The sequence below is a fragment of the Fibrobacter sp. UWEL genome (assembly GCF_900142535.1).
Lineage (GTDB): Bacteria > Fibrobacterota > Fibrobacteria > Fibrobacterales > Fibrobacteraceae > Fibrobacter.
Window position 1 is genome coordinate 172196 of record NZ_FRBE01000002.1, and the last position, 57671, is coordinate 229866.

The 57671-nt window shown below is 49.4% G+C and carries 42 protein-coding genes and 2 tRNA genes (2 of these 44 running past the window's edge); 24 read left to right on the forward strand and 20 right to left on the reverse strand.

The window, feature by feature from the left end; all coding sequences use genetic code 11:
• Window positions 1–513: the start of a hypothetical protein gene (locus BUB59_RS02190; RefSeq protein ID WP_143160186.1), read on the reverse strand. Its footprint begins 2310 nt before the window's first position; the window shows 513 of its 2823 coding nt (coding positions 1–513); it begins with the start codon at window positions 511–513; the stop codon falls past the left edge of the window.
• Between the two features lie 244 nt (window positions 514–757).
• On the reverse strand, window positions 758–8071 hold the full coding sequence (locus BUB59_RS02195) for a tandem-95 repeat protein (protein ID WP_073225205.1): 7314 nt from the start codon (window positions 8069–8071) through the stop codon (window positions 758–760).
• Window positions 8072–8479: 408 nt separating this feature from the next.
• Between BUB59_RS02195 and BUB59_RS02205 the strand changes: the two genes are divergently transcribed.
• The 3 genes from BUB59_RS02205 to BUB59_RS02215 all read left to right on the forward strand — a co-directional run bounded on the left by BUB59_RS02205 (window position 8480) and on the right by BUB59_RS02215 (window position 11068).
• The gene (locus BUB59_RS02205) at window positions 8480–8890 is read left to right on the forward strand and encodes a hypothetical protein (RefSeq protein WP_073225211.1); all 411 of its coding nucleotides are present in this window, start codon (window positions 8480–8482) and stop codon (window positions 8888–8890) included.
• Window positions 8891–8899: 9 nt separating this feature from the next.
• Window positions 8900–10423: a M23 family metallopeptidase gene (locus BUB59_RS02210; RefSeq protein WP_073225212.1), complete on the forward strand. Its 1524-nt coding sequence runs from the start codon at window positions 8900–8902 to the stop codon at window positions 10421–10423.
• A 207-nt stretch (window positions 10424–10630) separates the two neighbouring features.
• Window positions 10631–11068, forward strand: coding sequence for a hypothetical protein (locus BUB59_RS02215; protein ID WP_073225214.1), 438 nt, complete (start codon window positions 10631–10633; stop codon window positions 11066–11068).
• A gap of 269 nt (window positions 11069–11337) precedes the next feature.
• On the opposite strand, the gene BUB59_RS02220 is transcribed toward BUB59_RS02215, so the two are convergent.
• On the reverse strand, window positions 11338–13674 hold the full coding sequence (locus BUB59_RS02220) for a glycoside hydrolase family 5 protein (RefSeq protein ID WP_083540128.1): 2337 nt from the start codon (window positions 13672–13674) through the stop codon (window positions 11338–11340).
• A gap of 250 nt (window positions 13675–13924) precedes the next feature.
• On the opposite strand from BUB59_RS02220, the gene leuC reads away from it, so the two are divergent.
• Together leuC and BUB59_RS02230 are read left to right on the forward strand one after the other, a co-directional pair.
• Window positions 13925–15334: a 3-isopropylmalate dehydratase large subunit gene (leuC, locus tag BUB59_RS02225; RefSeq protein ID WP_073225217.1), complete on the forward strand. Its 1410-nt coding sequence runs from the start codon at window positions 13925–13927 to the stop codon at window positions 15332–15334.
• 21 nt (window positions 15335–15355) lie between these two features.
• A complete protein-coding gene (locus BUB59_RS02230; RefSeq protein WP_073225219.1) occupies window positions 15356–15958 on the forward strand; it encodes a 3-isopropylmalate dehydratase small subunit in 603 nt (200 codons plus the stop codon).
• 106 nt (window positions 15959–16064) lie between these two features.
• On the opposite strand, the gene BUB59_RS02235 is transcribed toward BUB59_RS02230, so the two are convergent.
• The gene (locus BUB59_RS02235; protein ID WP_159433311.1) at window positions 16065–17147 is read right to left on the reverse strand and encodes a GGDEF domain-containing protein; all 1083 of its coding nucleotides are present in this window, start codon (window positions 17145–17147) and stop codon (window positions 16065–16067) included.
• Window positions 17148–17391: 244 nt separating this feature from the next.
• Between BUB59_RS02235 and BUB59_RS02240 the strand changes: the two genes are divergently transcribed.
• The gene (locus tag BUB59_RS02240) at window positions 17392–19023 is read left to right on the forward strand and encodes a pectate lyase family protein (RefSeq protein WP_083540130.1); all 1632 of its coding nucleotides are present in this window, start codon (window positions 17392–17394) and stop codon (window positions 19021–19023) included.
• A gap of 75 nt (window positions 19024–19098) precedes the next feature.
• On the opposite strand, the gene BUB59_RS02245 is transcribed toward BUB59_RS02240, so the two are convergent.
• Window positions 19099–20196, reverse strand: a complete 1098-nt coding sequence (locus tag BUB59_RS02245; RefSeq protein WP_073225224.1) for an exo-beta-N-acetylmuramidase NamZ family protein — start codon at window positions 20194–20196, stop codon at window positions 19099–19101.
• Between the two features lie 285 nt (window positions 20197–20481).
• Here BUB59_RS02245 and BUB59_RS02250 point away from each other — a divergent pair, with 285 nt between their 5' ends.
• From BUB59_RS02250 to BUB59_RS02260, 3 genes are read left to right on the forward strand one after another with little or no spacing between them, the layout of a single operon-like run.
• On the forward strand, window positions 20482–20952 hold the full coding sequence (locus tag BUB59_RS02250; RefSeq protein ID WP_073225226.1) for a single-stranded DNA-binding protein: 471 nt from the start codon (window positions 20482–20484) through the stop codon (window positions 20950–20952).
• A 60-nt stretch (window positions 20953–21012) separates the two neighbouring features.
• Window positions 21013–21981: a hypothetical protein gene (locus BUB59_RS02255; protein WP_073225227.1), complete on the forward strand. Its 969-nt coding sequence runs from the start codon at window positions 21013–21015 to the stop codon at window positions 21979–21981.
• A gap of 14 nt (window positions 21982–21995) precedes the next feature.
• Window positions 21996–23006 carry an aspartate-semialdehyde dehydrogenase gene (locus BUB59_RS02260; RefSeq protein WP_073225229.1) on the forward strand — a complete coding sequence of 337 codons (1011 nt, stop codon included), beginning with the start codon at window positions 21996–21998 and terminating at the stop codon, window positions 23004–23006.
• A 98-nt stretch (window positions 23007–23104) separates the two neighbouring features.
• On the opposite strand, the gene BUB59_RS02265 is transcribed toward BUB59_RS02260, so the two are convergent.
• The 3 genes from BUB59_RS02265 to rplU all read right to left on the reverse strand — a co-directional run bounded on the left by BUB59_RS02265 (window position 23105) and on the right by rplU (window position 26471).
• Window positions 23105–25411 carry a DUF4859 domain-containing protein gene (locus BUB59_RS02265; protein ID WP_083540131.1) on the reverse strand — a complete coding sequence of 769 codons (2307 nt, stop codon included), beginning with the start codon at window positions 25409–25411 and terminating at the stop codon, window positions 23105–23107.
• Window positions 25412–25721: 310 nt separating this feature from the next.
• Entirely contained in the window at window positions 25722–25982 is a 261-nt protein-coding gene (gene rpmA / locus BUB59_RS02270) for a 50S ribosomal protein L27 (protein WP_073225232.1), read from the reverse strand.
• Between the two features lie 3 nt (window positions 25983–25985).
• The gene (gene rplU / locus BUB59_RS02275) at window positions 25986–26471 is read right to left on the reverse strand and encodes a 50S ribosomal protein L21 (RefSeq protein WP_073225234.1); all 486 of its coding nucleotides are present in this window, start codon (window positions 26469–26471) and stop codon (window positions 25986–25988) included.
• 257 nt (window positions 26472–26728) lie between these two features.
• Between rplU and BUB59_RS02280 the strand changes: the two genes are divergently transcribed.
• The 3 genes from BUB59_RS02280 (at window position 26729) to hisI (ending at window position 31512) form a co-directional block, all read left to right on the forward strand.
• Window positions 26729–29578: a glycoside hydrolase family 2 protein gene (locus tag BUB59_RS02280; protein ID WP_073225236.1), complete on the forward strand. Its 2850-nt coding sequence runs from the start codon at window positions 26729–26731 to the stop codon at window positions 29576–29578.
• A gap of 306 nt (window positions 29579–29884) precedes the next feature.
• Window positions 29885–31159 (forward strand): glutamate-5-semialdehyde dehydrogenase, encoded by a 1275-nt coding sequence (locus BUB59_RS02285; RefSeq protein WP_073225238.1) that lies wholly within the window; start codon window positions 29885–29887, stop codon window positions 31157–31159.
• Window positions 31160–31161: 2 nt separating this feature from the next.
• Window positions 31162–31512 carry a phosphoribosyl-AMP cyclohydrolase gene (hisI, locus tag BUB59_RS02290; RefSeq protein ID WP_073225240.1) on the forward strand — a complete coding sequence of 117 codons (351 nt, stop codon included), beginning with the start codon at window positions 31162–31164 and terminating at the stop codon, window positions 31510–31512.
• Window positions 31513–31521: 9 nt separating this feature from the next.
• Here the strand turns inward: hisI and BUB59_RS02295 are convergent, their stop codons facing one another.
• Window positions 31522–32655, reverse strand: a complete 1134-nt coding sequence (locus BUB59_RS02295; RefSeq protein ID WP_073225242.1) for a poly(ethylene terephthalate) hydrolase family protein — start codon at window positions 32653–32655, stop codon at window positions 31522–31524.
• Between the two features lie 412 nt (window positions 32656–33067).
• On the opposite strand from BUB59_RS02295, the gene tilS reads away from it, so the two are divergent.
• Genes tilS through BUB59_RS02320 form a run of 5 tightly spaced genes read left to right on the forward strand, consistent with a single transcriptional unit; the run spans window position 33068 to window position 39566 of the window.
• Complete coding sequence (tilS, locus tag BUB59_RS02300; protein WP_159433312.1) at window positions 33068–34408, forward strand: tRNA lysidine(34) synthetase TilS; 1341 nt, start codon at window positions 33068–33070, stop codon at window positions 34406–34408.
• 26 nt (window positions 34409–34434) lie between these two features.
• Complete coding sequence (gene ftsH, locus BUB59_RS02305) at window positions 34435–36594, forward strand: ATP-dependent zinc metalloprotease FtsH (protein WP_083540132.1); 2160 nt, start codon at window positions 34435–34437, stop codon at window positions 36592–36594.
• A gap of 13 nt (window positions 36595–36607) precedes the next feature.
• Window positions 36608–37492, forward strand: coding sequence for a dihydropteroate synthase (folP, locus tag BUB59_RS02310; RefSeq protein ID WP_073225246.1), 885 nt, complete (start codon window positions 36608–36610; stop codon window positions 37490–37492).
• On the forward strand, window positions 37479–38315 hold the full coding sequence (gene cdaA / locus BUB59_RS02315) for a diadenylate cyclase CdaA (protein WP_073225248.1): 837 nt from the start codon (window positions 37479–37481) through the stop codon (window positions 38313–38315). Before folP ends, cdaA begins: the two co-directional genes overlap by 14 nt.
• A gap of 30 nt (window positions 38316–38345) precedes the next feature.
• Window positions 38346–39566: a formylglycine-generating enzyme family protein gene (locus BUB59_RS02320; protein WP_073225250.1), complete on the forward strand. Its 1221-nt coding sequence runs from the start codon at window positions 38346–38348 to the stop codon at window positions 39564–39566.
• Between the two features lie 3 nt (window positions 39567–39569).
• On the opposite strand, the gene BUB59_RS02325 is transcribed toward BUB59_RS02320, so the two are convergent.
• Window positions 39570–40121 (reverse strand): hypothetical protein, encoded by a 552-nt coding sequence (locus BUB59_RS02325; protein ID WP_073225252.1) that lies wholly within the window; start codon window positions 40119–40121, stop codon window positions 39570–39572.
• A gap of 50 nt (window positions 40122–40171) precedes the next feature.
• Here BUB59_RS02325 and BUB59_RS02330 point away from each other — a divergent pair, with 50 nt between their 5' ends.
• Window positions 40172–40573: a hypothetical protein gene (locus BUB59_RS02330; RefSeq protein WP_073225253.1), complete on the forward strand. Its 402-nt coding sequence runs from the start codon at window positions 40172–40174 to the stop codon at window positions 40571–40573.
• Here BUB59_RS02330 and BUB59_RS02335 read toward each other — a convergent pair.
• Window positions 40570–41583 (reverse strand): DHH family phosphoesterase, encoded by a 1014-nt coding sequence (locus BUB59_RS02335; RefSeq protein ID WP_073225255.1) that lies wholly within the window; start codon window positions 41581–41583, stop codon window positions 40570–40572. The genes BUB59_RS02330 and BUB59_RS02335 overlap by 4 nt on opposite strands.
• Window positions 41584–41715: 132 nt before the next feature.
• Between BUB59_RS02335 and BUB59_RS02340 the strand changes: the two genes are divergently transcribed.
• Both BUB59_RS02340 and BUB59_RS15460 read left to right on the forward strand, forming a co-directional pair.
• The gene (locus tag BUB59_RS02340) at window positions 41716–43203 is read left to right on the forward strand and encodes a histidine phosphatase family protein (RefSeq protein ID WP_143160187.1); all 1488 of its coding nucleotides are present in this window, start codon (window positions 41716–41718) and stop codon (window positions 43201–43203) included.
• Between the two features lie 153 nt (window positions 43204–43356).
• Window positions 43357–44532, forward strand: coding sequence for a hypothetical protein (locus tag BUB59_RS15460; protein ID WP_234979900.1), 1176 nt, complete (start codon window positions 43357–43359; stop codon window positions 44530–44532).
• 80 nt (window positions 44533–44612) lie between these two features.
• Here BUB59_RS15460 and BUB59_RS02355 read toward each other — a convergent pair whose 3' ends face one another.
• The 5 genes from BUB59_RS02355 to BUB59_RS02375 form a co-directional block, all read right to left on the reverse strand.
• Complete coding sequence (locus BUB59_RS02355) at window positions 44613–45596, reverse strand: diaminopimelate dehydrogenase (protein ID WP_073160427.1); 984 nt, start codon at window positions 45594–45596, stop codon at window positions 44613–44615.
• 205 nt (window positions 45597–45801) lie between these two features.
• Window positions 45802–46785 (reverse strand): fibrobacter succinogenes major paralogous domain-containing protein, encoded by a 984-nt coding sequence (locus BUB59_RS02360; RefSeq protein WP_073225263.1) that lies wholly within the window; start codon window positions 46783–46785, stop codon window positions 45802–45804.
• 31 nt (window positions 46786–46816) lie between these two features.
• A complete protein-coding gene (locus BUB59_RS02365) occupies window positions 46817–47245 on the reverse strand; it encodes a dUTP diphosphatase (protein ID WP_073225265.1) in 429 nt (142 codons plus the stop codon).
• A 92-nt stretch (window positions 47246–47337) separates the two neighbouring features.
• On the reverse strand, window positions 47338–48132 hold the full coding sequence (locus BUB59_RS02370; protein ID WP_073225412.1) for an RNA methyltransferase: 795 nt from the start codon (window positions 48130–48132) through the stop codon (window positions 47338–47340).
• Window positions 48133–48233: 101 nt separating this feature from the next.
• A complete protein-coding gene (locus BUB59_RS02375; RefSeq protein ID WP_073225267.1) occupies window positions 48234–49103 on the reverse strand; it encodes a sugar phosphate nucleotidyltransferase in 870 nt (289 codons plus the stop codon).
• Between the two features lie 51 nt (window positions 49104–49154).
• Between BUB59_RS02375 and BUB59_RS02380 the strand changes: the two genes are divergently transcribed.
• Window positions 49155–50042, forward strand: coding sequence for a hypothetical protein (locus tag BUB59_RS02380; protein ID WP_073225269.1), 888 nt, complete (start codon window positions 49155–49157; stop codon window positions 50040–50042).
• Window positions 50043–50125: 83 nt separating this feature from the next.
• On the opposite strand, the gene BUB59_RS02385 is transcribed toward BUB59_RS02380, so the two are convergent.
• Window positions 50126–50671: a hypothetical protein gene (locus tag BUB59_RS02385; protein WP_073225271.1), complete on the reverse strand. Its 546-nt coding sequence runs from the start codon at window positions 50669–50671 to the stop codon at window positions 50126–50128.
• A 240-nt stretch (window positions 50672–50911) separates the two neighbouring features.
• Between BUB59_RS02385 and recQ the strand changes: the two genes are divergently transcribed.
• Window positions 50912–52774, forward strand: coding sequence for a DNA helicase RecQ (gene recQ, locus BUB59_RS02390; RefSeq protein ID WP_073225273.1), 1863 nt, complete (start codon window positions 50912–50914; stop codon window positions 52772–52774).
• A gap of 21 nt (window positions 52775–52795) precedes the next feature.
• The gene (locus BUB59_RS02395; protein WP_073225275.1) at window positions 52796–55201 is read left to right on the forward strand and encodes a DUF748 domain-containing protein; all 2406 of its coding nucleotides are present in this window, start codon (window positions 52796–52798) and stop codon (window positions 55199–55201) included.
• A 129-nt stretch (window positions 55202–55330) separates the two neighbouring features.
• On the opposite strand, the gene BUB59_RS02400 is transcribed toward BUB59_RS02395, so the two are convergent.
• The 3 genes from BUB59_RS02400 to BUB59_RS02410 form a co-directional block, all read right to left on the reverse strand.
• Window positions 55331–56254, reverse strand: coding sequence for a sugar nucleotidyltransferase (locus BUB59_RS02400; RefSeq protein WP_073225277.1), 924 nt, complete (start codon window positions 56252–56254; stop codon window positions 55331–55333).
• Between the two features lie 230 nt (window positions 56255–56484).
• Window positions 56485–56557, reverse strand: a tRNA-Lys gene (locus tag BUB59_RS02405).
• Window positions 56558–56663: 106 nt separating this feature from the next.
• Window positions 56664–56736, reverse strand: a tRNA-Lys gene (locus tag BUB59_RS02410).
• A gap of 256 nt (window positions 56737–56992) precedes the next feature.
• Here BUB59_RS02410 and BUB59_RS02415 point away from each other — a divergent pair.
• Window positions 56993–57671: the 5' portion of a tyrosine recombinase gene (locus BUB59_RS02415; protein WP_073225278.1), read on the forward strand. 263 nt of this gene lie beyond the right edge of the window; 679 of the gene's 942 nt are visible here — the first part of the coding sequence; the start codon lies at window positions 56993–56995; its stop codon lies beyond the right edge, outside the window.

The following is a 57671-nucleotide window of genomic DNA, read 5'->3' on the forward strand; positions in this document are numbered from 1 at the left end:
GGGATCGATTGCAAGAGCTTCGCCGTTACCGCGGCCCATGCCATTACCATGGGCTCCGAAACGTTCCACCTTGGCACCCTTGGTACCGTCAGTGTCCAAAGTGTAAAGCACTTCCCAGGAATTACCATGGTCCTTACTGCGGAGGAACGCGCTTCGGCCGCTATTCCAGTAGGAGGTACCCGTCATCATGTACACCACGCCTTCTTCCTGAGGGTCAACCGCAATAGCTTCCACGCCAAGGAGACCTCGTTCCGTAATGTCCACCCAGTCCATGAGGGAGACCCAGCGGGAAGTAGATTCATCCCAGCGATAGGCGCCACCCACATCCGTACGGGCATAAAAAAGTCCCTTTTCCAGAGGAGAGGCAATGACAGCACTTACAAAGCCGCCACCGCCCATACTGACTGCACTCCAGCTATATCCAGTAGAGGCAGATTCAGCAGCGCAAGCTAAACCAGCAAAAGCAGAAAGGCCAAAGGCCAATCCAGAAACCAAAAACATCCCTTTAATCATAATTATCCTCGGGTTTTACCCATGGGTCGAAAATCCAATACACCATTTTTCGACAAATCCAGAATAAAACTATACAACAATCACAAAAAACGAACCGTGTTCCCAAATCCGATTCCATTAACCCTTGAGAACTTTACAACAAAAGTTTCCATTTTGAAACAAAAAGTTCCCAAATACAAGAAGACCCCGCGACTAATCGCAGGGTCTTCTTGAAATTCAGGGCTAAGCCCTAGGCAATCAAAGATTACTTACGCTTCTTCTTGCCCTTGGGAGCCTTTTCTTCAGCCTTAGGTTCTTCCTTCTTGGCATCGGCCTTCTTATCAGCCTTCTTGCCACCGCGGAGGTCATTCATCTTGAAGCTGACGTTGACTTCTGCAGTTGCAATGTTGGAGAATGCGCCGTTAGGATCCTTAGCCTTGTAAGTGAATTCATCCAGACCGGAGAAGCCCTTATTCGGCATATAGGTGAAGGAACCATCCTTTTCGTTCAGGGTAATCTTACCGTTGCGCGGCTTCTGGACAACTTGAACAGATACGGGCTTTTCGCCATCGGCGTCGGTCACAGCAGACATGAGACCTTCGGAAGCAGGAACCTTCAGTTCGTCGCCTTCCTGAGTCATGTAAGTCATGTTGCTTGCAACCGGCAGGTCATTCACCGGCATAACGGTGAAGATTGCGCTCTGGCTAGCCTTAGCACCTTCCGGGTCGGTTACCGTAAAGGTAATCTTTTCCGGCTTGCCGTTCCAGTTTTCATGAGGCTGTTCCACAGAGACCGTCTTCTTGAACTTGTCGTACTTCACAACCAGGAACTTATTGCCAGTGAAGCTCCACTTCAGGTCTTCAAAGCGATGGTCCTTATCACGAGCAATCTGCTGCAGGTTGAAGGTTGCAATAACGCCACCCTTATCGTCTTCCTTAATGGTGTAGCCATCTTCACGGAAGGGCTTCATGATCGGAGCTGCATTCACATGCTTGACGACAAACTTGGCAACAGTCTTATCCATGCCACCAGCAGGATCCTGAGCGGTGAACACCAGGGTTTCTTCGCCAAACCAGTCACCCTTCTTCGGGCGGATATTGGCTTCGCGGTTACCGTTGATTTCCACAGCGAGGTTCTTAGCACCGGAGACCTTCCACTTGATTTCAGAAACCTTATGGTCGGGGTCAGATACGTACTGGTCCAGCTTGATGGTCTTGAAGGGCTTGCCTTCGAAGGTTTCCTGGCCCGGGATTTCCTTAACAACAGGAGGATCGTTCACCGGCTTAACGGTGTACTTCACCTGGATGGAAGCCTTTTCGCCAGCCGGGTCAAAGACGTTCACAGTCACAACTTCAGAACCGTTCCACAGCTTGTTGGGGATGTCGCAGGTAAGGACGCCCTTATCGCTAATTTCGAAGTGCAGTTCATGCTTAACGGCAGGTTCACCACCCTTAGCAGCCTTACCCTTCTTACCACCAGCCTTAGCATTCTTGGAAGCCGGAGTTTCGTTGTCCAGAGTCCAGATCAATTCTTCCAGCTTGTTATCAGGATCGCTGACAACCTTGCTGAAGTCGAAGGGTGCGAAAGTCTTCTTTTCGTCAATAGTGAAGGGCTGAACCGGCTTCAGAACAGGAGGATCGTTCACCGGAGTCACTTCGAAGGTAGCGGTTGCAGAAGCAGAAGCACCTGCAATGTCCTTAACGGTAAAGGTCAGGGTTTCCTTGCCGAACCAGTTGGGGTTCGGAGTAAGGATCTGGGCACGATTACCCTTGATGTCAACCTTCAGGGCCTTGTTGCCAGTAACAGTCCAGTGGAGTTCATTGGGCTTGTTATCCGGGTCTTCAGCAGCCTTGGACAGGTCTACAACCTGGAACTTTTCCTTTTCCTTGATCTTCTGGCCAGCAATATGCTTGATGACAGGAGGATCGTTCACCGGAGTCACTTCGAAGACGATCTGGACAGATGCCTTAGCTTCTTCCGGGTCAAATACATCCAGCTTGATCTTTTCGGTACCGTTCCAGTACTTGTCCGGAGTGGTCACCACCAGCTGCTTCTTAGCATTGATGGAAGCCTTCAGTGCACGAGGTTCAGAGAGCTGGAACTTCAGCTGTTCGAACTTGTGGTCAGGATCGGATACATACTGAGTAAGGTCGATGGGTTCGAACTGCTTCTTTTCTTCGATGGACTGGACTGCGATAGGCTTGATCACCGGAGCATCGTTCACAGATTCCACGAGGAAGTTAACAGTGCGAGAATCCTTAGCACCTTCCGGGTCGGTAACAGTGAAGGTCACGTTACGTTCGCCATTCCAGTACTTGTTCGGCAGCTTGACGCGAGCAATGTTCTTGCTGTCAATTTCAACCTGGAATTCATCAACAGGTTCTGCAGCAGGTTCAGCTTCCTTGGCACCCTTCTTAGCAGCCTTCTTGGCAGGCTTCTTGGCAGGAGCGGCGGCAGCGGAAACCTTGGCAACCTTAACGGTCCAGGTCAGTTCATTATTAGCATGGTCCGGATCCTTCACGAACTTGTTCAAGTCGATTTCCTTGAAGGTACCCTTTTCCTTGATCTTCTGGGGAGGAATATCCTTCATCACAGGAGCGTCATTCACAGAAGTGATTTCGAAGTTCACGATCTGAGAGGTTGCGAGACCTTCCGGGTCCTTCACCATGATGACAATTGCTTCCGGAGCGCACCAGAAGTACGGATCAGGAGCGCTAACAGTCAGCACGCGGCTCGGAGAAATTTCAGCCTTCAGCTTCTTGTTGCCAGAGACAGACCAGATGAGTTCATTGGGCTTGTTATCCGGGTCCTTGACGTATTCGTCAAGCTTAATCTGCTTGAAGGTTTCCTTTTCCTTAATCTTCTGGTCAGGAATCTTCTTTACAAGCACCGGAGCGTCGTTCACGCGGGTCACTTCGAAGAGCATCTTCACGTTAGCAGAAGCACCTTCCGGGTCAGTAACGGTGAAGGTGATCATTTCCTTGCCATTCCACTGGTCGTGAGGCACGGAGACGATTGCAGTGTTATCCTTACGGAGATCAACCTTCAGCTGCTTGTTGCCAGAAACACTCCACTTCAGCTGAGTAGTCTTGTGATCCGGGTCAGTAGCGAGAGTGGACAGGTCGATGGTCTTGAAGCGGCCACCTTCAGTAATGGTCTCACCCTTCGGAGCCTTATCGGAAATCTTCGGAGCATCGTTAATGGAACGAACTTCAAAGTGTGCAGTCTTGGAAGCCTTAGCGCCTTCCGGGTCGGTTACGTTAAAGGTAATGTCTGCAGCGCCATTCCAGTACTTGTTGGGAATAGCGATTACAGCAACACGCTGACCGTTAACAGTTTCAACCTTGACCTTGAGAGTTTCAGTTGCAGGTGCGGCAGTTTCGGCTTCAGCCTTCTTTGCAGGCTTCTTGCCCTTAGCAGCAGGTTCTGCAGCGCCAACCTTAGCAGGCTTCACATCGAAGCTCCACTTCAGTTCACCCTTCTGGTGATCCGGGTCATTGACCAGGTCATCCAGCTTGATCTTTGCGAATTCCTTCTTTTCGTCAATGGACTGATCCTTCAGTTCACGAACAAAGGCAGGAGCATCGTTCACAGATTCAACGGTGAAGGTAACGGTACGGCTGTCAGTAGCACCTTCCGGGTCAACAACAGAGAACTTAATCTTTTCGGAACCATGCCAGTACTGGTTGGGCTGAGCAATAGAAACATTGTGGCTTGCATCCATGGCAACCTTAAGTTCCTTGGCGCCTTCAATCTTCCACTTCAGCTTGGCCTTCGGATGGTCGAGGTCAGTAACATAGTCATCCAGGTTGAAGGACTTGAAGGAGCCCTTTTCCTTGATCTTCTGGTCAGCAATATCCTTCATGACAGGAGGATCGTTGATGGACTTCACGGTAAAGGCGGCGGTGGTCTTTGCAGAAGCACCTTCCGGGTCAGTAACAGTGAAGGTCAGCTTTTCAGAACCATTCCACAGATTGCTCGGGGTCTTCACGGAAACCTTACCGTCCTTGCCCACATTCACCTTCAGGTCCTTAGCACCAGAAACTTCAATCTTCAACTTATCAAATGCATGGTCCGGATCCTTAACGATGGCAGCCAGGTCAAAGTCTGCAAACTGCTGCTTTTCTTCGATGGTCTGATCGTTGATCTTACCAATAACAGGAGCGTCGTTCACAGAAGTTACAGTGAACAGAGCGGTGCAAGAAGCCTTGCCACCTTCCGGGTCTTCCACCTTGAAGGTGATTTCTTCAGCGCCATTCCAGTACTTGGACGGGATCACAACCTTAGCCATACGCTGGTCGTCCACAGAGACGGTCAGCTTGGGAGTATAACCCTTAGGAGCACCCTTAGCACCCTTCACATCGAAGGACCAGGTAAGCTGTTCAGACTTGTGGTCCGGATCGTTGACAATATCATTCAGGTTGATAATAGCGAATTCACGCTTTTCCTGGATGGTCTGATCCTTGATGGGCTTGGTGAATACCGGCAGGTCGTTCACAGATTCAACAGTGAAGGTAACGGTACGCTTGTCCATTGCACCTTCCGGGTCAGTAACAGTGAAGGTAACCTTTTCGGAACCGTTCCAGTACTTGTTCGGAGTGTTGATGGTAGCAATCTTGTTAGCGTCAATAACGATCTTCAGATCCTTGTTGCCAGAAACAGTCCACTTCAGGTTCTTCTTGTCGTGGTCCAGATCGGAAACGTATTCGTTCAGGTCGATAGACTTGAATTCACCCTTTTCCTTGATAGTCTGGCTAGCAATATCCTTCATGACGGGAGGATCGTTGATGGACTTCACAGTGAACACAGCATCGCTCTTTGCAGAAGCGCCTTCCGGGTCAGTAACAGTGAAGGTAACCTTTTCAGAACCGTTCCACATCTTGGACGGAGTCTTGATAGTAGCAACACCATCCTTGGAGATTTCAATCTTCAAGTCCTTGTTGCCGGAAACAGTCCACTTCAGCTGCTTGAAGTCGTGGTCATCATCATGAGCAAGTTCAGCAAGATTGATAGAAGCAAATTCCTGCTTTTCTTCAATCATCTGGTCAGGAACCTTCTTGAGGGTCGGAACATCGTTCACGGACTGAACGGTGAAGAGAGCCTTAGAAGAAGCACTTGCACCTTCCGGATCGGTAACAGTAAAGGTGATTTCATCAGCACCGTTCCAGAACTTGTTGGGAATATTGATCTTTGCAACCTGCTGAGCATCAATTTCAACAGTAAGACCAGCGTCCTTACCCTTAACAGTAGACTTCACGTCGACAGAGAAGGTCAGGTCGCTAAGCTTGTTATCCAGGTCGCGAACCATTTCGCCCAGCTTGATAGCGGTGAACTGGCCCTTTTCCTTGATGGTCTGAGGAGCAATCTGCTTTACGAATTCCGGAACATCGTTCACGGATTCAACAGTGTAAGCGATAGTACGTTCGTCGGTTGCGCCTTCCGGGTCGGTCACCTTGATGGTGAGAGTTTCGGAGCCGTTCCACTGCGGGCTCGGCGGAGTTACCTTCAGGACACGGTTACCGTCAATAGAAACCTTCAGTTCACGCTGACCAGTAACGGACCACTTCAGCTTGTCCTTGGAATGGTCGAGATCTTCGACATACTTGTCCAGTTCCACAGTCTTGAACTGCTGCTTTTCCTTGATGGTCTGTTCCGGAATATCCTTCATGACAGGAGGATCGTTGATGGACTTCACGGTGAGCTTCATCTGAGTCTTAGCAACGCCGCCTTCCGGGTCAGTTGCAGTGAAGGTCAGAGTTTCAGAACCGTTCCAGAGTTCGTTCGGAGTCTTGAAGGAAACGTCGCGAGTCTTCTGGTTGTAGTCAACCTTGATATCCTTGTTACCGGTAATTTCAACCTTCAGCTTGGAGATATCATGGTCAGCATCGGAGAGGAATTCTTCCAGATTGATGGAATTGAATTCGTTCTTTTCTTCGATGGTCTGGTCAGGAATCTTCTTGAACACAGGAAGATCGTTGATAGATCTTACAGCCAAAGTAACATTCTGCTTGACTGCAGCACCTTCCGGGTCAGTACAGGTGAAGGTAACGATTGCGGTACCGTTCCAGTAGACATCCGGAATTTCGATGGAAGCCACATGGTTTTCATCGATGTTCACATTCAAGGTACCGGATTCAGGTTCCTTGCCCTGGTGCTTCACTTCAGCTTCCCAAGAGAGTTCGCTCTTCTTGTGGTCAGCGTCATCGATGTAATCGTCAAGCTTGATCTTTGCGAAAGTCTTCTTTTCGTCGATAGACTGGCTGGGGATGGTCTTCACGAATACCGGAACGTCATTCACAGAGTTAACGGTGAAGGAGTTTTCAGATTCTGCGCAAGCACCTTCCGGGTCGCAAACCTTGAACTTGAGGGATTCGCTACCGTTCCACAGCTTGTTCGGAGTCTTGATGGTAGCAGTCTTGCCAGCGATATTGACCTTCAGGTCCTTATTGCCGGAGACGGTCCACTTAAGTTGTTCGTAAGGATGATCCGGATCCTTAACCAACTGAGACAGGTCGATGGGCTTGAATTCCTGCTTTTCTTCGATGGTCTGTTCAGGAACTTCCTGGACAAATTCAGGAGGATCGTTGATGGACTTCACGGTAAGAGTGAGCTTGGAGCTTGCAGAAGCACCAGCAGCGTCAGTGCAGGTAACGGTGAATGTTTCGGAACCGTTCCAATATTCGTTAGGAATCTTGATGTTTGCGGTACCGTACTTATCCACATCGATCTTCAGGTCCTTACCGCCAGTGATGGTCCACTTCAGCTTGGAGACATCGTCATCCACGTCAGTCACGAAATCAGTGAGGCTGATGGATTCGAATTCGTTCTTTTCTTCGATGGTCTGGTCCGGAAGCTTCTGCATGACAGGAGCGTCATTGATGGGCTTCACAGTAAAGATTGCAGTCTTGGAATCGCTAGCATATTCACCATCAGTTGCGGTGAACTTAATCTTAGCAGAGCCATACCAGTTGGGGTCAGGAATGACAACGGTTGCAACGCGGTTCTGGTCGATTTCCACGTTCAGGTCGCCTTCAGCCTGGTCCTTGCCATTGGGAGTAATATCAAATTCCCAAAGCATCTGGTTCTTGGGATGGTCGGGGTCAGTGACGAAGTCATCCAGACGGATCTTGTTGAACTTCTGACCTTCATCGATGGTCTGGTCAGGAATCTGAGCCACCACCGGAGGATTGTTCACGGATTCAACATTGAAGTTTGCTGTTTCGGAACCGACAGCACCCTTGGTATCGGTGGCAGCGAAGGTGATGTCTTCGTTACCATTCCAGTACTGATCTGGGGTTTCGATGGTCGCAATGCGATCCTTGGAAATAGTGACCTTCAACTTCTTGTTGCCACTAACGGACCACTTCAGCTGTTCCGGCTTATCCATATCGTCGGACACATACTGGTCCAACTTGATGGGGGCAAACTTGCCACCTTCGTCAATAGATTCACCAGGAATTCCACTTACAGACGGGGCTTCATTTGCAGCTGCCTCGCCAGCTTCCTGTGCCACACCTAGTGAAGCAAGGAGTCCAGCAGAAGCTAGGAGCGCCGCCACAGACCAATTCTTTCGTCTCATTTTTGATCTCCCATAATTTCCATCCACTATACCATTCTCTTCTTTTTGTTCCACACAAAAACTCAAAAAACACGCAAGTGGGGTTGCGCAGTTAATCGGCTCAAATATAAGATTTATTGTGTTTTTTTTCATATTTTGGGCAAAAAATCTTGATTTTTTTTAACAAACTCGTTTGACATTTTTTGTAATTTTTCGTAACTCATTGAGTATCAACAAGTTACGAATTCGTTCCAAATGTTCTCAAAAAAACTTTTTCCAACGACTTTTGTAAACTTTTTGTAAAATTCATGATTTTTTCGCCCGCGGGCTCGTTTGAGCACTGTAAAATCCAAGACAATTTTCACAAAGAAAGCTATTTTGTGGATGAACGGAAATGAATCCGTGTTTAAAAAACACATAGGTACAACAATGAAATTCGTATTCCTCTGCGACGCCAACTACCTCAAGGGCGACATGGTCAACTTCGTGAACAACTTCCCCACCAATCACGAACTGGTCACCATGACTTCCGATGAACTGCTCCAGTCCAAGTCTATTTTCGACGGCACCTTCGCAATTCTCGCTGAACGCGCTACCTGGCAGAAGAATTTCAGCCTGTTCCGTTACTTCGGTCTGCTTCCCCTGCTGGAAGTGCTCCCCCTGGGCGTCGTAAGCCGTTCCCGTCGTAGCGAACCCCTCAAGGGCCGCACCCAGAACCGCAACCAGGAAATCTATTTCAACCCCTCCGCATCCGCTGAAGAACTCTACCTCCAGGTGGACAAGTTCGTTGCAGCTCCTCCTGCAGGCTTCACCTACCCTCGCGGCACTGCTAAGGCATAATCTTTCTGAATGCGCTATAAGGTTCTAGACTACTTGTATAAGCAGGGTGGTCTAACCCTTTTTGCCTTTACCGGCAAATTGGATTTACCCCTAGAAGCCTTGCAAAACACAGCGCTGGCATTAAACGCCGGCGCTCGTTTTGTTGTCATTGACTTTACTGGAAAAACAGAATCCTCCGGCGGAATCTACATCCATGATTTGCTGGAAAGACTCATTACAAAGCAGGAGCTGGATAGCCTCGGCGATCAGTCCTGCATTATTTCAGGAACAAGGCTTTTTCCTTCCAACGACGAGCAGTTTAGAAACCTCTATCACAATCTCCATCTAATTCAGGAACGAGTCCCGCAAATTGTTGGAATCGTCTCCATGGAGATGTCCCGAGAGGAAGCCGCTTACATCCCCTTGATTACAAGACTTCTTGTGATTGCAGGAGAAGATCAGCAATTCGCATGTGAACAGATTGAAGACTTGAAGGGTTTACAACAAACTAACATTCTCTGGCTGTTCGACCAGAAGCCCCACAAGAAACGCTTTCCTAAGGCAACTGCGACAATCAACGCAAGTCAATCTTTCACGAAGGAATGCAGAGCATTATGCGAAAAGATGAATTGGGCCAAAGACGCCAATACTTTCGCAAAGACCATTGAAAGCCTTCACAAGGTTCAGATTCTCTCAAGGAACCCTCTAGACGGCATTCCAAAATTGTTCCGGAAGTTCTTCCCCATCTTCCTGGCAATCGCGGTCCTGGTTCCGTTCTTTTTCGTTTCCAAATTGGAACCCAATGTTTCCAATACCCGCAATAGAATTCACGAACGCGACGTAATCACCACAGCGCCTTTCTTCGAATACACCTTCGACGGAAAGGACAACCTGAATCGAATTGCACGCTATGGAATTGGACGCTTCAACGCTATTGTCGCCGACGAAAAGATGGTGAAGAAATATGCGGATATCACTCTGGACGAAAACGGATATTCCGCAAACAATTGGACCAAGGAAAACAACCACATCATTCCCCCAGCAGGAACGGTCATCAAGTTCTCCCGTCCGGAAATATTTGAACAAACTTCCACAGACTCCACCGGATCTGCATGGAAATACTGGACTTCCATTTTCTCGGATAGCATCGCCTACCTTACGGAATTCTATCACGAGAATCAGACCCAGACCGATCGAAAGCATCAAGCGATTGACGTGGCAGGCAGGCAGGGCGCAAGAATCCTAGCCCCCTTCTCCGCAAAGGCATGGACCAGCAAGGATGAACGAGGCGGCATCATTATCGGACTTGTTCATGAAAAACAAGTAATCGTCTTTATGCATTGCGACAAGCTGCTTTATTTGGACGGCCAGGAAGTCATGGCAGGAGACCCCATTGCCACCGTAGGAACTTCCGGACACACCACCGGTCCTCACGCCCATATCGTTACAGGCGTCGTTGACAAAAACGGGACAAAACGCCTCGGAAATATTAAGTACAAGGTAATTGACCCCATCACTTGGTATTACCGATTCAAGCCCAAATCATTGAAGTAAGTTTGTTCAAAAACTGGTTCAAAGCCACACTTTCCCTGTTGACAAAATTACAACACGTTCCAGACGTGACATTCGTCACAAAAGGGCTTCGACTTGCACAAAATATAAGCGAATTGTTACATTTTTACTCTCGCCAAGTTATCCGTAATTAAGTAACTTTGTTCACGGAATTAGGGATTTGGGTAACTTCGAAAAAAAGGAAAAAGAATGAAGTTCAGTGTTTTGGTGATCTCTGCAGTTGCCGCTACCCTCCTCGCCGGTTGCTCCGGTATCAAGACTCCTAAAGCCCAGTTGGCATCTCACGACATGGATCACAATATTCCTGCAATCGACGACCTGATTGTCACCATGAAGCAGGACTACATCAACAAGTGCTATATGCCTGTTGCCAAGCGCCGTCCTCCCGAAAACCAGTGCCAGTCCGAACTGTTCCAGATGTTGGAACGCAACTATCGTCTGGAATACCAGCAGGTTCATGTGGACCGCGCAGCCAACGAACTGTTCTTCAAGGACGTAGCTCGCGAAATTACCATCCTTTCCAAGAAGGATCCGGACGTTCGTAACGCCATCCGTAACGGAGGCTTCCGCAGTAACGACGAAATGCTCGCTTACTATAAGGACGCCTATAAATTCGAGACTAAATAAAAGCAGCGCAAATCGTTCGTTAGAACATAAAACCTCCGATCATTTGCGCTGCACGCTGGAACACAGTGCGTACTTGATAGAGGTTGCTACTAGCAGGATAAGACCTTCGTGTTAACGAGGGTCTTTCCTGTTTCTTGCAGGATTTTTTTGCTCACGGTACGGTGTTGATTGTTCGTCTGGAGGATAAAGCGAGTACTTGATAGAGGTTGCATAGAAAAAGGGACCTAGGCGTTGGCCTGGGTCCCTAAATCTTTTTTACAGAAGGGCGATTACTTCATGTACTTCTTGAAGACGTTCAGCATATTGCCATACCAGGAACCGCCATTAGAAGCTTCGAAGCCACCGCAGTTCTTGAAGCACCAGTATTGCCAGCTCATCTCATACTTTTCAGCCTGGGCAATCACAGCATCCACCCAAGCTTCGCGCTTGGTATCGGAAACGCTACTGCACTGTCCCTTGTTGGCAACACCGAATTCACCCATATTCAGGGGAACAGAGCCACCATTCACATCCGGATAGAAACGTGCCGCAGAGTCTGCATAGCTCTTGAAATGACCAGCCATATTGGAAATACCATCCTTTGCATTGCCATTGCAATCATAGCCATGTCCCTGGTGAGTGAATGAATACGGATCATAATAGTGACCAGTAAAGATGATGTTTCCATCAGCAGGAAGATCAAGGTTCTGAATCTGAGCAAACTTTGCGTAACCATTGCCTTCAAACATAATGGTCTTACCCTTAGACACGGAGCGGATAGCATTATAACCAGCAGTCATCAGCTTGTTCACCTGAGCGTTAGTCATGGGTTCTTTGGGTTCATTAAAGATTTCAAAGACCACCGCATCATCCGAGAAGGAGTCAAAGGCCTGTGCAATCTTTTTCCACTCGGAGGCAAAGGTATTCACCGCATTATCAAAGTTTCCATTACCGGCAGCATCGTAAACATTCTGATGGTGATGGCTATTAATGATTACGGTAAGGCCAGCCTTGATGGCCAACTGAACATCTTCCTTAACACCGCTAATTTGAGCATCAACGCCAGGATACCAACGAACCGGGAGACGAACAGAATTGAAACCTGCATTCTTTACAGTACTGAAATCACCATCACTAATGGGATTACTCCAACCACCATCGCCAACACCCGGAGCATCCCAGGAGTTGCCGAAATTAATACCGCGACCAAGTTTCTTGTTCATGGCACGACCCTTGGAGTAGTCAACGGCATCATGAGCAGCCTTGGTCCAAACGCCACCTAAGCAAACGAAGGAAACACCACCAGCAACAGCCACAGCCCTGTCGTTAGCAGAAGAACATGCTGTAGGAATCTGAGCAGCGGCAATATCATCAGCGGTTGCTACAGACCAGAGATTCTTCTTACAGAAATACTGTTTGCCATCGGTATGTGTAACAAGCTTACCTGCGGTAGTCTCATCGCAAGCACCTGCAGTCTTTGCCACTTCAGCACTTAACATGAACGATGCAGGAGCTTCTGCCCAGGCACCATCAGACTTACAGGCAAAATACTTGTCCTGGATGGTACTGTTGGGGTTCTGATTAGCCTTCACTTCATTCAGGTTAGCTTCGTTACAGCTACCCAAATTGAACATGGCACCCCAAAGGTATCTCTTATGGGTGGTGTAAGTCATCACATCAGCATCGTTATTGACTGCAGAGAGGTTGGAAGAGTTCACATTCACGTCAATATTGAATGCGGCGTCACCAATGAGAGCCTTCACAGCATTTTCACCCAGTTTACCATCTGCGGCAATGTCATCTGCAGTAAGCTTCAGCAAATCATCCAGCAAAGAGGGATTTGTTTCCATTGCATCCGTAAGTGTAACGAGATTTGCTGCAGCCTCCGTCATGTGGTAGACGGAAATATCTTCAAACATTGTGGAATCAGCCTGGAAGCCAAAGGCAGCGAGAATTTCCTTCTCAGCACGTTCCTTAGCGGCAGTGAAGCTCAATCCCTGCTTAGACACCAACTCCTGTACACGACCATATTCCAGATGAGTCAAGATGTTAATGTTAACGGTCTTGCGAGTTCTCAGGTCGGAAATAGCCTTCAGAGACTTCACTTCAGAAATATCCGGAAGAGAGAAGTTGAAGAACTTACCAGAGGCTTCAAAACTACCGATTGCGGAAGTCAAGGAACCAGAAGCGCTATAACCGCCCAAATCGTTGATTGTCTTAGTCTTAACAGCGGCGGTGCCAACGGTCATAGTTTTCGCATCAACACTAGACACGGTAACAGAGCCGCCCAAGCTCAGAGGGCCCACTTCCGCAACACCGGTAACACCAATGGTCAAAGAGCCAACAGAAGAAGTTCCATCATCCTTCTTTTCGTCCGCAGAAATCGGCTGATCAGCAGGATTTTCTTCTGGTTCGGGAGTTACAGTCTGCCCAGCAACAGAACTGGAAGATACCACTACAGGTATCGTCCCAGTAGTAGTCGAACTGCCAGGAACAAATGTGCTACCAGAGCTAAGACCAGGAACAACCGGATCCTGAGCAGCCGGAGTAGAAGAGCCATCGTCGGAACATGCGGCGAGCATCATGACCGGGACAATGGAAGCTATGCCTAACAATGATTTTTTCATTTTATTAGCCCTTTTTTCACAAAATTACACATAACCCCAAACCATATATAGTTAAATATTCATTTTTTTGTATACAACCGTTACACCGTGGTTGATAGACGTCACATACAAAGTGCCTTCTATTCCTCACATTTTTCTTACATTCGTCATGAATAGAACAAAACTTCCCGTTTTTATCTCATAGCATGCTTGCCACTTTTACTATCTTTGAGCACGAATTTTTGTTAAAACAAAACAAACGAGACACATTATGGGAAAATCATTATACCAGAAAATCTTCGAAAGCCACACTGTTGCTAAGCTTCCCAGCGGCCAGTGCCAGCTTTTCATCGGTCTCCACCTCTGCCACGAAGTGACCAGCCCCCAGGCTTTCGCATCTCTCCGTGAAGATGGCACCAAGGTTCTGTTCCCCGAACGCACCTTCGCTACCGTTGACCACATTATTCCCACCACTTTCCCGGAACGTAACCGCCCCCTTCAGGACGGCATTTCCGAAGAAATGTTCTCCCATATCGAAAAGAACACCGAATCCAACGGCATCAAGTTCTTTGGCCCCAAGACCTGCGAACAGGGCGTGATCCACATCGTTGGCCCGGAAGAAGGCGTGACCCAGCCGGGTATGACCGTCGCTTGCGGTGACTCCCATACAGCAACCCACGGTGCATTCGGTGCAATCGCATTTGGTATCGGCACCAGCCAGGTGGCAGACGTTCTCGCTACCCAGACTTTGGCCATGAGCCCCCTCAAGACCCGCCGCATCAACTTCACCGGCACCTTGAAGGCTGGCGTTACCGCTAAGGACGTTGCCCTCGCCTACATCGCCAAGCTTGGCGTGAACGGTGGCGTTGGCTACGCATACGAATTTGCAGGCCCGGTTATCGAAGCTATGAGCATGGAAGGCCGTATGACCATCTGTAACATGGCTATCGAAGGCGGTGCACGCGTTGGTTACTGCAACCCCGACGAAAAGACCTTCGAATTCCTGAAGGGCAAGCCCTACGCTCCCAAGGCAGACAAGTGGGATGAAGCAGTCGCTTACTGGAAGTCCGTCGCTACCGACGCCGACGCACAGTTCGACGACGAAATCGAAATCAACTGCGACAACCTGGAACCCATGGTGACCTGGGGTATCACTCCGGCACAGGCAATCCAGCTCAACGACAACATGCCGAAGATTTCTGAATTCGAAGGCTCCGAAAAGAAGGTCATCTCCGAAGCTTATGAATACATGGGCTGGGAAGAAGGTGGCAAGATGATCGGCACCCCCATCGATATCGCCTTCGTTGGTTCCTGCACCAACGGTCGTTTGTCCGACCTCCAGGCCGCAGCAGAAATCATCAAGGGCCACAAGGTTGCCGACACCGTCAAGATGTGGGTCGTTCCTGGTTCCATGAAGATCAAGGTGGAAGCAGAAGCTCTCGGTCTTGACAAGATCTTCAAGGAAGCTGGTGCAGAATGGCGCGAAGCCGGCTGCTCCCTCTGCCTTGCCATGAACCCGGATAAGCTGAAGGGCCGCCAGGTAAGTGCATCTTCCAGCAACCGTAACTTCAAGGGCCGTCAGGGCTCCCCCACTGGCCGTACCATTTTGATGAGCCCCGCCATGGTTGCAGCAGCTGCAATCGAAGGCAAGGTCACCGACGTCCGCAAGTACATCAAGTAATAGGAACAAGGAGATTTAAAAATGAATTCTATTGACATCGTTAAAGGTTCCGGCGTTCCTGTTCGCGGTAACGACATCGATACCGACCGTATCATTCCGGCTCGCTTCCTCAAGTGCGTGACCTTCGAAGGTCTTGGCGCAAACGCTTTCGCCGACGACATCGCCGGCCTCGAAGCCCAGGGCAAGGTTCACCCCTTCCGTGACCCGGCCTACAAGAACGGCACCATCCTGGTTTCCAACCAGAACTTCGGTTGCGGTTCCAGCCGTGAACACGCTCCCCAGGCTCTGAAGCGTTGGGGCATCAAGGCTATCATCGCTGAAAGCTACTCCGAAATCTTCTTCGGCAACTGCGTCGCCCTGGGCGTTCCCTGCTACAAGGTAGACCACGCTACCGCCGACAAGATTCTCGCATGGATCGAAGCAAACCCCTCCAAGGAATTGGAAACCAGCACCGACAAGTGCACCCTGAAGCTGGGCGACGAAACCATCGCCCTCACTCTGGCAGATGGTCCTCGCGGTCAGTTCCTGGACGGTTCCTGGAATGCTCGCTCCGCCCTTCAGGCTAACGCCGACAAGGTGCAGGAACTTGCCTCCAAGCTCCCGTACATGAACTTCCTTAAGTAATAGCTCACCAACCTTATTAAGGTCACTGAGCGGACCCGATCGGGAATCTAGCATTACAAAAAGGTCCGAGTCGAATTGACTCGGACCTTTTTGACATCAAGAATTTTTACTCCATGCAAATCTGATTCTTGCCGTTGGCTTTCGCCTTGTAAAGCAGGGCATCAACACCACTTAACATCTTGTTCTGTCCAGAAAAAGCTGGATCAGCACAGTTCACCAAACCGCCACTGATAGAAATTCTCATTTCCGGCTTATCGTCATAAGTCAGTCCATTCACCTGAGTACGTATATACTCCGCCTTGGCAAACGCCATTTCTATGGAGTTAGCACGAATGAGCTGGATGAATTCCTCCCCACCATAACGTACCGCACGTTCCCCCTTCTGGAGATCCTCAATACGATGTCCAACAGCGGACACCCCACGAAGGACTACATCCCCAAAAGGATGTCCATAGGTATCATTAATTTTCTTGAAATTATCGATATCGTACATGAATACGTAATAGCCTTCTTTACGGTCCGGCCAAACAGTATCGGTTAGATAATCAATGAAATGTCTACGATTATACAAATCCGTAAGAGGGTCTTTTTCCGCAAGATACTGCAACTTCGCCACCAACATTTCACGACCTCTCTGGTTCAATGCATAAAGTTTAAGCAAATAGGAAACCGTGGCAGCCAAGCAGATGGAAAGAACAAGGAACGTCAAGCAATAATCCACAAAAGTTGTCTGTACATCAATATGAGTCACCCACTCCGGATACAGCCAAGACATCACAAAGGAAGCCTCCCCCGACAAGATGGCAAACGACACTAACAAGAAACGTACGGACTTTTTCTCGTGAAGGGAACAGAGGAATACAGAGCCAAAGAAATAAATGATAATACTGCTGTTCAAAGCCCCGTACATGAAGAACTGAAGAGGCAAAATCACGCCACACATTATAAGGCACAACACCACATAGCATGACGCAATCTTTTTCGTTTTCTTGGCAATAATGCCCAAAAGAACAACGCACAAGAAACAGCAAACACAAAAAGAAACGGTTGAACCCTGCAGTCTTTCAATGACAGAAGATACAGCAGACAAAAAGGATGCCAAGCCAACCAAGCCCAACGTCACCCAAAAGAAGACATCTTCCAACGTATTTTGCTTACGCAGGAATGCATCCATTTTCTCTTGAACCATTGAAATCCTCCTTATTAAACCCATCCACCGGCGATTTAATATAACATTGCGTTCTTTGTTTTCCAACAAAAAAAAAGCCGTTTTTTCACGAGATGTTAATAAAACAACCCTCATTTTTTAAATGTTCTCAAAAATTTTCTCATTTTCTATTGACATTCAGTTCGTCAGAAGTTATATTCTAGTCATAGAATCAAGCAAATAAAGCATATTCTATAAAAAACGGTGTAAAAGGGATTGGTAAAATATGTTCTCAAAATTTCTTAAAGACTACAAGCCGAATTCAAATTTCGCTTTAATCACAGCCGCAACCATGATGGCCCTACTGATTTTATGCGGAACAGCAACGGCAGCAACCCCGAACTTCGCCATGACCGGTTACGCCACCTTGGAAGGGGGCACCACCGGTGGCAATGGCGGTAAAATCGTCGAAGTATCCAACTTTGCCGAGTTCAAGCAGTACGCCGAAGACCTGGAAACCCCTTACGTCATTATCGTGAAGGGCGAAATCAACACCGGCATCAAGACTTTCATTGACGAAAACGGTCATGTAGCCACTTCCGGCACCGAAACCACCTACGGCGAACTGGTCCAGGTCGGTAACAACAAGACCATCATTGGTAAGGGAACATCCGCATTCTTGAACCGCGTTGGCCTAATGATCCAGAATAAGCACAACATCATTATTCGCAATATCAAGTTCACCATGAGCGACGTGCCCATTAGCAAGACCGACGAAAACAAGGTCATTGCATTCCGTAACGGAGCCGAAGTCATCCTGAACGACCCCGACTGCATCGCCATTTCCGCAGACTCCGCCATCACCGTTTGGGCCGACAAGAAAAAGCAGGCCAGTCACAACATTTGGATTGACCATTGCGAATTCTATAACGCCTACACCAGCAACAAGGACCGCTACGACGGTCTTCTGGACGCAAAGAACAACATCTACAACGCAACCTTCAGCTGGAACTACTTCCACAACCATCACAAAGCCAGCCTGATCGGCAATAGCAACAGCGACAGCCTCCGTCACGAAATCACCATCCACCACAACTTCTACAAGGATCTGGATGCCCGCACCCCCATGATGCGCCACACCAAGATTCACCTCTACAACAATTACGTTCTGGGACAGGGAACTGGCAACGGTCCCAACGTCCGTTACGGTTCCGACGACTACTTCGAAAACAACCACTACGCAGGCCTCAGCAAGGCAATCTTTGTCGGGGACAACGGCGTTGCAACTATCGTAGGCAACTACTACGAAGGCTGTGCCAACTTCCAGAGCAGCGGTTGCAACAGCAAGAAGATGAAGATTTCCGTAAACCCCGGCACCACCCTTACTTCCAAGGACACCGCATGGGTCACCTACGACACCGAAATTCCTAAGGGAACCTTCAACCCCAAGAGCATTTACAGCTACACCGCAGACCCTGTTAGCGACGTTAAGAGCCTGGTCACCAATTATTCCGGCATCGGAAAAATCGACATTAGCGAATACGAAAAAGGAACCAAGATCGATCCAGTCATCGTAAGCTCCAGTTCCAGCCAACCCGTCGTGGAATCAAGCTCTAGTATTGAAACAGAACCCGTGGTAGAATCCAGCTCTAGCGCTGTTGAAGAACCGGCTGTTGAATCCAGTTCCAGCGTTGCAGAAGAACCCGCATCAAGCAGTTCCGAAGAACCCCAGCACTTGACAACCAGCAGCGTCGAATACACAATCTCCCCCACCACCAAGGTCCAGATTTTCTCCGTGACAGGCAAGTTGATTCGTCAAGGATTCCACAGCGAACAAGCACAGCTCAAGGCAGGCCTCCCCCAGGGCACATACCTCATGCGAATCCAGAACAAAACAACTCGATTCAACGTAAAGTAGATCCTCCTAACCCCCAAAAAAAGGAACACCAGATTCGTCTGGTGTTCTTTTTTACGTTTAAAAGGATGGAAGAAGCTAGATAGAGCTTTCGATGAATTCCTTACGGAAGGTTCCATTACCAAGCAAGATGTCGATGGGCAGCTTGTGGTATTCGTATTCGTAAGGCGGCTGCTTCCAGGCGAAATCCTTAGGATATTCGTTGAAAATGTACTGCAGCAGCTTGATTGCCATATCGAAACTGCGGAACTTGTCGCGATCCAGAACGTGAATCTGTGCGCCGCCGCAAATCTGACCAGCGCCCTTGTGGAAGGTAGGCTGGAAGTAGTTTTCGCGGAAGTATACGCCAGGCAGCTTCAGTCCGTTCATATACTTGCAAAGCTTAACTGCATCGATGAAGGGAGCGCCAAAGATTTCAAAGGGACGGGTGGTACCGCGGCCTTCGCTGACGTTAGTGGCTTCAAAGAGGCACATACCCGGATAGACAATAGCCGTATCCAAGGTGGGCATGTTGGGGCTGGGCAAAATCCAGGGCAAGCCAGTCTGATCGTACCACATTTTCTTATCATAGCCATCCATGTGCATCACGTAAAGTTCGCACTTGGGGAAGCATTCAGCCTTGAACTGTTCTGCCAGTTCGCCGATGGTCTTAGCATGTCGGGTACGGATGCTGTGGAGACCAACAAAGCTTGTGTAATTCAAATCCAGAACCGGACCTTCTTCGTCCACGCAGTTAATGGGGTTCGGACGGTCCACAACCACAACGGGAATGCCCAGCTTTTCGCAGGCCTTCATGCAAAGGTAAAGAGTCCAGATGAAGGTGTAGTAACGGGCGCCCACGTCCTGCAAGTCCACCAGAAGGGCATCCACATGAGAAAGCATTTCCGGGGTGGGTTCGCGGTGTTCACCGTACAGGCTATAAACGGGAATACCAAGTTCCGGATCGGTGTAACCTTCCCATTCGATCATGTTGTCCTGAGTGTGGCCCTTGATGCCATGCTGGGGGCCGAACAATGCAGACAACTTAAACAACTTGCCGTCGTAGGACTTCAACAGATCCAAGGTGTAGCTTAAATCTGCACAGACAGAAGCCGGATGGAGGACTGCGCCGAGGCGCTTGCCGCGAAGGGCGGCGGGGAAAGACTTTTCGAAATTGGAAAGAGCGAGAGTTACCATACTGAGTTATGAGTGACGAGTTATGAATGACGAGTTATGAATTATGAGTTATGAATCATGAGTTCGTAATTCATAATTTTTCATTCTTCATCCTTCACCTTTCGTTGTTAATTGTTAATTGATCTTTGCGAATTATAGTTTTTTAGGTCGATTCGCGTCGCCTCTTGTTTGCAAAATGGGGTTTTTACAGCTGAAAACACCTTGAATCGAAAATTGACACTTTTGTGACAATCATTTTTTTTATCTTTCCCATAGAAATAAAAATTAAAATAGGATAATAGTAATATGGCATATTTAAATAAAGTGATGCTCATTGGTAACGTAGGTAAGGATCCTGTCATTAGCGCAGGCGCAACTGGTCGCAAGCGCGTATCCTTCTCTCTGGCCACCTCCCGTCGCTACCGCGACAATAACGGCGAACAGAAGGAACAGACCGACTGGCACAACATCGTCGGTTGGGGCAAGGTTGCCGACACTATGGAACAGCTGGGCGTCAAGAAGGGTACCACCCTCTATGTGGAAGGTTCCCTCACCAACCGTAGCTGGACCGACCAGAGCGGTCAGAAGCGTTACTCTACCGAAGTGAGCCTGGATACTTTCCAGCTTCTCTCCAGCCGTAGCTCCAACGGCGGCCAGAGCGGCAGCTTCAACCAGGCAGGCAACAGCTACAGCCAGTCCAACAACTTTAACCAGCAGAGTTCCGCTCCGGCATACGACGCTCCCATGCCGGAAGAAGAAGACGGCCTTCCGTTCTAACGAACGGTTCTAGAGAATAGTCCAAACGGGCCGTTCTAGTCGGAACCTTAAGTAAGGTAAATGAATCAACAAATCGCAGATATTGCACTGATGTACGTACTACCGCTGGGGATCACCTTCGTGGCGATCCTCCAGGCGGCGTCCGCCTATTATCGCTACCAGAAACTTCTGGGAGTGATTTTCTCGTTTTTGATTGTAGCAATGGACTGCGTGTTCTATTTCGCGCAGAATTCCTTTATTGTCTACAACTGCGATGGCGGACTTCTACTCGCTTTTGCTAGCCTGTTCCTTTACAGCATCATCCTCGCCATCAAGAGCGATGACCGTCCTGCAAAGGTTGGGCATTTTATTTTCTCCGCCCTAATGTTCGTCAGCTTCTGGGGAATCGCCTACTGGGATCGCCCCACATTCATTCCCACACAGGATTACTCACCTGCAGAAATCGCCGAACTCAACGCAAAGTACCAGGAATACATTGCATCTTTCGAGAACAGCGACAGCCCCGACTACAAGCAGGGCAAGGCACACAAAAGCAACGGGATTACCGGCGAACAAGGCAGAGCCGATATTGGCAGCAACAGTGCCGCTCTTGCCCGTCTTGACAGCTACACGAAAGAAGCTCAGACGGTCATCAGCCGTATGCGCGCCATTGCAGAAGCTGTCAAGAATTTCGAGAAGGTTCCGTCTAACATTAACGAGCAACAGCGTGAAACTCGTGGCAGACAAGCGCTCGCCATCAGCAACAATGCTGTAGCATTGAACAAGAAAGTGCTGGGATTATTCCACCCCCATGAATCCAGCGAGGCTCATTCCGAACTGATTCAGGCAAGCGAAAGCGTAAGGCTTGCTGCCTATTCCCTGTACAACTACGCCATTCAGGAAAATCCAGAAGAACAGCAGAATCAGTATAGTCAGGCCATGGGACAGATTGCCCAGATGAACGCCTACATTGATCGCTTCTGGAACGATATCGAGAATTTAAAATCAAACAACCAACCTCAGCAACAAAACGCTGAGAACGATAACTAAGGATCAACAACACTATGATTCGTAACGTAGCCATCATGGGCGCCACCGGTGCCGTCGGCCAGGAACTGCTTTCCATCTTGGAACAGCGCAACTTCCCTCTCCAGAACCTCAAGCTCCTCGCTTCTGAACGTAGCGTCGGTAAGGAATACACCTTCAAGGGTGAAAAGCTGAAGGTTGAACTGACCTGCGCTGATGCATTCAAGGGCGTGGACCTGGTTCTCTCCTCTGCAGGTGCAGCTGTTTCTAAGGAATTTGCTCCTATCGCTGTTGAAAACGGCGCTGTAGTTGTGGACAACACCAGCTACTTCCGTATGATGGACAATGTTCCCCTGGTCGTTCCCGAAGTGAACGCTTGCGACATTCCTCTCCACAAGGCTGAAAACGGCGGTTGCGGCATTATCGCAAACCCCAACTGCACCACCATCATGATGGTTGTGGTTCTCAACCCCATCGAAAAGATTTCCCACATCAAGAAGATCCGCGTTTCCTCTTACCAGAGTGCAAGTGGTGCAGGTGCAGTTGCTATGGAAGAACTCCAGCAGCAGTACAAGGACATCATCGAAACCGGTTCTACCACTCACATCAACAAGTTCCCCTTCCAGCTGGCATACAACGTCATTCCTCAGATCGACAAGATGACTGAAAATGACTACACCAAGGAAGAAATGAAGATGTACAACGAAACCCGCAAGATCATGCACTCTGATGTTCGCACCAGCGCTACTTGCGTACGCGTTAGCTCTCTCCGTTCTCATTCCGAATCCGTCTGGTTCGAAACTGAAAAGCCGGTTTCCGTTGAAGAAATCCGCGCAGCCCTCAAGAACGCTCCGGGCGTATTCCTGAAGGACGATCCGCAGAACTACGTCTACCCCATGCCGCTGGAAAGCGCTGGTCACGACGACGTTTACGTTGGCCGTATCCGTAAGGACCTGGCAGACGATTGCGGCAACACTCTGTGGCTTACCGGTGACCAGATCCGTAAGGGTGCTGCACTGAACGCAGTTCAGATCGCAGAGCTTTTGTAAGGCGAACGAAACTTTCGCTAAAACAAAGGACCTGGTTCACACCAGGTCTTTTGTTTTGCTCACGGAGAGATCGTTCCAAATCTCATTTAAGAAAAGCCTTAATATCCGTATTTGTGCTTTGTTTCGTACCAGAACTTTCTCAATAACCAGTAGTCATATTCAGTTACAGTACTAGATGAGCCGGAGTTCATTACCATAGTCCTTGCAACGCCGGAGTAACTCGTATTTGCAGTGATGCCACCGCCGGAAGCATCGCCAGCCTTGGGAGAGGAGTAATTTGCGTCGGGGAAATCCCAAGACTCGTAATAGTCCGGCAGGCCGAAGTTGTGACCCGATTCGTGAGCAACAATATGAGGAATGCCTTCGCCAAGCATACTTTCCACATGTTCTGCGGCAACCCAGAGGCCACCGCCGGCAAAGCCCCACATATTGGTGCTGTATTCAGTATAGCCATCAACCACCTGGAATATTTCATCGTAAGTTCCGTCAGGGCAATAAGGCTGAACGCTACCTCCAAAATTCAAGGTATAGTACGAGCCCACCATTCCGTCCGTCTTTGTAGACGTATAGACGTTTTCATCAGACTGCTTATCCTGAATGTAACTAGCATCATATACAGCCCAGCCTGTGGCAACCACATTCACATTGTCATAAGGCCAGCCCTCAAAGCCCGTCAGATACTGGGTCCACGCATGAGTAATATCGTTAATCATCTGACGAATCTGATCGCGTTTAGACTTGGACAGTGCAGATTTCTTTTCCCACACAATGCAATATTTCAAAGTTCCCTTACCATTGATAATGTGTTCGAAGGTAAGGCCGGAGCTATTTTCCGTACGGTAGTCATCGTAAGTTCCATCGCTACCGCTAACAATCCCATTACTGCTTAAACGATAATCCCACTGCCAGTTCACGAACTTGTAAATCTCAGGATTGCTTGTGGCCAAGCTTGCCATGGTGATTTGCGCAACCGAGGAACTGGACTTAACGCTAGAGCTACTTGATTTTGCACTGGAGGAGCTAGACTTTGCGCTAGAGGAACTTGACTTTGCGCTGGAGGAACTACTTGATACAGCAGCGTTCTTCATGTTCAAGGTAATGGTGAACACAACGGATTTATTCCCGTAGCTCACGCCCTGCTTAATTGTATAATCACCAGCAGAAAGTGCAGCGGGGTACTGGCCCACGTTTGCCTTCATGGAAGAAAGGTCCAGCTCCGAATATATAACGGATCCATTGTCATAAGTTGTTACATTACCACTAACGTCGAACCAATGACCAGGATCGTTTGCGGTAGAGGCTGTGCTATTTGCAGAGCCGTCCGGATTTACAGCGAAGTACGAAACACTGGACAATTGAGAAGTGCTTATACCCAGAGCGGAGGCAACTTGAGACGCACCCAAATCAACGGTAACGTAGGAATAATCTGTTGAACTGATTTCAAGTGTGGCAGAATAGTTCAGATATTTGGTTTCCACAGCAGCAGAACTACTAGATACCTCGACTACGCTCGGGATGACAGAAGAGGAACTAGATAAAGATGCAGCCACAAGGTTCAGTGTTATGTTTTGAACATTATCTTCTACGTTCGCACGCGTTGCTGCGGTTGCACCGTCGGCACTTGCAGAAATATTCCAACTGCGATTTTCCTTAAGAATCATCCAATTGGAAGCGACCTCATATTTGTCACCAACCGCAGATGAAGTCAAGACAACATTTTCACCGAGGCTTCCCTGCAAAGTCACATTCACAGATGTACCAGTCTTTGCAGAACCCGACACAACCTTGCGAGAAATAATCACATCCCCGACGGAAGCGTCATCGTCCAATACAGGAACCTTATCGTTCAGGGTTCCACCACCGTATTGAAGCACTAGGGAATCAACCGAAGCCAAGACCTTGCGCAAACCAGTCATTTCAACAGAAACGGAGCTGTGATTTACACCCTTGTAGTTAACCTTGTAGGTATATTCGGAATGATCAACACTGATCTTAACCAGATAAACGCCAGGATTTGCATTCTCGGGAATTGCATTTATGGAATGAGCACCCGCATTCATCATCTGACGGTGGCTGCGGAAGACATTCTGTCCCAGCATGCCATAAGTAGAGACCTGCACAGACGCAATTCTTGCTACGGAAAAATGCAGGAAGCCTCTTTCAAAAGAAAGACCGGAAACAGATGATCTCAAACCCAAGGTTTCTGCATATTCAGTTTCAATGGAGAAGTATCCATTTGCATCCGTAACCGCAGTCGCTCCACTTGAAAGCAGGCTAACAGAAACACCACTTACACCAGCCTTGGAAACATCCTTCACAAAACCAGATACATTTGCATTGGCTGCTGATGCAATCAGGCCAATAGATCCCAGTGTTACAAACACTTTTGAGAATACATTTGTCATGTACTAATCCTCTTTTTTACACCTGTGCAAAAAATATTTCCCCGCCCCCTGTTTTCCCATAGTGTTGAGGAATTATCCGTGCAAAAAACGTGTTATAACAATTTTTTTACGAAGTACAGTATAACGTGATTCGGCATGACAAAATAAGGACTCTCTTACGAGAGTCCTTATCAAAAGTTTTAAAGCTTATTTACCCTGATTCTAGGAAAGGGTCCAGGGGAAACCATGAGGTTTCCCTTGCAACAAAATAAGGCCACTCTTGCGAGCGACCTTATCAAAAGCTTTAAAGCTTGTTCAGCAAAAGAGAAACTTAGTTTTCTTCTGCGTAAACAGAGACCTTCTGACGCTTTGCATCGAGGCGTTCAAACTTCACAACGCCATCAACGAGGGAGAACAAGGTGAAATCCTTGCCCATGCCCACATTGTTGCCCTTGTGGAAGTGAGAGCCACGCTGACGGACGATGATGTTGCCAGCCTTGACAACTTCACCAGCATACTTCTTAACACCAAGATACTTGGCGTTAGAGTCGCGACCGTTACGAACAGAACCTTGACCTTTCTTATGTGCCATGGATTAAGCCTCCTTAGCCTTACGCAGAGAGTTCTTCTTGACCTTAGCAGGCTTCGGAAGGCCCTGAGCGATCTTTTCCTTGCGAGTGAGGGGCTTGTTCTGCACCTTCTGCTTAGCAAGGGCAGCCACGCGAGCGCGGTTGCGGGTAACAACTTGAGAGTCTACAACTGCAGATTCTGCGCCGGAGCGGAGTTCCGTTACGAGCACTTCGGTGTAGCCCTGACGATGACCGTTACGACGTTCGTAACGAGTACGACGCTTCTTCTTAAACACGATAACAGTATCGTACTTGTCATGGGCGAGAACTTCGACCTTGACGGAAGCATCATTCAGGACAGGGGTGCCGATTTGCACTTCTTTTCCTGCGAAAAGAAGAACGGACTTCAGTTCCACTTCAGAACCAACAGCGGCGTCGATGGTCGGAACCTTGTAGGTCTTGCCGAGTTCGACTTTATACTGGAAACCACCTGTTTCAACAATAGAATACATTTTGTAATCCTTTTTAGGTTGCTATTGGAGTCCCAAATTTAGCAATACTGTCAAAAAAATTAAAGGGGTTTATCCACAGAAAATGAACAAAAAGTCCGTATTTTGGAGTAAAAAAGTTGATTTTCCGATTTTTTTTTTACAAATACTAGCGGTTTTGTCCCTTCTGGGTCCTTTTTTGCCCCCACTTTCGTCATTAAGGGCTGACCGCTCCCTGGGAAATTCCTAATTTTGCGGCGTATTTTATAAAGGACACTCTAATGAGCAAAATTTTGAGCCTTGCAGGCGATTGGCAGATGATCTGGGACACCGAAGACGCAGGTATCACCAACCGCTGGTATGCAACTTATCCTGAAGACACCGAAACCGTCACCGTTCCCCACATCTGGGAACGCGCATTTGACAAGCTTCTGATGTCCCAGGACTGCGCCTACTATTTCAAGCGTTTCACTATTGAAGACGAAAAGCAAGTTACCAAGAGAATTTTCCTCCGCTTTAACAGGATTGCAACTCATGCCACTGTATGGCTGAACGGTAAGCTGCTGGGCACTCACTTTGGTGCATACACGTCCTTCACTCTGGAAACTCAGAAGGCTCTGAAGATTGGCGAAGAAAACATTCTTTGCGTCCGTGTTGCAAATATGGGTGCCGCCAATAGCCGTATCGACCTTGGTCGCGAATCCAAGGAAGGCGCAGACGACCGCTTTGCCCATCCCAGCGAAATGCCTGTGGGCCAGCCCTGGAATCAGTATCCCTTTGGCGGTATCTACGGTGACGTGGAACTGATCCTGGGTACTGCAGCATTCATCGACCACGTTCAGGTGGAACCGGACCTGGACCAGGAACGCGTCGCTTGCGAAGTCAGCTTTAACAATCCCCGCGGTTTCATGACCCGCCTCCGCGTGCTCATGAGAAATCCCGCCGGCGAAGTATTCGAACATTTCATCGACAACATCAAGCTGGACAAGGAAAACGCCACCCAGCGTTACGTCTTCGAAGTGAAGGACGTGAAGAAGGACAAGTTCCTGTGGGCTCCGGAACATCCGAATACCTATGCTATTGAATTCCAGCTGGAAATCAAGGCCGGTAAGGAAAAGGACGGCAAGGAAGTAAAGCGTCCTGAATACGCCTTCCCTGTCGTCAAGACTTTCGGTTTCCGCAAGTTCGACTGCCTGAAGGGCGACTACTACCTGAACGACCAGATCTTGAAGATTCAGGGCATCAGCTACAACCAGCAGTGGAGCGAAGGCGGCCTGTGGACCTACGACAACCCCAAGCTGGAAAAAGACCTGAAGTCCATCAAGGACAAGGGTTTCAACGCCATTCGTAGCTGCGGCGCTCCTCTTACCGAAGAAGCGCTGAACATCTGCGACAAGTTGGGTCTCATTGTCTTCCAGGAATTCCCCATCCACACCATGCGTTCCACTACGCAGGGTCTGGAAATCGCAAAGAAGCTTATTAACGACATCGTTGCAGAACAGCACAACCATCCCAGCATTGGTGCATGGGTTCTGGGTTCCGAAAACGGCACCTTCCTGCTGCAGAACGGAAACAAGATGTTGAACGCAATTAGCCCGGTGGACATGACCCGTCCGGCTATCAGCAACCTGAACTCCATCTACCTGGATAACGAAGGCAACTTCCACAAGGATACCGGCAAGCTTCTTCCGGTGACCGTGGACCGCATTTCCCAGTACGCTACTCTGCGTATCAACCCCAGAATGAGTCCCAACGCAGGCTACACTCATTATCTGGCACACTGCTTTGACCGCGACAACGAAGAACTGATGGTTCCGGATGCAGGTCTGGGCGACGCAGTCTTCCAGGATGAAGAAGAAAACGTAGCAAGCGACATCAGTAACAAGATGCTGGTGACCTTGAAGAACCACACCTTGCTTCCCGCTTCCGCAACATCCATCTCCGGTCCTCGCAGCGCCAAGAACCAGAAGGCCATCAAGAGTTTCGTAAAGCAGATTGAAACCTTCGTGGACAGCGATCTTTCCGTATGGAAGAGCTACAGCGACTTTGTGGCTGACGCAAACCGCATCGCCCTCAAGAGCAAGCTGGATCAGATTACCGCTTTCCAGAGCAACCCCCAGATTTCCGGTTTCTTCCTGGATCAGTGGTCCGACTGCAACACCGACTTCTGCGGCCTGAATGACGAAAACCGCGCAAGCAAGGGCTTCGAAGATTTCGCAACCGAAATCACCGTTCCCAGCCGCGCCCTCATCAGCGAACTGGACCACGTCGTCGCTCCCCAGGGCGAAGTCAGCTTCCAGGTCACCGTGCTGAACAACAAGCGCTATGAAGAACTGACAGTCCAGATCAAGCTCCTGGACGAAAAGGGCAAGGAAGTTTCCAGCCAGGTGATGGAACCGGAAGAACCGGCCGGCAAGACCAGCCTTACCCAGCTGGGTATCTGCACCATGATGGCACCCCGCAATGTAGGCAAGTACCAGATTCAGGTGACCCTGCAGGACAACGGCAAGGCAATTCACACCTCTACCGAAGACTTGATCGTGATCGAACAGGCCGACGTGAAGAGCGCAGAAAAGAAGGTCTGCTTCCTGGATAACTGCGAAGAATCCAGCGACGCTCTGGCAGCCCTTACCGGTCCGGAACAGATTATCTTCACTGCAAACCTCAGCTCCTGGCCGGATGAAATTCTGGACAAGATCGTGGACGTCACCAAGAACGGCGGCAAGACCTTGTTGCTCTCCGACATGACTCAGGAAGATATCGACTACATGACCCAGAGCCATCTGTTTGATTTCGAAATCCAGTCTCACTGGAGTACCGGCGCAAACGAACTGTCCCTGCACTACCTGACTAAGGGTTCCGCACTGGCATCCATCTTCGGTGAAACCGCCGTGCTGGATCACAATGCAGCAGCGGTGATGCCCAGCATCTCCCTGAACGAACTGCCCGGTGCACAGGTATTCGCTCGCGACCTGACCCTGAAGGACGGCGCAGTAGTTACCGGCGCAGACATGCAGCTGGTACCCTTCGGCAAGGGCAAGATTATGTTCAACCAGTTCAACGTCTTCGAAGGCCTGGAAACCAGCGCCCTGGCAGACGCCCTGTTTGCAAAGATCGTAAGCCTGCTGTAACAGCGCAAAGCGTAAAGGTTAAAGAAAAAAGTCGCGGAGATAATTCGCGACTTTTTTAGTTTATACGTAAATTTCTAATACAACAAAAAAAGACTCGGTGCCTTTTGAGAGAGAAGGCAAGCACCGAGTCTAAACACCCAAGTCCGATACCCGAGCGACAATCCGACAACGTCGCAGATAACAACAAACCTGATGTAATTAAACTACACTAAAAAGAGATGAAAATCAAGTTCAATCTTGAGCAGGACTAGGCCCCGTTTATTCCAAGTTGGAACATTCATGAAATCATTAGCTATATTTGGACTCATGAACACAACTGAATTGGCAAACTATTCCGACCTTCTGGCACAAAACGCCCGTAAGGCAAGCAAGAAAATTCGCACTCTCAGTGCAGAAACTCGCAGCAAGGTTTTGGCCCGCGTGGCAGAACTGCTCCGTGCAAGCAAGCCGGAAATCCTGGCAGCAAACAAGCTTGACGTCGATGCAGCCCAGGGCAAGATTAGCGACTCCATGCTGGACCGCTTAACGTTGAACGACGCCCGCATTGAATCCATGGCTAAGGGAGCAGAAGAAATTGCCGCCTTTACCGATCCGCTGAACAAGGTTCTGGAATCCCGAGAACTGAAGAACGGTATCAAGATTAGCCGTGTTGCTGTACCTATCGGTTCTGTGTTCTTTATTTTTGAAAGCCGCCCCAACGTGACTATCGATGGCGCTTGCCTCTGCTTCAAGGCTGGTAACGCCGTGATCCTCCGTGGCGGTAAGGAATCCTTGAATTCCGCAAAATGCCTGGCTGATATTTTCCGTAAGGCTCTTGCAGAAAATGACGTAGAAGCGGATGCAGTCCAGCTGGTCACTGAAACCAGCCACGACCTGGTAGACATGCTCCTCCAGCGTAACGACTGCATTGACCTGGTAATCCCCCGCGGTGGCGAGCGTCTGATTCGCGCAGTGGTGGACCAGAGTAAGATTCCTGTGATCAAGCACTTCAACGGCATCTGCCATGTTTACGTGGACAAGGCTGCCGATATTGCCAAGGCAGAAAACATCTTGATCAACGCCAAGACCCAGCGTACCGGCGTATGCAACGCTATGGAATGTGTGCTGTTCAACAAGGCCCTCCCCTCTACCGACGTGAAGCGCTTGGTAGACGCCCTTACCAGCCGTGGCGTAGAACTGTTCGGCAACGCCGACGCCCAGAAGCGCCTGGAAGGCATCGCTAACGTCACCGACATCGGAGACGAAGCCAACTACCACACCGAATATCTGGCATTGAAGGCCAGCGTGAAGTTCGTGGAAAACGTGGAAGAGGCCTGCGACCATATCGAGAAGTACAGCAGCCGCCACACAGAAGCCATCGTTTCCGAAGACGCAGCCGCACAGGACTACTTCGTGGCAAACGTTGACTCCAGCAGCGTTATGGTGAACGCAAGTACCCGCTTTGCAGATGGTGGCGAATACGGCCTTGGCGCAGAAGTCGGCATTTCCACCGACAAACTCCACGCCCGTGGCCCTATGGGCGTTGAAAGCCTTTGCACCTACAAGTGGGTGCTTCGCGGCGAAGGTCAAGTAAGAGGTTAAATATGAAGTTTGAAGATATCATGAAAGAAGTGAAGTTCGAAGTGGAAGTGGACGGCGTTAAGCTTGCTCCCGCTATCGTTCAGGATGCAGACAAGGGCGACGTTCTCATGATGGCATGGATGAACGAAGAAGCACTCCGCCGTACTCAGGAATGTGGCGAGATGGTTTTCTGGAGCCGTAGCCGCAAGGAATACTGGCACAAGGGCGACACCAGCGGTAACGTCATGACTGTTGTGGAATGGGCAACCGACTGCGATAGCGACGCCCTGTTGTTCAAGGTCCGCATGCAGGGGCCCCAGGTGGCTTGCCACACCGGAGCCCGCAGCTGCTTCTTCAAGATCTGCGAAAAATAGAACTAACGACTAGAAGTTCTTGCACTGACCGTCCCAATTTCCCTGAGCGCCAAGGATGGGGCCGTTAATGTACTTGCCGGAAGTTCCAACAAAATCTGCCTGACGGTCTTCGCCACCGATTTTCCAGCGAATCCAAGCAACGGTTGCACCGATACCGCTCCAGGAAGCGGAACCATGGCCCCAGCCGCCTTCACCGCCCTGAGGGCCACCCACCATCTGAATAAGGCATGCCTGAGCCTTCACGTTTTCGTTGTTATAATCCGCACGGGCATTATCTTTTTCGATACCCGCTTCGCCATAAATATTCACAGCAGACTTTTCAGCAGGAATCTGCCCCATGGCCACATGCTTCTTGTCGCCGCTGTTATTGAGGATTGCAGTTACAACGCGAGCATCCTTGATGGCAGCCTGTTCCGATTCGAGACCGCCCATGGAGTGCCCTGCGCAGGCTACATGTTCCAAGTCCATTTTCTGATAGAGTGGTCCGTTTGAATCCTCGTTCTTTTCTTCCAGCCAGTTAATGGCTGCGGTTGCATTTTCTCCAGTGCCCGGAGAAATGCTAAGCGCAATGACCACAAAGCCGTGGGAAGCCAGTCGGCGGATCATGCCGCCATACATGCCAGGAGCGGTATCGCCACCAGGTCCCCAGACGACTACGCCCAACTTTTCGCCAGCAGCCAAGTTCACATTCTTGGGGAAAGCAAGAATTCCTTGACCGTTATAGCCCGTATTTTCAATAAATTCTATTTCAACACCATCGCTTTCGTCGGCAGCTTGAGCCAGATAAATCTTTGATCTGGCAGCAACACTAGAACTAGAAATTTCTTCTGCGGAGCTGGATTCCGGAGTAATTGAACTTGAAGAAACTTCGGGAGCAACCACCTGACTTGAACTGGATTCCAAAACAATTGAACTTGAGGAAATTTCAGGAGCAACGACCTGGCTCGAGCTAGATTCTACCGGCATCACATCAGTAGCACTGCTAGAAGAAAGCACTTCTTCCGCAACCGAGGACAGGGAAATTTCCTGAGATGGATCAGGCGCGACATTGGAACCGGAGCTAGCGGAAACGCTATCATTACCGCAATTCATGAAAACTAGAGAACTTGCAACCAGCAAGCCTTTCAATATTTTTGACTTCATTGTATCCTCATGATTTCACTCCAATGACAATAAACTAAATTCGCGACCTATCCAAAAATCATAACGGGAACAAAAAGCATGGACAAAATGTCCATTATTAAGAAAGACAATCGTTCAGCCTGAACGGTCATTATACCAAAAACGCCGGGGATTGCTCCCCGGCGTCTTTTTGGGATGTGTGTAGAGAAGATCTCTAGAGAACCGCCTGTGAAGACAGGTGTTCAAATACAAAACCAAATATGTATGGGAACTTTTTAGCAGAAAGCTCTGAAGTTCTCCTTTTTTACCCAACAATCTAAAGATAGTAAAATCCTGTATACAGCGTACACAATTGTTAAAAAAAATTATGGATAAAAAGTCAATGATTCAAGATTTCAAATAAGAGCGATTGGATTATTGCTATATTCCGACTGTGAATTTAAGCAACGTCCTCCCCCACATTGCAAACGCCATAAAGCAACACCAATGGAGTTCTCTTCTATTGGCGGTTTCGGGAGGTTTGGACTCCATTTGCCTAGCACATTACTTTATCCAAAATAAGTCAACCCTAGGGATTGACCATCTTGCCATCGTCCACGTTCATCATGGTTTGCGGGAAGGTTCTGCCGACTTGGACGAAAAATCGGTCCGAGATTTCGCAGCAAAATACAAGGTTCGGTATTTGATGAAAAAGCTGGACGGAACCGCCCTGAAGGAAGCGGGTGGATCCCTGGAGGAAAACGCCCGAAACGCCCGCTATGACGCCCTGAAAGAATTTGCGAAACAATGTAAGGCCGACGCCATCGTGACGGCGCACCACGCAGGAGACCAAGCAGAAACGGTTTACTTGAGACTCCGTCGCGGTGTTGGCCTGGCGGGACTTCGAGGAATTCAATCCGTACGAAAATTTCAAAACGAGGGTGACGTGGAATTATTCCGCCCCTTCCTGAAGGTGACCCGCGGGGAGCTGAAGGATTATGCGGAAGCCAACGGCTTAAGTTGGCGAGAAGACGAAAGTAATTCAGACACCGCCTTCGCTCGCAATAAGATTCGTCACGAAAGCCTCCCCCATCTGGAAAGTTTGAATCCGGGAGCAGCCCAGCAGCTCTGTCGTGTAGCAAGCCTTGCGGAAAACGTTTACCGCAAGATCGTTTCAACAAATCACAAGCTTTTCGAGCCGGCGGAAATACCTCAAGAGCAATGGCCCTTTGAGGCAAAGCACGCCTGTTATCAAAAGGTCCTGGCCCTGAATTTGAACGTTCTCAAGTCAGTCTTTGAAAGCGGATCCCGAAACGAGTTCGGGACGACAACAAGGGATGTGTTCGGGATGACGGAATTGTTCCGTCTCTGGCTAGGAGAAAAGGGGTTCCGCATCCCCTTGAAGGAACAGGGAACATCCATTCCCTACCCGTTTTTACAAAGATTGCAGTGTAAGACAATTCTGATGGAAAAGTGCCGCAATATTCTATGGATTTGTGACGTTTCTACCAGTTCCTCCGGAAAAAATAATCCCGAGATTTTGTATTTTAACACCGATAAAATTTCTGGCCTGGACGGTCAATGGCGCTATCGCTCAAAAGGGGATACGCTATGGCCTCACGACGAGAAAATCAAGGCCCGCAAATTGGAACAGTGGCTCCGTGAACAGGGAATTCCCCAGTGGATGTACGACAGCCTCCCCCTCTTTGCCAGTGGATCCAGGATTTATTTCGTCGAAGGAATCCGACAAAAGCCAAAAGTTGACGAATTAAAGAGAACAAACGATAAAGGCTAAAAAAGCCTACCGTAAAAAAGGACACTATGAGTCAAATTCCGGGTAAACCCACGCCCCCGTATCGTAGCAAGAATTTCATTATTCTCATTGTTATGATCCTCCTTCTTTTTATCATGTTCCCGCTGGCCTCCAAGGACGACGGCGCAGACATGACGCGAACCGAGTTCCTAGCCATGATGGGAGATTCCACCAAGGTCATTACGGAACTGAGCCTGCAGAAAACTAAGGACGGCATCATCATCGAAGGTGCTCGTGAACTTACTGCAGAAGAATCTGCAGAAGCAAGCAAGGAAAAAGGTCTTTTCGCCAAGTTCTCCAGAGGGGCTAACGAAGGTTCCAGCGGCAAGCGTTTTAGAAGCCACATGCTGGAAATTACCAACGAGCAGATTTCCGGCTGGGAACATTACAAGAATGTGAAGGTGAAGGTCATTCACGAGGAAACCTCCTGGATGGATACCCTGGTGGCATTCCTGCCAGCAGTTCTCCTGATTGCATTCTTCTACATCATGATGCGCAACCAGATGGGCGGCGGCAGCAAGAGCCCCTTCGCCTTCGGCAAGAGCCAGGCAAAGCAGCTGGACCAGAAGAAGAAGACCTACTTCAAGGATGTGGCAGGTTGCGACGAAGCTAAGCAGGACCTGCAGGAACTGGTAGAATTTTTGAAGGATCCCAAGAAGTTTGACGCTCTTGGTGGTCGTATTCCCAAGGGTGCTTTGCTGGTAGGTCCTCCGGGTACCGGTAAAACCTTGCTGGCTCGTGCAGTGGCCGGCGAAGCAGGTGTACCCTTCTTTAGCATGAGCGGTTCCGACTTCGTAGAAATGTTCGTGGGTGTGGGCGCAAGCCGCGTCCGTGACTTGTTCGAAACCGGTAAGAAGAACGCCCCCTGTATTTTGTTCATTGACGAAATTGACGCCGTAGGTCGCCAGCGTGGCGCTGGTCTGGGAGGCGGTCACGATGAACGCGAACAGACTTTGAACCAGTTGCTGGTGGAAATGGACGGCTTTACTGCAAACGAAGGCGTAATCCTCATTGCAGCCACCAACCGTCCTGATGTTTTGGACAAGGCTTTGCTCCGCCCGGGTCGTTTCGACCGTCAAATTGTGGTGGGCTTGCCCGACCTGAAGGGCCGTGAAGAAATTCTCCGCGTCCACCTGAAGAAGCGCAAGGTACCTCTGGCAGATGACGTAGATGTTAAGGCTGTTGCAAAGGGCACTCCTGGTCTTGCTGGTGCAGACCTGGAAAACCTGGTGAACGAAGCCGCCTTGATGGCCGCCCGATTCAACAACAAGAAGGTGACCATGCTGGACTTCGAAGAAGCCCGCGACAAGCTTTCCATGGGCGCAGAACGCCGTACCTTACTCATGACCGACGAGGAAAAGCGCCACACCGCCTATCACGAAGCTGGCCACGCCCTCATGACCTTGCTGTGCAAGCATTCCGACCCGTTGCACAAGATTACCATCATTCCTCGTGGACGCGCCCTGGGCGTGACCATGAGTCTGCCGGAACGCGACCAAGTTTCCTACAGTCGTGAATATGCTGAAGAACGCATCATGATCATGATGTCTGGTCGTCTGGCTGAAATGATTTTCTTCAACCATCAGAGCACGGGTGCATCTAACGACATCCAGCGAGCAACGGAACTTGCCCGCAAGATGATTACGGAATGGGGTTTCGACGAAGAAATCGGTCCCGTATGCTACAGCCGTACCGATGGCGAAGTCTTCCTGGGCCGCGAAATCAGCAAGCCTAAGGAAATGTCCGAAATGATGGCAGAAAAGATTGACAATGCAGTCAACACTCTCATCAAGAATTTGGACAAGCGTGCTAAGGACTTGCTGGAAGAAAACCGCGAACAGCTGAAGACTTTGGCAGAAGCCCTCTTTGAATTCGAAGTTCTGGACCGCGAAGAAATTGACCGCGTTATGGCAGGCGAAAAGCTGGAAGGCACCAAGAAGAGCCGCCAATACAAGGCTATGGAAGAACTCGCCGCCAAGAAGGAAAAGGAAGACACCCCTCCTCCTGATCCGGGTAAGCAGCCGCCGGTTGCACCCGTACCCGACGCACCCGTCAGTGAAGTGAAGCCGGCACCTGCAGAAGGCAACCATACCGCTGATGCTAGTGTCGCTGCAGATACCTCCTCCGAAAGCGAAGCTCATTCCGAAGAACAGAACCCTCAGGCATAATCGAGATTTTAAAATGTTGAATCAGTTGCTATCCAAGTCACGCGCCCTGCCCTGGAAGATTGGCGACCAGGTGGAATCCTGCATTCCGACCCCGCTAATCATGGGCATCGTAAACGTTACTCCGGATAGTTTCTTTGACGGCGGTCAACACAACACCCTGGAGGCCGCCTACCAGCATTCCCTAAAGCTTCTGGACGAAGGCGCCCGCATTCTGGACATTGGCGGCGAAAGCAGTCGTCCCGGAAGCAAGCCCGTTCCCGTAGATGAAGAACTGGAACGCGTTTGCCCGCTGGTGGAACGCCTTGCCCCTCTGGCAAAGGAACGTGACTTTTACATTTCCATCGATACCGTAAAGTCCAAGGTAGCTCTGGAAACCATGAAGCTTGGCGCTCACATCATCAACGACATTAGCGCCTTGACCATGGATCCTAACATGGCTCAGACAGTAGCGGATACAGGGGCAGCCGTTGTGCTGAACCACATTCGCGGAAACTTCGGCACCATGCAGCAGGACTTCAAGCCCTACGAAAACGTGGTGAAGGAAGTTCACGACGAACTGATGGACCAGGTGCTGAAGCTCTTGGCTCTGGGCGTAGACCCTCAAAAGATTTGTCTTGATCCGGGTATTGGATTCGGAAAGACCCCGCAGGATAACGTGGACCTGATGAAATCCGTGGAAGATTTCCTGACGGATGGTTACCCCGTCCTGATCGGATCTTCCAGAAAGTCCTACATCGGCAAGATGAAGGGGCTTGAAAATAGCGACCGCCTGATTCCTACCGTGACCGCAGGCATTGTTGCAGCCCTTGGTGGCGCAAGCTGCATTCGCGTTCACGACGTGAAGGAAGCAAAAGAATCTATGCTTTATCTGGAGGCCATGAGTAATGGTTCTATTTAAGCTATTCGATATTATTGACGTCCGTATGGCAGACATCCTGGATGTGCTGCTGGTCTCCATCATCGTCTACTACATCTTCTTGCTGTTCCGAGGAACTCGTGCTGCACAGATGTTGTTCGGCGGCCTGTTACTGATCCTCGTGTGGTTCATTGCCCAATGGTGGGAACTGCATACCATCGCCTGGATTATCAGCAACCTTGCAACCCTAGGTATTGTAGCCATCGTGATTTTGTTCCAGCCGGAAATTCGAAGTGCACTGACTCGAATTGGCCAGGCAGCCAGTAAGCTGGATTTCAAGACCATCTTCTTCCATTCCAGCGGTCTGGACGAAATCACCAAGACCATTACCGTTGCCGTACAGGATTTGGCAAAGACAAAGACTGGTGCATTGATCGTTCTTGAAAAGCGAGTGGGCCTGAAGAACTATGCCGACACCGGTGAAATTCTCAACGCAGAAATCAGCTCCAGACTTCTCCGCGCCTTGTTCTTCCCCAACTCCGCCCTTCATGACGGCGCAGTCATTGTCAACAGCAAGCGCATTGTTGCTGCAGGCTGTATCTTGCCTATGCCTACCGGCAACGCCGAAAAGGAAGCGGGTTATGGTATGCGCCACCGCGCAGCAAAGGCCTTGGCCGCAGAATGTGATGCGCTTGTGATTGTTGTTTCCGAAGAAACCGGTTTCATCTCTATCGCCTATCGAAACACTCTGAGACGCAATATTAGCGTTCAGGAATTGAAGCACGAAATTATCCGTCACTGGGGTGAACTGTTCAACGATGTCCGTGATCAAAAGACCGACGGTGCAGCAGAACAGGCAGAATAAAAAACACAGAACTTTGTATTCGAGAAGACTATGGATCAACAGAATAATCAGCAGAACGCAAACCAGCAGAACAAGAAGTCTAACAAGACTCGCAATACCATCATCCTGTTGGTAATGTTCCTTTTGCTGGTGGCCCTCTTTGTAGTGCAGTGCCATCTGGATGACGTAAAGCAGGAAGCTATCGCCAAGGCTCAGGAAACAGAACTGGAAGCACAGCGCCGCCATAAGTTGGACAGCATCCTCCAGGCAGAAAAACTTCGTGCCGACAGTCTCCGCGCAGCCCAGGTCGTTGACTCCGCCAAGGCAGATACCGTCCCCGCCGTTGACACCACTCCGGCAGCACCGAAGCCCGTCATCAACCGCGACAGCATCCGTCACGTCCGTGATAGCATCAAGCATGTAAACGACAGCATTGCCGCAGTCAACAAGGCCATCGCCGACAGCATCGCCGCAGCAGAAAAGGCTCAGGCCGAAGAAGCCGAAAAACAGCGCATTCAGGATAGCATCCGCAACTCCGACAAGGTTCCGCCGGTTGCCGAAATCGCACCTCCCGCAGGTCGTTACTACGATCCCATCAAGCTGAAGGTGAAATGCGACGAAATCAAGTGCAAGACATTCCTCTCCATCGGTGACACCTTGAATCCGGTGGAAGCAGGCAAGGCCATGGAATACAACAAGACCGGTTCCGTATTCTACTACGCCGTGGACTCCGTGGGTAACCGCACCGCCTGGGAAGAAGCGAAGTACGACATGGCCAGCGACAACATTTGCGGCAAGAACGCCTACCCCGTTCCCGTGGGCGGCAAGACCGTTTGTGTGGACGCCTACGAATATCCCAACAAGGCTGACGAAAAGCCCCGTGACATGGTATCCCAGGAAGAAGCCGCAGCCCTCTGTGTCAAGGAAGGCAAGCACCTGTGCTCCATTGACGAATGGCAAGCAGCCTGCCGCGGTAAGGACAACACCAAATACTCTTACGGCGATGCCTATCGCCAGAACAAGTGCAACACCAACACCACCGCAGCCAAGCGCGCAGGCCGCAAGGAACAGTGCCGTAGCTGGTGGGGCATGTACGATATGAACGGAAATCTCTGGGAATGGACATCCACCACCAGCAAGGATCACCCCAATATGTACCTGGTGGCTGGCGGTGCCTGGAACACCAATAACGGAAGCAAGTGTACCGAAAGCAAGTTCAGCTTCTACCCCCAGAACCAGTATCCCAGCGTGGGCTTCCGCTGCTGTAAGTAAGGTTTAATCCTTCGGGATAAACTGATCCAGCAGTTCAACATGGAGGTGTTCCGCCTCCCCCTTTTCCCAGATGACTTTACAACGGTTGCCGATTTTATCGGCAACCATTTCTGTTAAGCGTTTACGATTATTCAAAGGAAGGTCCACAATACGGAAATCAAAGGCCGCATTCATATAATGCTTGGATGTTCGAAGATGTCCCGGAAAATCATTTCCACTGGTAATGACAGGCGTGTAATCATCCCCCGCCACCAGATGAAAGGCATGAACAATTTCCAGTCCAATAGTATCCATGACGGCAGGCATACTTTCCAAATACACGCCCTGTTTCTGGCGGGTCCGCTTTAGCAGCAGACGATGAACCTCATCATTATTAAAGGGCCGCAGATTCAAGTGACGCATGTATTCTTCGGCAGACCAGGTATCTTCCGTATATTTAGGTTCGTATTTAGGGATAGCGCGCTTATTTTCCTGAATGAACTGGTATACAAAGTATACCGCCACCACCGACAAAACAGGAAGAAGAAGGAAAATATGCCTATACAGAAATTTCATTTTACAAAAGGGTTGTATTTTCTGAAGGCAAAAATACTATTTTTAAAACCATGAAAAAGATTATCCTGTTCTCTGCACTTTCTATTCTCGCAGCAGCATTCACTGCTTGCGGCGACAAGTCCTCCACCAACTTCATCGGTTACTGGCAGGAAAGCGAATCCAACATTGTGTTTGAAGTCCTCCAGAACGATCAGAACTTCATCATCCGTAACCAGAATGGCGACCTTTTCGCTCAGGTCACCAGCGACAGAAAGCTTTGCGGCAAGAACACCCTGAATATGGATTACTGCATGACCGTCAAGGGCGACTCCGCTTACTACGAATTCAGCGGTATCGTTACCGGTTACAAGCGTATCGACCAGGCAACCTACGAAAAGATTTTCGCAACCCTTCCCAAGGCAACCTTCACCGCTCCGGTTGAAGAAGCTCCCGCAGAAGACGCCGCAAACTAATTTAGAGCCTTCGTAAGCATGGGGATCACATCCAGCTTACGACTCAATCTGCGATTGACAAATATCATGCCAGGGCATTTGGATTTTCCAAATGCCTTTTCTGCTATCGAGAGGGTTTGGGCAGAATCAGTCCCGTAGTAGACCATGCAGGTCTTTTCCTCATAGCCAACCCTACAGAAAATCATCTGGTTGCCAGTTTCCCTCATAATAGAGGGCATTACCCGCAACATTCGTTCTGCAAATTGATTGATGGTAGCAGAATCCTTCCAGTCCAGACTTCCTAGGCGGAACTTAGCCCCACCCATGACGTAATCCTTTGCGTCTGAATTAAAGATTTCCTCGTCCGACATGGAGCTGAAATCGTGAGCGGCCACCACCATTCCCTTATAAATTTCATTGACCTTGCTACGGGCGGCAGAGATGTCCATATTCCAGGCGTTTGCGAGAATCTGGAGCAGTTCTTCGTAAATCTGGCGGTCCACATCCGTCGTGGTCACCTTTATCAAATTCAACGTATCGGAAAGAATACCTGCAAAGAGAATCTTGGCCACATCAGCCGTAATTTCTACCCCCAGCTCCTTATAGCTGGTGTAGACGATACTACAAGTGGATCCCACTGGCATATATTTTGCGAACAAGAGCTTGGATTCCGCAATGTCACCGATTCCGTGATGGTCGATTACCTGAAGAATTCGAGCATTTCGGGCACCGTCCACCGCCTGGGCATAATCACTATGATCCATCAAGATCAAACGAACCGGATCCGCAGCGGTTTCTATGGACAAAAGCGTCTCGGGCAGGTCTATCCCAAAGGCCTTGGCCGCAAAAACAGTCTCGTTATTGGCCTTCCCCGCCATTCGGGCAAGGGTCTTGTGGCCCAGCGCATCCATCAGGTAGGCATAAGCCAAAGCAGACATAACAGAATCCCCATCGGGAGTCTTGTGTCCAATGACAACAGCGGGCGCATCACCCCAACCTAGAGAGTCAATTGCTTTACGATATAAATTCATAGTTCTTAACGGTTAATGTAAAAAATAAAATAAGATGAAAGATTGCGTTGACAAATTGTAAATGGAAAGATTCGCAAAACCATTTGAAACAAAAAACTCATTTTTTACTTTTAAATTAGGATGGGTGTACACATGAAAGAAATCAAATTTACAATCCTGGCAGCGTTCAGCCTTGCTTTTTGGGCATGCGAGCAGTCCGCCTCCGATTCTCCTGTTGACGAAAACGAATCCAACGCCACCTTGAATTGCTATACCGAAAGCCTGGAGGATAGCACCGGCATCAAGATCATCTGTAACGGAGACTCCATCGGCGTCTTAATGAACGGCACCGACGGTAAAGACGGCAAGGATGGGTCTGATGGTAAGGATGGCGAGGACGGATCCGACGGAAAGGACGGCGAGAATGGTAAAAACGGTGAGGATGGAATCGACGGCTACACCCCCACGGTAACCACCTCCAACGTCGAGCCCTCCAAGGAACATCCCAATGGGGGCATCCAGATTGTCGTTACATACAAGGATGCAGAAGGTATTCTTAAGGGGGACACCTCCTATGTATGGAACGGGACAGATGTTGTGCCAGTTTCTTCGTCCAGCGAAAGTATTCCTGTCATAGAATCTTCTTCCAGCAGTAGCGAACTGATCCCGGAATCCTCTTCCAGTAGCGACGAACCCGTTTTAGAGGTTTCTTCCAGCAGTGATGTTCCCGTTCTGGAAATCTCATCCAGTAGTGAAGAACCCGTTGTTCTGGAATCATCTTCCAGCAGTGTTGAACCGGTGTTGGAAATCTCAAGTTCCAGCGAAGAAGTGGAGGAACCGATTTCATCTTCCAGCGAAGAACTGAGCGAGCAATGCTTGACTATCAGGAACACCATTGACAAGTTCAACTATCTCGATGACGTTCTCCCCTGTATTCGCAGCAACGAAAAAGTCGCCTACATCATTAGGCATGCAGAAAGAAACAAAAGCGATACCGGGCACGAAGGCGTACTGAACGACAATGGACGCACTCAGGCAAGAGATATAGGTTCTCGGTTAAAGAATCTTGACTATGTCGGTAACATTTACTTCATGCACACCAACGTGTATAGGACCATGGAAACCGCCATGCTTATCGCAGAAGGCAAGGGCCAGGAATACTCCGAAACCCAAATTCCCTACGTTTACGACACTGGCGTTGACCATGAAATAAACATGGACCTGACCGATGGTTATATCATTAAGGACAAAGAAAAGTTTGACGCCTGCAAAAGTCCGCAAGGCTGGGGCTGGAGCGCCTATTCCAAGGCCGCTTACGAAGAAGATGACAATGAAGCCTGTAAAGAAGTTTTCTACGATGTGGACGATCGCCTCAACGAACTGGTCAGCACCCACTTCACCTACGAGAAAATGCACGATATTACTATCGCCATCTCTCACGACCAGCTTCTTGTACCTTTTGTAGCTTCCGTTAGCCAAAGGCAGATTGACTTAAGGTTCCATCTGCACGAAAACGACTTTGATTACTGGATTAACTACCTCACAGGAATTGCCATCATCGTCAACGAAAATGACGAAGTGACCATGATACCCGTCACCGCGTTAAATGACGGATTCCTGAGAACCTATCCGGACACCTAAACCAAAAACGTTGTTTTTCCAAGAAAAAACAACAACGCTTTATTCATCAACCTTATTCTCAAAAGAGAGAAAAAAGATATTTTTCCCTTCATGAGGAATAAGAGGAAACATTGTATAGCCATACTGGCGGTTATGCCTGTTTTGGCATTTTTTATGTTGACATTGTCCGCTTGCAAAGGACATACTGGCATTACTGATCCCAACGGGGATGATGATCCACAAGCAGTTTTAGACACGACCCATTACCGTCCCTGGGATAAGTACAGTTCCGCAAGGCAGAGTTCCAGTAGCATAGAATCATCCAGTAGCTCGATTCCAAAATCGTCCAGTTCCTCTGCGGTCCTTTCATCCAGTTCAGCTAAGACTCGTTCGTCCAGTTCAGCTAAGATAAGTTCATCCAGTTCTCAAGAAAACTGGGATCAGCAATCCTCCAGTTCCAAACAGAACCAGCAGTGGAATCCTTGGGGTAATTGGAACCAGTCATCTTCCAGTTCCTCATCAAAACAGAGCAATTCTGGCAGCAAGATTGCAGAACTGAATGGCGATACCGATTGCCAGGTCATTCGAAGCACCACCGACAAGTTCAGCAGGCTTCAAGACATCCTCCCCTGCGTCAAGTCAGACGAAAAGGTGGCATTCATTATTCGACATGCCGCACGTAACAAGAGTGCCTCCGGCGACCAGGCGGGTCTCAATGACGAAGGACGCAAGCAATCTAAAGCCTTTGGCGAAGAACTGAAAGACATTGGCGATATCTACTTCATGAATACCAAAGTATACCGCACCATGGAAACAGTCCTGAAGATTGTAGAAGGAAAGGAACAGGCCTTCTCGGAAACCAACGTTCCCTTCCAGAGCAAAGAAGCCGATGACCACCTGGAAACCAGCGATATAGAAGACACCTACCTCGTTACCGACGATAGAAAACTTCAAAACTGCAGAAATACGCTCCAGTCCAAATACAACTGGAGTTGGGGCTGGTCCCCTTACTCCTACATCGCTTACGAAGAAAAGCCCGTTCCCGAATGCAAGGAAGCATTCTACGACATTGACGAACGTATGGCAGAACTGATGGAAACGCACTTTACCTACAACAAGATGCACCCCATTACCATGGCAATTTCCCATGACAAGTTTTTGGTGCCCCTGGTTATTGCAGCAAGCGATCGGCAAATCAACCTGCAGTTCCACCAGCACGAAAACGATTTCAACTACTGGATCAACTACCTGACAGGAATCGCCATTATTGTGGATGCATCCAACAACAGAGTCATCCTACCAACGACAGCGTTAAGCGATCCCATCCTCAGAGTTTTCCCCGATAATTAACGCAACGAAAAAACGGCCGGCAAAACCGGTCGTTTTTCTTTTGAAATTTCTTTCAAGTACGCAGGAACTGCGCGAATTTCTTACAGAAGATGTGCGCGGAGTTCTTCGCCGCTCTGTTCGCTCAAGTATGCAGGAGGAACATCGAGCACAGTGAAGCAACCGGTCTTGCCTTCAGCCTTCATGCGGAGAGCTGCGCGGGCAAATGCGATCACGGCAGCGGTAGTGAATTCCGGATTGGAGTCCAGCTTGAGGCTGTATTCGATCACATGAGTGTGTTCGTTGTTCATGCCAGTCTTGCCGGTACGAATCACGAAACCGCCGTGAGCGAGACCGCTGTGGTTTGCATTGAATTCTTCTTCGCTGATGAAGTTTACGGTAGTGTCGTATTCATCGAAGTAGTTCTTCATGGTCTTGATTTCGTTTTCGACGTAGGCTGCATCTGCGCCTTCTTCAAGAACCACGTAGCAGAGGCGGGTGTGCTTCTGACGGGTAGTCAGTTCAGGCATAGAACCGCTGCGGACAGCTTCCAGAGCTTCCGGAACCGGGCAGGTGTACTGCTTAGCATTCTTAACACCCTTGATGCGGCGAACAGCGTCGGAGTGCCCCTGAGAAACGCCCTTGCCCCAGAAGGTGTAGTCCTTGCCATCAGGGAGGATTGCGTTTGCATAGACGCGGTTCAGGGAGAACATACCCGGATCCCAACCGACGGAGATCATGGCGATCTTGCCAGCAGCCTTAGCAGCGGCGTCAACGTTGGCGAAGTGAGTGGGGATGTTTGCGTGAGTGTCGAAAGTATCGATGACATTGAACTTTGCGGCCATTTCCGGAGTCATCTTCGGAAGGTCGGTAGCGCTACCGCCGCAGATCACCAGCATGTCGATCTTGTCAGCCCACTTTTCAATTTCAGAAACGTTGAGAACGGGAATGTTCGGGGTCTGAATCTTAACAGTAGCGGGATCACGACGGGTGAATACTGCAACAAGTTCCATGTCCTTGGTCTTCTTGACTGCGCATTCGATGCCGCGGCCCAAGTTACCATAACCGAGAATAGCGATTTTTGCCATAATAAAGTCCTTATAGAGGCTTTTTTGTTATAAATTTTTGCAGTTGAAAAATAACAAAGAGTGAAAAACAAAACTACAAGTTTTTTGTCAATTTTTAGAGAGAAAAGGGCATTTTAGGGCCATTTCTTTACGTTTTATGTAAAAAACGCCATTTTTACACTTTTTGTTTTACACTTTTCGTAAATGAAATTTTTTGACAATAATTTTAATCCATTAAACAACGAACTGAATAACCCAGGTTTTTGGGATCCGCATCACCTGTAGTGTAGTCATACCCATAAACAAGTTCTTCGTAGCTAGCATTCGTTTTCGACCATTCATCAGCCATCCAGAAATGAGCATCATACCCAAGCCGAGAATAAAAAACAGAGTTAACATGTCTGTAACCCGACGGATAGACGGAAAAGCCATATGCATTTGTTCCATTGCCATCCGTTCCATTGCTATTGTTGTGCCAATCACTGGTCGTCCGAAGCATTTTACCAGCTGTCAGATACCCACCAACAGAACTATGCAGGGCATACCACTCTTCAGAACTAGGCAAGTGCCACCCTTCAGGGCAAACCCCGCGAACGATTCCGTTAGGATTACATTCCACACCGAATCCACAACCGCGTCCTGATTCGCTGAATACTGCAGCGCTATCCATCGCCGCGCTCCACAAATACAAGCGACCATATTTAGCACAGTTATCAAGCTCATCATCGTAGCAGAAACTAGAAGAATCCCATTCAGCAGTTGGCACAACATAAGCATAATTCAGGTTTTCCGCCATCCATACCTGATCACCTATTTTTACACTTTTATAGACTTGACCATCTCGTTCATCCGTAAATTCTTCATATTCAATATCAGTATTAAGGTAAGACCAAACAAACTTATCTACGGAAGAAGAACTGCTTGAAGAGGATAGCTGATTCTGAGACGAGCTCAGACTGACATTTACGCTGCTGCTGGAAGATGAGCTGCTACTAGATTCCTCGACTCCGGCAGAGCCTACGCTCGGAATGACACTTGAGGAGGAGCCGAGAATGACACTTTCGCTGAAGGAGGAACCATCGCTCGAGATGACACTTGAGGAGGAACCGTCGTCCTTTGCGTCGGTTGGTGAGCCAGTCGAACTATCGTCGCCACATGCAATAAACCCAACGACAAGAGCCATTACAGCCAAATTCTTGAACATATTCATATTTGTTCTCCTAACAACCAAAATTTGATAATTACTTCACGCCAGTGCTGCCGAAGCCGCCGCGGTCCTTATCGGACAGGAAGCCTTCTTCGAATTCCAGCTTGGGCTGGATTTCCATGATGCGGAACTGGGCGATGCGGGAGCCTTTTTCGATGGTCACGTCTTCGGTGGCATAGACCGGCATTTTCCACCAGTCGTTCGCGCCGCAGTAGCTGGAATCTACAACCCCAACAGAATTGGTCTGCAGGATCTTGAAGTTCTTGAAAGTGGAGCTGCGGGGAGCCAGGTGAGCCTCATAACCTTCCGGCAGCTTCATAGCAACTCCCAAGTGAATCAGGCGGAATTCGCCTTTCTTCAGAGTAACGGTTTCCGCAGCGCTAAGGTCGATCCAGTCAGACTTGCCGCCCACATATTCCAGGCGAGGAATAGTGTCGTCGAGGTATTGAATAACAATCTTCATTCTTTCTCCTAGATCCTTCGACTCCGCGCTTCGCGCTTCGCTCAGGATGACATTCTATCGTATTTCGCGCTTCGCTCAGGATGACATTCTAATTAATCCGCGTTACCTTCGGCAGCGTCCTTCGCAGTTGCAGCGGCCTTAGCCTTAGCAGCGCGGTCTTCGGCCTGTTCCAAACGGGCGGGTTTTCCAGCAACGTTACGGAGCAAGCCGAACAATGCAGAAAGTTCGTTGCGAGTGGGGTGCAGTCTCTGGAGCAGAGTATTCAAGAAGTTATCGCGCCAAGCCTGATCATGGTACTGGCCAGTCAAATAGCGATCCAAGAACTTTTTGAAGCCGTTAATCTGATCAATGGTGGCAGGCTGAGTTTCGCAGGCGCCCTTGGAGCCACGCTTGGCACGGCCTTCACCGTTTGCAAGAGCACCGGAGCGGCACAGTTCATACAAAGAAATAGAGACAGCCTGACCCAGGTTCAAGCTCATAAGGCCAGGTACCGGAATTTCGCACTGGTAAGTGCAAGCATTCACTTCTTCAAGAGCGAGGCCGCAAGATTCACGACCGAACACCAAGGCAATAGTTCCATCTTCGGGAAGCATGCCGGACAAGTCGGGCACCATGCAATGCTTGATGGCGCTACCGAAAATGCGACGGCTGAAAGCTACTGCGCAGGAGCAGTCACCGATAGCATCCTGGAAGGTATGAACGATGGTGGCCTTATCCAAAATATCGTGGCTATTGGCAGCAGTATGGTAGGAATTCTCAATTACCTTGTTACGCTTGGGGTAAACAATGTACAGTTCATCCAAGGCATAGCAATGCATGGCACGGGCAACAAAGCCCACGTTGTGAGGATGTTCCGGTTCTACTAGGACTACTCTAAACTTACGCATCTTAAATTCCTTCAATTCTAAACATTCTAGATCCTTCGACTACGAACCCAAGGTTCTTCGCTCAGAGCCTGCCCTGAGCCTGTCGAAGGGATGACGTCAGACTAAATATTCCACACGAATCCAGGGCCGCGGATTTCGTTTTCCACCACTTCACCCTCGCCCACTTCGGCACCGGCAAACACGATGGAACGTTTTGCGGCGTCCACCGTCAGCGCGGCACTACTCCAGCGGTCCACACCAAGTTCTTTAAGGCGGGCAGCGGTTGCATTCCACAAGCCTTCCGGAGAGCCCATGTCAATCCAGGTGGCATTCATCTGGCTCATGTCCACAAAGGGCGGGCGGCCAGCGGCAATTTCCTGTTTCCAGAATTCACGGATATCGAATTCTCCGTCTGCGATGCGAGCAAGAGCCTCGTCGCTGTAATAGGAAACTCCAGAGAATGTAGCAGCAGCACCTTCCTCAGATCCAAAACGACCAGCAACCCCCACCAGACGGCCTTCTGCATTCACGCGGAAGGTGTTTACCTTAGGAAAGTCAACGGCCAGCAAGGCCACACCCGGCGAACAGTCCCCACCCGCGGCAAACACGCGATTAGCGTTTTCCACAAACTTTTTCAAGTCAAAACCGCAGTAGGCATCTCCGTTCATAATGAGCAAGCCACCGCGGTAACCTTCCCGATAAATACGCTTTAACGGTCCAGCCGTTCCTAAAATCTCAGGATATTCCACCCAGACCTTTTCAAAGCCCAGGCGTTCACCTTCTGTCACAATCTGGTCGGCCAAATAGTGGGCATTGGCATGCAAACGAACATCGCCAATAGAACGAGCCTTAAGAGCCTGCTGCTCCAGAATACTCTTGTCCACAACAGGCACGAGAGGTTTAGGCACATCGCTAGTCAAGGGGCGGAGACGGGTTCCCAGGCCTGCCGCCAGGATAAGAACGTTCAACTCATCTGAATCACAGGATTTCATGCTCCAAAAATAGTATATTAAAGCACCGAGAAAAACTAGTAGGCTTAACCCATGGCATTGAATCAATTCAAGAACGAAACCGTAGACGTACTCAAGGACTTTTCCTCCAAGCAGGCCATCCGCGAGAACAGTAAGAAGATGCACCCCCTGCGTGTATTCGCCATGGTGTTCATCATCTTTACCCTGGTATTGAATATCGCCGCCACCGCATTTACAGTGGTCAATGGCTGGACCAGCGGCCACGATTACGACTTCGGAAAGGGCTTAGAACACATTAGCGCCACCTTCAATTACGAAGCCATTCTCATTACCCTGGCAGCTCTAGCTTTCTCCCTGATTTACCTGATTCGGGCCTACAAGTGCAAGGGCTATACCTGGATTCCGGCACTGTTCATTCCCATAGTGGCATTCGCCTCCCTGTTCTACACCACCCAGCACTTATCCTGGTACGGCATGGGTGCGGACGTTGCCAAGGGCTGTGCCAACTTCTCCGCCATTCTCTCCCTCCCCACCATCTTCCTGGAACTTTCCGTTACCGGACAATCCCAGAAAGCGGGGGGAGCGATTCAGAATTTCTTTATCAACCTGAAAAAAGATGACATTCACATTTTGCGAATCGTAGGCATCGGCCTTGCCATTCTCGCCTTGCTGGTGCAACAAGTGGGTCTGCTATTCATCGCTGTAGAAGACTCGCTGGAAGCAATTCCCCTGGAATCTTCCATTCTATTCTTTACCGCAGCCATCCTGGCTTTGATCGTATACGTGGTCTTAATCAAGAAACGATATAAGTTCGCTGTAATCTGCCCCATCGCCTTTGTGACCTTGAACATTTTCGTTGCCACGGCAGATTTTAGAAATGCAGTTCTAGTGATTAGCAGCAGTTTCCTAATTCTAGAAATCATCACCATGATTCTTACCCGTCAGAAAAAAGAACAGTAAGTGAGACTAAAACATTTTGATGCAAAGAAGGACCCCGAAGGGTCCTCCTTTTTTGTAGCAGTATATCCGATATATTCAAGTTCTTATTTGCTATAGAAGCGGACAAAGAGCATTGCACCTCCATTTGACATGGTCTCACCATCTCCAACTCCCACGGTGGTTGCGAAAAGCTTAGCACCCACTAAAGCACCTTTGTCCTTTCCTATTTCATAACCGAAGGACAAAGCCATACCCAGGCCGTTTCCATCCGAAAGGCTGACTTCGTCAAAATCAACCCTGTTGGCAGTCCAGGCATATCCCAAAGAACCAGACAGCTGCCAATGTTCTCCAGGATAGAAGATCAAGCTAGGTCCAACAAAGAAGGAGTTAAACATCATATAGTCATCCCCATCCACGTAGACATTTGCCAGTCCGTCAAATTCACCTGCGAGTACAAATTTCTGTCCCAGATGCCCACCAATACGAACACCATATTCGATAGCGCCGTTGGTGCAATTGGAACCGCATTCATCGGTCACGTCAAAATTATCGGATAATACAGCTCCATTTCCCGAGCCTGCGCCAAAATCAATGTAGGCGGCGAAAGCATAGAAGTTGATTGCCATAATCAAGAGAATTATCTTTTTCATTTTAAACTCCTTTTAAAAGTTTTTTTGATGTTTTCTCTTTCGATGGCCACAAGGTAGACATTCCTGAAGAGGGATTCAAATACATTATTCGTATGGCATTTATCACGCAAAATGATAGATTATTATTTAAATCATAATTTTAGAGAATATTTTGTTTTTTACCGAGTCAAAATGACACTGAAATTCTTGTTAAAAAATAAAACTACTGCACATTCGTACACTTTTTATTATATTTGACGTATGAACGAACTGTACCCCACCGCCCTCAAGAAGCTGAAAGAGTATTTCGGGTTTAGCGATTTCCGCCCGAAACAGAAGGAAGTAATCCTCCAGATTCTAGACCAAAAGGATACCCTGGCGCTAATGCCTACAGGGGGCGGCAAGTCCATATGCTACCAGATTCCAGCGCTTGTATTTGACGGGTGCGCCGTGGTGGTTTCGCCCCTGATCGCCTTGATGAAAGATCAGGTGGATTCCCTGAAGGAAAACGGAATCCCGGCGGCGGCATTGAACAGCGGTTTATCCTCAGAGGAAGCGGCAGAAATCCGTAGGGCATTTTGCGAAGGGAAACTGAAACTGCTCTACATCTCTCCGGAACGTTTGACTTTCGAAATGGACCATCTTTTGCCTCAGGGTTGCATCTCCATGTTCGCTATTGACGAGGCCCACTGTATTTCCCAGTGGGGTCACGATTTCCGCCCGGAATACACCCAGCTGTTTAAACTGAGGGAGAAATTTCCCAGCGTACCCATGCTAGCCCTGACGGCAACTGCGGACGCCATTACCCGCGAAGACATCCTGAAGCAGCTTTCCATACCTGCAGAAAACCTGATCCAGGACAGCTTCGACCGCAAGAACCTATCCCTGACAGTCAAATGCAACTACACGAAAAAGAGCAAGCTGGGCGAAATAACGGACTTCATCCGAGATCGCCGTAAGGAAGCGGGCATTATTTACTGTCTCTCCCGAAAGTCCACGGAGACGGTAGCGGAAGAGTTGTCCAAAGTGGGTATCCATGCGGAAGCTTATCACGCCGGCATGAGCCCCGAGGATCGAGCCCGCGTTCAGGACAATTTCCTGTTTGACCGCACCCGAGTCATCTGCGCCACCATTGCGTTTGGCATGGGAATCGACAAAAGCAATATTCGTTACGTGATTCACTATAACACCCCGAAAAATATGGAGGGTTACTACCAGGAAATCGGGCGTGCAGGTCGCGATGGCTTGCCGGCGGACACCCTTATGTTTTATTCCGACGGGGACGTGGTACAGCTGGCAAAATTCGCCAAGGAGTGTCCCGACGCCGCCCAACGAAACCTCCAGCTAGAAAAGTTGAATCGCATCCAGCATTACGCCACCAGTCTCATCTGCAGGAGGCGAATCCTTCTGGGGTATTTCGGCGAGATTATGGAAAGCGATTGCGGAAACTGCGATGTCTGCAGGCACCCGCCCCGACGATTCGACGGAACCATCCTGGCGCAAAAGGCGTTGAGCGCCATCGCCCGAACCCACGAGACGGAAAACGCCGCCATGATCATTGACATCCTGCGGGGTTCCAACCGTTTCGAAATCATCACTAAAAAATACGACCAGCTGAAAACCTTTGGTGTGGGGATTACCACCCCTGCCGAGAAATGGAAATCCTACATCCAGCAAATGATTCACCTGGGTTGCCTCACCATGAGCTATACGGACCAGAAGACCTTGCGTATTACAGATTTCGGAAGGCAAGTCCTTTTCGGCGAAAAGAAGATTGAACTGGCCCAAGTCTTAGACGAAATGGTGGCCCCCAAGGAAAGACGCAGTCTGGATCGTCGCGGATTACAAAAGACGTCTAGCGAACCCACCCACGTTCGTCTGAGCGCCAAGGAGGAACTGGAAGGCAGCGACGCCACCCTCTTCGAAGCCCTCCGAATACACCGCCGGAATCTGGCGGACCACGCGGGAGTGCCGCCCTATGTAATCTTCAGCGACAAGGTGCTGCTGGAAATTGTCCACAGGCGTCCCACCTGCCTTACAGAACTTGCGGAAGTGCCCGGCATCGGCCAGATGAAGCTCAGTAAATACGGCAAGGAATTTCTGGACGTGATTAACGAAAATTAAAACATTTCTATTTTAGGGAACATGAAGAAGCGTTATATAGTCCTGATTGTCCTAGGGGCACTTATCGCCCTGCTGATTACCGCCATCAAGGTGGCACCCTCCATCGCCCGAAACTATATCGAAGGGCACGCCCAGGAACTGATAGGTCGCGACATCAAGGTTGCCGACATCAGCTTCAGCCTTACTTCCTTTACCCTGTCCATCGACTCTCTCATGGTTTATGAACAGGACGGCAAGACGCCTTTTGTAGGCTTTGACGCCTTCAGGATCAACCTGGATCCCACACGCCTCCTGGCCAAGGAAATCAACGTCAGCGAAATCTACCTGAGAGGTCTTTACGCCCAGGTGATTCAGAACGGGGACCAGTTCAACTTCACAGATATTCTGCAGAAGCTCGCTGCGGCAGACACCAGCGCCCAGGACTCCGCCGCTCAAGATTCCACCGCTATCGAAGCTGTTCCCGCTCAGGACTCCGTCGTGGCCCAGGGTGATTCCGCCAAGACGGACACCTTGAACATCAGCAATAGCGTCTCTCAGGCACTGCACGGTCTAAACCTTGCCATTGATAACATTACCATCGAAAAGAGCAACATCATCTATAAGGACCAGAAGGTGGGTTCCAAGTTCAAGCTGGTGGACTTCTCCCTGCTGATTCCCGCCATCTATTTCAGCAACAAGGATACGGACATTGGCCTTACCCTGAAGTTTGCCGATGGCGGCGACCTGGATGTGAAACTGCTCTTCAATATGGAAACCTCCAACTTCAACGTGATTGTGGGCCTCCACAACTTCAGTCTGGCGGTAGCAAATCCCTACCTGAAGGATTTCCTGACCTATAAGGACTTCGGCGGCATGCTGGATGTAGATCTGGATGTGGCCGGTAACGTGAACGCCCCCATCGCTTCCGACGTGAAGGGAACCGTTTCCTTAAGCGATATCGTGCTTACGGAAACCTCCGGCAAGACCATTAGCCTGAACAAGATTAACGTAGGCGTCGCCAAGGCAAATATCAACGACATGGACATTAAGGTGGATTCTGTCGTAGTAGACGGTGTCAACGCACACTTCGACATGTTCAAGAAGGGCAACAACTTTGCCACCCTGCTCAAGAGCAATTCCAACGCCACCTTCGAAAGCGATTCCGCCAGCGCCGCTGTGGACATGACCGACTCCATCACCGTGGCAGACGCCCCCGTGGACACCTCTGCAGCAGCCCAGGCAGCAGCTAAAGCCGCCGCTAAGGAAGAAGCTAAGGAAGAAGCCAAGAAGGAAGCCAAGGAACCCGCAAAGCCCCTGAAATTTGTGCTGAACAAGTTGCTGGTCAAGAACACCAACTTTACTGCCAACGACATGACCCTGAAGAAGCCCTTCAGCTTTACCGTCAGCAACATTACCGTCACCGGCAACAACATTAACTTCAACACCCCCTGCGCCGTGAACGTAGGAGCAAACTTCCCCGATGGCGGCAGCTTGAGCGTCAAGTACAAGGGCGCCCTCTCCGACATGAGCACCATGGACGCCTACGTCAGCGTCAAGAACCTGGCCCTGAAGCATTTCACCCCCTATAGCCACCACTTTACGGGCTATCCCATCAGCGCAGGCACCCTGGCCTTTGCCAGCGACAACAAAATCAACAAGTACGATCTGGACAGCAAGAACACCATCGACATCTACAACATCAACGTCGGCGACAAGGATCCCAATACGGATCCGGAATTCACCGTCCCCATGAAGATTGGCCTGTACATCTTAAAGGATAAGGACGACAAGATCCAATTCGATATCCCCGTGAAGGGTAACCTCCAGGATCCGGAATTTTCCTACGGAAAGATCATCTGGAAGACCGTCATGAACCTGCTGATCAAGGTGGCCGTGTCTCCCCTGAAGTTGGTAGGCAACCTGGCGAACTCCGGTGCAGGCGCTCTTGGCATTAACACTGGCAAGAACGACGAAGTCCTTATTGATCCCATGAACGTCAGCTTCGAAAGTGAACAGTTCGAGAAGGCCGGCAAGATGGTCCAGGCAGTCACTGCCGACCCGAAATTGAAGATGGTATTCGTCCAGAGCTTCAACATGAAGAAGACTGTGGACGCCTTCCGCACCCGCAAGCTGAAGACGGAATACTACAAGGCAAAGAACAACAAGACCGCCCTGAACGAACTGGATGAACGCGAAATCATCGCCATCGACGATAAGGACAGCCTGTTCACCGCCTACGCCAAGGAACATTCCAAGGACCTGAACCGTTCCGCTCTGGAAAAGGAAATCTTCGCCATGGCCGACAAGCGCAACCAGGAAATGCTGAAGGTTCTCCAGCAGCAGAAGGGTGTTACCAAGAAGAACCTGCAGGTCATTACCGCTCCCCGCAAGGACCTGGTGAACTACAGAGGCAAGCCGGCCTACAAGGTCCAGCTGGACGTTCAATAACGAAAGCCAGCCCGCACCTGCAGGCCATCTCAAACATTACCTTTTAAACGAAAGAAGGCTCCCCAAAGGGGAGCCGTTCTTACTTGCATTCAGCACCAGCGGGGCCAAAAGCCAAGCCGAAACGAAAGACTATTCGTGAATAATGACGTTATCCAATTTCTTGTCGGAAATCTTAATGCCGTCCCAGACCACCACATCCTGCAGGGAGCTGTTCTCGATAATGCAGCCGTCGCCAATAGAGACATTGGGACCAATCTTGCAATTGGAGAGCTGCACGTCCTTACCGATGTAGCAGGGAGCGATAATTTCGCAGCCTTCAAAGCTAGCTTCGGCAGAGTTGTCGTTACGATTCAGCACGATGGCGTTGGTTTCCAGCAAGGTCTCGGCAAGGCCGCAATCCAGCCACTTGGTCACAGGAGCGGTACGGAACTTGCAACCCTTCTGGATCATCATCTCGAGGGCGTCGGTCAGCTGGAATTCGTTCTTGGTACGGATGTTATTATCCATGAGGTACTTCAGGGATTCCTTCAGGACCTTGGTATCCTTGATGTAGTAGATGCCCACGATAGCTTCGTCGGAAACGAATTCCTGAGGCTTTTCCACCAGGCGTTCAATGCGGCCGGTAGAGTCGGTAACTGCCACTCCGAAACGGCGGGGATCTTCCACCTTGTAAGTGTAGAGGATATTGTCCTGAGCATTTTCCAGAACGGTAAGGTCCGCTTCGAAAAGGGTATCGCCCAAAATAATCAGGAGCGGTTCGCCGTCTTCCACATACGGGAGAGCCAGGCTAATAGCTTCACCCAAGCCCTGAGGATTGGACTGCACCACCGTGCGGGTCTTGCCCCAGTCCTTGCGAGTTTCCAAAAAGTCGTCTACAACTTCTGCCTTATAACCCGTAATGAACACGGTTTCGGAAGGCTTCAGGAACAAGGAATCTTCGACGATCCAATCCAAAATTGTCTTTCCGGCAACAGGAAGCAAGCACTTGGGAACATTCTCCGTATAAGGACGGAGGCGCAATCCGTTACCGGCAACAGGCAAAACAATCTTCATCTAGAACAACCAGTCTGTTAAAAAATTTACTCTAATGTTATAAAAAGATAGGATTTTCTTACGTTTTTTTCAACCACTTTGCTGAACGAGTGACCTGATATTTTATCCGACTCCTCGCCGTTAAAAATCCTTTAACTAGGTCCGCGGGAACGGTAAGCCAGTATTTTATAACGTACAAAAAAATCTTTCGAGAAAACGCAAAAAGACCTCTCTTTCGAGAGGTCTTTTAGTGGATGATGCAGGGGTCGAACCTGCGACCCGCTGATTAAGAGTCAGCTGCTCTACCAACTGAGCTAATCATCCATTGTTGGTAACGATCGCAAAAATAAAAGTCGAAGTTTCAAAGTTCGTTCTCTTTCGAGTCGCTTATCTTTGTCTGTCGCTTTTACGCTCCCTTTCGAGAGCTTAGTGGATGATGCAGGGGTCGAACCTGCGACCCGCTGATTAAGAGTCAGCTGCTCTACCAACTGAGCTAATCATCCATTGTCGCTTTGTCTCATCGACGGGCACAATATTAGAATTATTCGGGATGGTTGGCAAGGGGAAAGGGCAAATTTTTTTAAAAAAATTTCGCAATTATGAATTACAAATGATTAATTACGAATTATGAATCACGAAAAAGGTCGTACCATCAGCAAAAACCCCGAAAATTTCATAATTTATACATCGCATCTCATAACTCATCATTCATCCTTCATTGTTAATTGTTCATTGTTCATTGTTAATTATTAATTGCTCATGAGCCTAAATTCCAACCGTCTTGACGCCTTTCTGGCATACCTTGGAGTGGAGCGAAACCTCTCCCCCATGACCATCCAGAGCTATCAGGAAGACCTGCGACATTTCGTAGGCTGGCTGGACGAGCAGGCACTGGACTTGAAGGATTTGACTCCGGAAAAATTGGATGAATTCTTGACAGTTGCCGCTGGCAAGGTAACTAGCGGGAACGGCAAGTCAGAGGGGCGCAGCGACGACCAAATTGAATACGCAGCCACAAGCATCGCAAGGCACTTCTCCAGCCTCCGCGGGTTCCTCAAGTACATGCAGAACCAGGGTGAGTACGACTTCAGCACCGAAAGCATGCTGGCAACGCCACGCCTTGGGCATTACCTGCCCCAGTACCTCACGCGGGAAGAAGTGGACAGTGTATTTGAGAGCGCCGCCCACGGCAAGAACCCACTGCGCGACACAGCCCTCTTTGAATTAATGTACAGCGCAGGCCTCCGAATTTCTGAGACATTAGGAATCAAGCTAGCCCAGCTGGATCTGGACAACGAATGGCTGACACCCATAGGCAAGGGCAACAAGCAGCGTTTGATTCCTCTGGGAAGCAAGGCCAAGGAAAACCTTAAGGAATGGATTGAGCGTGGTCGCCCCCTCACCCACCCGAGTACAGACAACGTAATTCTAAATTCTC

Coding starts and splice junctions, on each gene's coding strand:
- BUB59_RS02195 (WP_073225205.1), bottom strand. CDS start 8,071: ATGAGACGAAAGAATTGGTCTGTGGCGGCGCTCCTAGCTTCTGCTGGA.
- BUB59_RS02205 (WP_073225211.1), top strand. CDS start 8,480: ATGAAATTCGTATTCCTCTGCGACGCCAACTACCTCAAGGGCGACATG.
- BUB59_RS02210 (WP_073225212.1), top strand. CDS start 8,900: ATGCGCTATAAGGTTCTAGACTACTTGTATAAGCAGGGTGGTCTAACC.
- BUB59_RS02215 (WP_073225214.1), top strand. CDS start 10,631: ATGAAGTTCAGTGTTTTGGTGATCTCTGCAGTTGCCGCTACCCTCCTC.
- BUB59_RS02220 (WP_083540128.1), bottom strand. CDS start 13,674: ATGAAAAAATCATTGTTAGGCATAGCTTCCATTGTCCCGGTCATGATG.
- leuC (WP_073225217.1), top strand. CDS start 13,925: ATGGGAAAATCATTATACCAGAAAATCTTCGAAAGCCACACTGTTGCT.
- BUB59_RS02230 (WP_073225219.1), top strand. CDS start 15,356: ATGAATTCTATTGACATCGTTAAAGGTTCCGGCGTTCCTGTTCGCGGT.
- BUB59_RS02235 (WP_159433311.1), bottom strand. CDS start 17,147: ATGGTTCAAGAGAAAATGGATGCATTCCTGCGTAAGCAAAATACGTTG.
- BUB59_RS02240 (WP_083540130.1), top strand. CDS start 17,392: ATGTTCTCAAAATTTCTTAAAGACTACAAGCCGAATTCAAATTTCGCT.
- BUB59_RS02245 (WP_073225224.1), bottom strand. CDS start 20,196: ATGGTAACTCTCGCTCTTTCCAATTTCGAAAAGTCTTTCCCCGCCGCC.
- BUB59_RS02250 (WP_073225226.1), top strand. CDS start 20,482: ATGGCATATTTAAATAAAGTGATGCTCATTGGTAACGTAGGTAAGGAT.
- BUB59_RS02255 (WP_073225227.1), top strand. CDS start 21,013: ATGAATCAACAAATCGCAGATATTGCACTGATGTACGTACTACCGCTG.
- BUB59_RS02260 (WP_073225229.1), top strand. CDS start 21,996: ATGATTCGTAACGTAGCCATCATGGGCGCCACCGGTGCCGTCGGCCAG.
- BUB59_RS02265 (WP_083540131.1), bottom strand. CDS start 25,411: ATGACAAATGTATTCTCAAAAGTGTTTGTAACACTGGGATCTATTGGC.
- rpmA (WP_073225232.1), bottom strand. CDS start 25,982: ATGGCACATAAGAAAGGTCAAGGTTCTGTTCGTAACGGTCGCGACTCT.
- rplU (WP_073225234.1), bottom strand. CDS start 26,471: ATGTATTCTATTGTTGAAACAGGTGGTTTCCAGTATAAAGTCGAACTC.
- BUB59_RS02280 (WP_073225236.1), top strand. CDS start 26,729: ATGAGCAAAATTTTGAGCCTTGCAGGCGATTGGCAGATGATCTGGGAC.
- BUB59_RS02285 (WP_073225238.1), top strand. CDS start 29,885: ATGAACACAACTGAATTGGCAAACTATTCCGACCTTCTGGCACAAAAC.
- hisI (WP_073225240.1), top strand. CDS start 31,162: ATGAAGTTTGAAGATATCATGAAAGAAGTGAAGTTCGAAGTGGAAGTG.
- BUB59_RS02295 (WP_073225242.1), bottom strand. CDS start 32,655: ATGAAGTCAAAAATATTGAAAGGCTTGCTGGTTGCAAGTTCTCTAGTT.
- ftsH (WP_083540132.1), top strand. CDS start 34,435: ATGAGTCAAATTCCGGGTAAACCCACGCCCCCGTATCGTAGCAAGAAT.
- folP (WP_073225246.1), top strand. CDS start 36,608: ATGTTGAATCAGTTGCTATCCAAGTCACGCGCCCTGCCCTGGAAGATT.
- cdaA (WP_073225248.1), top strand. CDS start 37,479: ATGGTTCTATTTAAGCTATTCGATATTATTGACGTCCGTATGGCAGAC.
- BUB59_RS02320 (WP_073225250.1), top strand. CDS start 38,346: ATGGATCAACAGAATAATCAGCAGAACGCAAACCAGCAGAACAAGAAG.
- BUB59_RS02325 (WP_073225252.1), bottom strand. CDS start 40,121: ATGAAATTTCTGTATAGGCATATTTTCCTTCTTCTTCCTGTTTTGTCG.
- BUB59_RS02330 (WP_073225253.1), top strand. CDS start 40,172: ATGAAAAAGATTATCCTGTTCTCTGCACTTTCTATTCTCGCAGCAGCA.
- BUB59_RS02335 (WP_073225255.1), bottom strand. CDS start 41,583: ATGAATTTATATCGTAAAGCAATTGACTCTCTAGGTTGGGGTGATGCG.
- BUB59_RS02340 (WP_143160187.1), top strand. CDS start 41,716: ATGAAAGAAATCAAATTTACAATCCTGGCAGCGTTCAGCCTTGCTTTT.
- BUB59_RS15460 (WP_234979900.1), top strand. CDS start 43,357: ATGTTGACATTGTCCGCTTGCAAAGGACATACTGGCATTACTGATCCC.
- BUB59_RS02355 (WP_073160427.1), bottom strand. CDS start 45,596: ATGGCAAAAATCGCTATTCTCGGTTATGGTAACTTGGGCCGCGGCATC.
- BUB59_RS02360 (WP_073225263.1), bottom strand. CDS start 46,785: ATGAATATGTTCAAGAATTTGGCTGTAATGGCTCTTGTCGTTGGGTTT.
- BUB59_RS02365 (WP_073225265.1), bottom strand. CDS start 47,245: ATGAAGATTGTTATTCAATACCTCGACGACACTATTCCTCGCCTGGAA.
- BUB59_RS02370 (WP_073225412.1), bottom strand. CDS start 48,132: ATGCGTAAGTTTAGAGTAGTCCTAGTAGAACCGGAACATCCTCACAAC.
- BUB59_RS02375 (WP_073225267.1), bottom strand. CDS start 49,103: ATGAAATCCTGTGATTCAGATGAGTTGAACGTTCTTATCCTGGCGGCA.
- BUB59_RS02380 (WP_073225269.1), top strand. CDS start 49,155: ATGGCATTGAATCAATTCAAGAACGAAACCGTAGACGTACTCAAGGAC.
- BUB59_RS02385 (WP_073225271.1), bottom strand. CDS start 50,671: ATGAAAAAGATAATTCTCTTGATTATGGCAATCAACTTCTATGCTTTC.
- recQ (WP_073225273.1), top strand. CDS start 50,912: ATGAACGAACTGTACCCCACCGCCCTCAAGAAGCTGAAAGAGTATTTC.
- BUB59_RS02395 (WP_073225275.1), top strand. CDS start 52,796: ATGAAGAAGCGTTATATAGTCCTGATTGTCCTAGGGGCACTTATCGCC.
- BUB59_RS02400 (WP_073225277.1), bottom strand. CDS start 56,254: ATGAAGATTGTTTTGCCTGTTGCCGGTAACGGATTGCGCCTCCGTCCT.